The following is a 57,671-nucleotide window of genomic DNA, read 5'->3' on the forward strand; positions in this document are numbered from 1 at the left end:
GGCCGCTGCGGCAGGCTCACCAACGGCGGGGACGGGCGAACCGACAGTCCGCTCCGACGACGCGATCGTGCCCGACGAGGACGCCTCCGGATACACGCGCGGTGACACCTGCCACGTCGACGTCGTCGACCGCTGGGGCAATCTCGTGTCCGCGACCCCGTCGGGCGGCTGGCTCCAGTCCTCCCCCACCATCCCCGGACTCGGCTTCTGCCTCGGCACGCGCCTGCAGATGACGTGGCTCGACGAGGGCTCGCCGTCGGCGCTGCGGCCCGGACGGCGGCCGAGATCCACCCTCTCGCCGACGATGCTGCTCCGCGACGGCGTGAGCGTCGAGGCACTCGGCACCCCCGGAGGCGACCAGCAGGACCAGTGGCAGCTGCTCTATCTGATCAGGACGATCGTCTTCGGATACAGCCAGCAACAGGCCATCGACGCTCCCGCCTTCCACACGACCGCACACGTGAGCTCCTTCTGGCCCCGCGTGTGGGAGCCGGGAGGCCTCGTCGTCGAGGATCGTGTCGGCGACGAGGTCCTCGAGGCCCTCAGCGCCAAGGGGCACGTGGTCTCACGCGCCGGGGCCTGGTCGCTCGGTCGTCTCTCGAGCGTGCGCCGCGATCCGGCGACGGGGGAGCTCTCCGCGGCCGCTAATCCGCGCGGCATGCAAGGCTACGCGGCAGGCCGCTGACCGACCGGCAGACCGGGCAGCCGACGCACGGTCGGCGCACGAGCGCGACCCCCTCCACCGCCCGCCGGACCCGCCGTAGGATCACGCCATGGCTACCTTCGCGATCGCGGGCGGGCACGGCAAGATCGCCCTGCTTCTCTCCCGCACCCTGACCAGCGCCGGGCACGACGTGCGCGGCATCATCCGCAATCCCGAGCAGCGATCGGACCTCCTCGCACACGGAGCGACCGACATCGTCCTCGACCTCGAGCGGACCGACGTCGACACGCTCGCTCGAGCGCTCGAGGGCGTCGACGGAGTGGTTTTCGCCGCGGGCGCGGGACCGGGCAGCGGCGCCGAACGCAAACTCACCGTCGATCGCGACGCCGCCGTGCTCCTCGGAGACGCTGCCGTCGCGGCGGGCGTCAGACGCTACGTCCTCATCTCGTCGATCGGTGTCACGACCCCGCTCGACGAGGTCGACGACGAGGTCTTCCGCGTCTACCTCGAGGCGAAACGCGCGGCGGAGGAAGGCGTCAGGGCGCTCGATCTCGACTGGACGATCATCCGTCCCGGCAGCCTCACCGACGACGCCGGTTCCGGATCCGTCGCCCTCGTGCCCGAGGACACGCGGGGACCGATCCCGCGCGGCGACGTCGCGAACGTCATCGCCGCCGTCCTCGAGCGCGACGACCTCGCCGGCGTGACCTTCACGGCGTTGTCGGGCGATTCGACCATCGACGAGGCACTCGACGCCCTCGCGCGGTAGCCGGAGGAAAGATCGAGGAAAGTCGCTCCGGCTGTCGATCCACGTCCACTACGTTCGACGCAGAGGTGAGGGCACCACATCGAGCCCTCATCGACGAAGGAGAACACCATGAAGTACATGCTCATCATGCGGTCGGACGACGCGGCGGTCGAGGCGTACAAGGACATCCCGTTCGAGGAGGTCATCGAGCGCATGGGTCGGTACAACGAGTCGCTCGTCAACGCGGGCGTCATGGCCGCCGGCGAGGGTCTGACCGACGCGTCGGAGGGGGTCGTCGTCGACTTCTCCTCCCAGCCGCCCGTCGTCACCGACGGACCGTACGGAGAGACGAAGGAGCTGTTCAACGGATTCTGGATCCTGCAGGTGTCGAGCAAGGAGGAGGCGGTCGAGTGGGCGAGCCGCTGCCCGCTCGGCCCGGGCTCGAAGCTCGAGGTCCGTCGAGTGACCGAGCTCGAGGACTTCCCGCAGGACAACGAGTGGATCCAGAAGGAAGCCCAGTGGATCGCCGACGCCGAGGCCAAGAAGGCGGAGTAGGCCGAGCGGGCCTCGTCGGGCTGAGGGGACGACCCCGGTGAACGGAGCGGAGGCGATCGGTCGCCGGATGGCGGTGGTCTGGCGGATCGAGTCCGCGCGGATCGTCGCCACCCTCGCCCGCTACGTCGGCGACGTCGGCCTCGCCGAGGATCTCGCCCAGGAGGCCGTGCTCGACGCCCTCCGGCAGTGGCCGGAACAAGGCGTCCCGGCGAATCCCGGGGCCTGGCTCACGGCCGTCGGGAAGCGCAAGGCGATCGACGGGTGGCGGCGGCGGGAACGCCTCGACGACCGCTACGCGGCGATGGCCCACGATCTCGAGAACGCCCTCGACACCGACGCCCCGCCGTGGGACCCGGACACGATCGACGACGACGTGCTGCGCCTCGTCTTCACGGCATGCCACCCCGTGCTCGCGCGCGAGCAGCAGGTCGCGCTGACACTGCGCGTCGTCGGGGGTCTCACGACGGAGGAGATCGCCCGCGCGTTCCTCGTGCCGACCGCGACGGTCCAGCAGCGGATCGTGCGGGCGAAGAAGACGCTCCGCGCCGCGCACGTGCCGTTCGAGGTGCCGGGGCGGTCGGAATTCCCGGAGCGACTGTCGTCGGTGCTCGGCGTCCTCTACCTCGTCTTCAACGAGGGCTACGCGGCGAGCGCCGGAGGCGACTGGATGCGTCCGGAGCTCGCACTCGAGGCGCTCCGGCTCGCCCGTTCCCTCGCCGAACTCGTGCCGCGTGAGCCGGAGGCGCACGGTCTCGTCGCGCTGTTCGAGTTCCAGGCGTCGCGCTTCGGCGCTCGGACCACTCCGGACGGCGAGCCGATCCTCCTGCTCGACCAGGACAGGTCGCGGTGGGATCGCACCCTCATCGCGCGCGGCTCTGCCGCACTCTCCCGGCAGGACGCCCTCGGGCGGGGGCGCGGGTACTACGGGCTGCAAGCGGGAATCGCGCAGTGCCACGCGACGGCGCTCCGTGCGGACGACACCGACTGGGAGCGCATCTCGATCCTCTACGAGGCTCTCGGCCGCCTCGCGCCGTCGCCCGTGGTCGAGCTCAATCGGGCGGTGGCGGTGTCGATGTCCGAAGGACCGGCGACCGCGCTCCGGATCGTCGACGAGCTCGTCGCGTCAGGAGCGCTCCGGGGGTACCACCTGCTGCCGAGCGTGCGGGGCGAACTGCTCCACCGGCTCGGTCGGCGGGCGGAGGCGAAGGCCGAGTTCGTCGAGGCCGCGCGACTCACGGGCAATGAGCGGGAGCGCGCCCTCCTGCAGCGAAGGATCGACGCGGCGGACTGAGCCGAGGGCGGTAGTCGGGGGTCGAGGGCGGTAGGAGGAACTGGCGCCCTCAGGCGGGTGTAGCTCTCTGGTCAGTGGAAGTCGCGGGACGTCGTGCGCGCGGCCATCGTGAGCCACTCCATCCGGTCCGCCACGACGTTGATGACGCCGTCGGGTGAGCGTTCGAGCACACCGCGCACGATCATCGCCGGGGCCTCCCGGGCGACGCGGCGGTAGCGCCCCCACACACCCACGCTGCACACGACGTTGACGAGCCCCGATTCGTCCTCGAGGTTCATGAAGGTGATGCCGCTCGCCGTCGCCGGGCGCTGACGATGCGTCACGACCCCCGCGACCTCGATGCGGCGGCCGGACTCGGCCGTGCGGAGCGCCTCGACGGGGAGCACGCCGCGATCGTCGAGCGGGGCGCGCAGATGCCGCATGGGGTGATCGTCGGGAGACACCCCCGTCGACCACAGGTCCGCGATGAGTCGCTCGGCGTCCGTCATCATGCCGAAGAGCGGCGGCTGCACCGTGACCTGCGTGCCCGCGAGTTGGTCGGGACGCTCGGCGGCGGCATGGGCCGCCCCCCACATCGACGAACGTCGTGACTCGCCGAAGCCCTCGAAGGCGCCGGCGGCGGCGAGCGCCTCGAGCTGCGGAGTGGTGAGTCCCACCCGGCGGGCGAGGTCCGACATGTCGAGGAACGGGCCGCCCCGCTCCCGCTCCGCGACGATCTGCGCGGCCTTGCGCTTTCCGAGCGACCCCACCTCGGCGAGACCGAGACGGACGGCGTGGTGGCCGTCGCGCCGGTGGTCGCGCGTGTCGAACGGGGCGTTGCGGTCGAACGGACCGACGGGGGGCTGTTCGCCGCTCACGCACGCATCGGGGCCGGTATGCCCGATCACGTCCGCATCGAGGGGCTCGAGCCCCGCCTCGACGCCCGAGAGCAGGATGTCGGGGCGCAGCACCGTGACGCCGTGGGTGCGCGCATCGGCGACGAGGCTCTGCGGCGAGTAGAAGCCCATCGGCTGCGCTCGGAGGAGGGCGGCGAGGAACGCAGCCGGGTAGTGCAGCCGCATCCACGAACTCGCGTAGACGAGCAGGGCGAAACTGATCGAGTGGCTCTCCGCGAAGCCGAAGTTCGCGAACGCCTGGATCTTCGAGTAGATGGTGTCGGCGTCGTCCCCCACGATGCCGTTGCCCGCCATCCCGGCGTAGAGCTTCTCGCGCAGCGTCTCGATCCTCTCCTGGCCGCGCTTCGAACCCATCGCGCGCCGCAGCAGGTCGGCGTCCTCGCCGGTGCAACCGCCGACCGTCATGGCCATCTGCATGAGCTGTTCCTGGAAGAGCGGAACGCCGAGCGTGCGCTCGAGCACGGGCTCGAGCAGCGGGTGCAGGTAGCTCACGGCCTCCTCCCCCGTGCGACGGCGGATGTAGGGGTGCACGGCGCCGCCCTGGATGGGACCGGGGCGCACGAGCGCGACCTCGATCACGAGGTCGTAGAACCGCCGGGGCAGCAGGCGCGGCAACGTGCCCATCTGCGCACGGCTCTCCACCTGGAAGACGCCGATCGAGTCGGCGCGGCACAACTGGTCGTAGACGCCCTGCTCCTCCTTCGGCATCGTCTGGAGGTCCCACCGCTCACCGCAGTGGTCGGCCACGAGATCGAAGGAGTACTGCAGCGCCGCGAGCATGCCGAGACCCAGGAGGTCGAACTTCACGAGTCCCATCCAGGCGCAGTCGTCCTTGTCCCACTGCAGCACCGTGCGCTTCTCCATACGCGCGTTCTCGATGGGACACACCTCGCCGACGGGTCGATCGGTCAGCACCATTCCGCCCGAGTGGATGCCGAGGTGGCGAGGAAACCCCATGACCTCCTGCGCGAGCCCGATGACGGCGTCGGGGATGTCGTGGTCCTCCGTCGAGGTGAGCGCGCCCCATCTCTCGACCTGGCGCGACCACGCGTCCTGCTGACCGGGGCTGTGACCGAGAGCCTTCGCCATGTCGCGCACGGCGCCCTTCGGGCGGTAGGTGATGACGTTCGCGACCTGCGCGGCGTTGAAGCGGCCGTACTTCTCGTAGACGTACTGGATGACCTCTTCCCGGCGATCGGAGTCGAAGTCGACGTCGATGTCGGGCTCCTCGTCGCGCATGCTCGACAGGAACCGCTCGAAGGGCAGCCCGTAGCGGATGGAGTCGACGGCCGTGATGTCGATGAGGTAGCAGACGGCCGAGTTCGCCGCCGACCCCCGCCCCTGGCAGAGGATGCCGCGCTTCCGCGCGAACTGCACGATGTCGTGCACGATGAGGAAGTAGCCCGGGAAGTCCTTCTCCTCGATCACCTGGAGTTCCCGTTCGATACGGGTGCGCTTCGCCTCGTCCATGTCCGGGTAGAGGCGCTCGGCTCCTCGCCATGTGAGCTCGCGCAACCAGCTCATGGGCGTGTGCCCGGCGGGGACCTCTTGCTTCGGCAATCCCGGCTTGAGGCTCCGCAGACGGAAGCCGAGCTCCGCGGCGTAGTCGACGGTGCGCTCCACGGCGCCGGGGTAGCGCGCGAACCGTGCGGCCATCTCCGCGCCGCTGCGGACGTGCGCCGTCGGGGCGGCGGGGAGCCAGCCGTCGAGCTCGTCGAGGCTGCGCCGAGCACGCACGGCCGCGAGCGCCGTCGCGACGGGGAACTCGCGCGGTGTCGCGTAGTGGACGTTCCCCGTCGCGAGCACGGGGAGCCCCAATCGCGCAGCGATGCGCGCGAGGGCGTCGTTCGCGGTGCTGTCCGCCGGATTGCCGTGATCGGTGAGCTCGACAGCGACGTTGTCGCGACCGAAGAGGTCGAGGAGGGTGCGCACCTCCCGCTCCGCACCATCCGGCCCCTCGGTCTCGAGGGCGTGGCGGACGGCACCCTTCCGGCACCCCGTGAGGATCTGCCACGTGCCGTCGGCGGTCGAGGCGAGGTCGTCGAGGTCGTAGACGGGACGGCCCTTCTCCGCTCCGTCGGCGAGCTGCGCCGACGTGATGGCGGCCGCGAGCCGATGGTAGCCCTCCTGGCCGCGCGCGAGCACGAGCAGGTGCCGCCCCTCGGGATCGGGGACGCCGTTCTGGGGAGTGCCGAGGCCGAGCGAGAGCTCCGCCCCGAACACCGTGCCGAGCTCCGGGGCGTCACCGCGGGCCGCGTTGTGCGCCTCGGCGGCCTCCGCGAGCCTCACGACGCCGTAGAGACCATCGTGATCGGTGAGCCCGATGGCGTCGAGGCGCAACCGGGCGGCCTCCTCGACGAGCTTCTCGGGAGGGGATGCCCCGTCGAGGAAGCTGAACGTCGAGTGCGCGTGCAGCTCCGCGTAGGGGATGCGCGGACCGGCGGGTTCGAGCGGTTGCGGCTCGTCGGGGACGTACGGCGAGCGCTTGCGCGACCACGCGGGAGCGTCGCCGCCGTCGGCTCCGACGGGAGGCGCCCCCGGACGACGTCGGTCGGAGAGCTGCTTCTCGAACTCGGACCACGGGATGGGCGGATTGCTGTAGCCCATCAGTCGTACACCGCTTCGGCCCACCAGCGGTGGGCGACGAGCACGAGCAGCCACGCGCGCCCTGCCTCGTCGACGAGCTGGACGCGTTGCAGGCTGCGAGCAGCGGTGTCCCACCACCGCTCCGAGACGGGCCACGGGCCGGCCCACGCGCTCACCGGCGACGTGCGCTCCGGCTTCTCGCCGATCCCGAACCGCACGGGCGGCGTCGTGAATGCCCCACGATCGTCGACCTCGACGGAGGCGCCGTCGGGACCGATGACGACGACGGGGCGCGGTTCCGGGAAGACGACGCTCGGCGCCGGCCCGGGGATCGCCCCCGGCCACGGCAGTGTCGCGGACTCGGCGACGGCCTTCTCCCCGCCGGGCGGGCGGTCGCCCCACGGCACGAGAACCTGACGCTGCCCGGGCATGCGCCCTCCCGTGAGTCGGGCCGTGAGCACACCGTCGTGGCCGACCATGCTCTGCACGCGGGAGAGCCCGTGGTGCACGCGTTCGTCCGAACCCGTGCCCCACAGACCCTGCTCGTGACGCGACATCGCGTCGACGCTCTCCGGTTCCACGCGGATGCGTTCGACCGCCGCCTCGAGTCCCTCCGTACGTCCGTTGCCCTGGATCTGCCAGCGCACCCTGTCGACGATGTCGGACGCCGTGAACCAGCGCGGGTGCAGCCAGGACCTCTCGCGTACTCCCACGTCCTCGAGGCCGATCTCGACGCGGATCGCCGTCGCCACGAGCGTCGCGGCCCGCAACCGGTCGAAGATGTCGTCGGCGACCTGCCGGAAGGCGAACGCGATCTGGTCGACGCGATCGAGGGGCGTCTCGAAGACGATCTCACCACCGAGGTCGGGCGGAGGAGTGCGTGCCTCGACGTCTCGCGGATCGCGACCGGACGAGAGCGCATGCAGCCGCTCCCCGTCCTCCCCGAAGCGATCGCGCACCTCGACGGCGTCGAGGGCGGCGAAGTGCCCGAGCGTGTCGATGCCGAGGCGGCGCAGCACCGTCGTGAGTTCGGGGCGCTCGAGCACCGACAGCGGCAACGGCGCGAGGAACTCCCTCGTCCGGCCGGCCGGGACGACACGCACGACGTCCTCCGGCCCGCGCATCCGCGCCTTCGCGAGCTGCTCGGCGGCGAAGAGGGAGTCGGCGACCCCCACGCGTGCGATCGCCCCCGGCGGGACGACGCCGTCGGCGTCATCGTCCGCCTGCCCCGCCGGATGGGCGGCGGCCACGACCTCGAGCACCGCTTCCGCCGCCTTCACCTCGCCGCCGTAGTAGCGGCTCGGACCGCGCGCCTTGACGGCGAGCGTTCCGGGGCGGACGAGCTGAGCCCCGGGGACGATGGCCTCGACGGCCGAGATGACGGGTTCGAAGGCGCGATGATCGAGATCGGCGTCGTACGGGAGCACCGTGAGCCCGGGACAGCGCGCTTGCGCCTCCCGCACCCGGAGCCCGCGCGCGACGCCCTCCCGACGTGCCGACGCCGAGCACGCGAAGATCTCGCCCTTCACGACGAGGGCGAGCGGGGCGGACGGAGGCAGACCGGCGGCCTCGGCCGCCGCGATCACCGGCCAATCGGGACACCACAGGAGGAGCACCCGCGGCGGCTCGGCCCCCGGGACACTCCCCGATGTCGTCGCGGAACGGGCCCTCGACATCACGCCACCTCCACCGGACGCAAGTGCCGAGAGGGACGGGCGCTCTCGGCATCGGAGCGCTCCGGGACGGAGGGATCGATCGGCGAGACGGCGGCGGGTTGGGCGGCGGCGCTGATCCCTGCGGTCGCATCGGGCAGCCACAGGGTCGCGCTGAGGGGGCGACCCGCACCTCTGACCTCCGACGTGACGGTGACCTGGCGGGCGGCGAGGTGTCCGTGACCGTGGCCGATGCCCTCCCACGACCCGCCGGACACGCGCAGGGTCGCCTCGCTCTGCGGCCAATCCCCGAGCACGACGAGCGCCGCCCCGCGCTGCCGCAGCCGCGCCGTGAGCCGCGCGAGGTCGCCGGGACTCACTCGTCCCGGCGGACGGGTGAGGACGACCGTGACGACATCGGCCATCGCGGCGGTGACCGCGAGCCATTGCTCCCCCGGGTCGGGCACGAGGACGAGACGCTCAAGGTCGATGCCGAGGCCAGCCGCAGCCTCAGCGCCGAGCGTCGGCATGCCGACGACGGCGCACCACGACCCCGCTGCGCTCGGTCCCGCGAGCAGGGCGAGCGCGAGCAGCGCCGACCGATGGACGGAGTAGCTCGATCCCGCTCGCAGCGCTCCCCCCGGGAGCAGCGGACCGAGAGCCGGGACCGTGGGCAGCGCTCGAGCGTCGAGCTTCGTCTCCTGCATTCCCTTGATGCGGGCCTGCAGTTCGAGGATGCGGTCGAGGGAGGCACGGGCGTCCGCGACGGCGTCACCCCCGGAGAAGGAGGAGCCCCCGACGGCGGAGTCGGCGGCTGACCCCATACTGGAGTCGCTCGAGATCGCCGCCCATGCCATGGGTTAAATATTCGAACACATGTTCGAATGTGTCAATCCGGCTGCGGCGCGTCGCGAACCCCGTCACGCGCCGCTCGGCCTCACCCCGCGAGCAGGTTCACGGCGTCCTCGGCCTGCCCGAAGTAGAGCGCCTGATCCACGAGAAGCGCCGGGTCCTCCGTCGACGACTGCAGCGAGATCACGTACGCCTCGTCGCCTTTCTCGACGTACCAGCTGCCCGCGAGGACGCCGACGGAACTGCCGCCCTTGAAGGCGACGTAGTCCCAGCCCTCGACGACGGACGGCGCGAATCCGGCGTTCGCCGAGAGGATGTCGCGGACCGGCTCGCCCGCCTCGGTCTCGGCGAGCGCCTGCAGCGCGAGGTGCGCGGCGACGAGGTCGTCCGGGGTCGCGAACCAGTCGATGCCGTCCGTCCACACGGCGTCGACGAGATCCGTCGCCTCCACATCGACGGGCCCTCCCGGCAGCGCCTCGAGGATCGCGGTCCGCTCTTCGGCGGTGCCGTCGCGCCACGGCTCGCGCAGCGCGCCGTCATCGCCCCAGCCGATCTGGAACAGCGCGCGCGTCGACGGGAACGGCGTGTCGAGTCCGGGCTCCGAGTGGCCCATGTCGACGAGGGCGCGTTCGACGGACTCCCGACCGACCGCGGCCATGAGCATGTCGGTCGCGGTGTTGTCGCTGATCTCGATCATCTTCTGCGCCGCCTCCCCGACCGTCACGGTTGTGCCGTCCTCCTCGTCCTGGAGCTCGCCGGACGGCAGGCTCTTGAGGTCCGGGGTGATCTCGAGTTCGTCATCCCACGACAACCGTCCGTCGGAGACCGCCGTCACGACGGCGCCGAGGACGTAGAGCTTGAAGATCGACCCGAGCGGCTGGGCCCCCTCGTCACCGACGGACAGGACGACGTCCTCCGGGTCCCCGTCACTCACGACGGTGACCTGGAGACTCGTCGGCGCATCGAGGGCCGCGACGTTCTCCTCGAGCTCGTCCCAATCCGCGGCGGGCGTGCGCTCCGCGGGGGTCGGCGTGAAGAGCAGCCCTGAGATCAGCCCCTCGGCGTCGACGGAGGCCTGCACGTCGAGCGAGCCCTGACTCTCGCTCTCGATCGTCGCGGTCGCCTGGGCGTCCGTTCCGTCGTACGACGTCGGCACCCACGGCTTCCCTGCGCCGAGTTGATCGACGATGTCGACGAGTTGCTCCCCCGTGACCGCGTCGAGCATCGCCTGGTCGAGCCGCTCCTCGACGGACGCCGGTGTCACCTCGATGTCTCCGTTGAGGGCGTCGATCGCCCACGAGATGTGTTCTCCGACGACGGTCTCCGGGATCGCGACGGGGGTCGCAGGCCTGTGCGGTTCCGCGTCGGTCCCGGAACCGGAACCGCACGCGGAGAGGAGGAGCGCTGCGGCGGCGGCAGCGAGAGCGACGGCGCGGGAGCGGCGGCGCGGTGTGGAACGGGCGTCGGTCGGAGGGATCGGTGCGAGGGACGTCATGCTTCCATCGCACCAGCCGGGCGTCCAGGGCGCATCCGCCGCCCGACGGAGTTTCCCCAGCGCGTCCGGCGGGCGGGTGCACCGGCGACGCTTCGGGGCTCAGAATCCTTCGGGTTCGCGCGGCACGTACATCGCCTCGAGCGTCGTGGTCTCCGCTTCGGAGAGCTCGATGTCGACGGATGCGACGGCGTCCTCGAGATGGCCGATCTTCGTCGCCCCGACGATCGGCGAGGTCACGGCGCGCTGCTGCCGCACCCACGCGAGCGCGATCTGCGCGCGCGGGACACCGCGTTCCTCCGCGACCCACGCCACGGCCTCCGCCACCGCGCGATCGCTCTCCTCACGCTGCCCGTAGAGACTCCGGCCGAACACGTCCGTCTCGCTCCGCACCGTGGTGTCGTCCCAATCGCGCGTGAGGCGTCCGCGCGCGAGCGGCGACCACGGCAGCACCCCGACGCCCTGGTCGAGGCAGAGCGGGTGCATCTCGCGCTCCTCCTCGCGATTGATCAGGTTGTACTGGTCCTGCATGGAGACGAAACGCGTGAAGCCGCCGAGATCCGCCGTGTACTGCGCCTTGGAGAACTGCCACGCCCACATCGATGACGCCCCGATGTAGCGCGCCTTCCCGGAGCGGACGACGTCGTGAAGCGCCTCCATCGTCTCCTCGATGGGGGTCTCCGGATCCCAGCGGTGGATCTGGTAGAGGTCGACGTAGTCGGTGCCGAGCCGGCGCAGGCTCGCGTCGATCGCGGAGAGGATGTGCGCGCGGGAGAGCCCGCCGCCGTTGGGGCTCCGCCGCATCCGGCCGTGCACCTTCGTCGCGATGACGACGTCCTCGCGCTCGGCGAAGTCGCGGAGAGCGCGACCGACGATCTCCTCGCTCGTGCCGTCGCTGTAGACGTCCGCCGTGTCGAACGTCGTGATGCCGAGTTCGAGGGCCCGCCTGATGAACGGACGACTCTCGTCCTCCGGGAGGCTCCACTCGTGCGAACCGCGATCGGGTTCGCCGTAGCTCATGCACCCGAGCGTCACCGCCGACACCTTCAGACCGCTTCGACCGAGCCGGACGTATTCCATGGCCACTCCTCGCTTCCGATGCGTCGATCACCCCGATCGACGCACTCAGTATCGCCCCTCCGAGAAGTCAGCGGATGGGGAAGACGGGGCGTGCGGCCTCCGGACGCGCCGACTCATACCACGCGGTCGCCCGCAGCACTCCGAGGTCGTCGTGACGACGGCCCGCGATCTGCAGACCGATCGTGCGTCCGTCCCGCGTGAAACCGCTGTTGATGCTCGACGCGGGCTGGCCTGACATGTTGTAGGGCACGCAATACGCGATGTGCGCCATCCCCTCGTCGCCATCGCCGAACGGCATGGGCCACTCTGCAGGGAAGGCCGCGACCGGTGAGACGGGCGAGAGGACGAGGTCGAACGGCTGCGTCGCCGCCACCGTCTCCGCACGCATCGACTGGATCGTGTCGTACGCCTCGAGCACCCTCCGACCGGCAACGTCTGCGCCACCGGAGCACCACTGCACGATGAAGGGCAGGACCCGCTGCCGATCCGTCACGGAGAGTTTCGAGTAGGTGTTCCAGAAGCGCACGCGCCAGAAGAGGTCGACCGCGTCGAGCATCTCGGGGGTGAGCGCCGGGGCGAGCTCGACGACCTCTGCACCCGCGGACGCGAAGAGGTCCGCCGCGGCTCGCACGGATGCGGTCACCTCCGGGTCGACCGCCATGCCGGCCCCCGGATCGAGCTGCAGGGCGATCCGCAGGCCCCGCACCTCTCGGTCGAGCGCAGTCCAGGGCACGTCTTCCGCGGGCAGCGCGGTGTAGTCGCGCCAATCCGGACGAGCGACGGCGGTCATCGCGAGGGCGACGTCGGCGACGGTTCGCCCGAGCGGTCCGAGGGAGCGCCCGAAATACGGCGTGTCGTGCGGGATGCGCCCGTCGCTCGGCTTGAGGGCGACGAGGCCCGCCCACGTCGCCGGGAGCCGCACCGAGCCTCCGATGTCGCTCCCGATGTGGATCGGTCCGAACCCGGCGGCGGCGGCGGCACCGGCGCCGCCGCTCGACCCGCCGACGGTCCATGCTGGATTCCACGGACTGCGGGTGATGCCGTGGAGACTCGACACTCCGGAGGACAGCATGCCCCAGTCCGGCATGGTCGTCGAGCCGACGATGACGGCACCCGCCTCGAGCAGGCGCTCGACCGCAGGGTTGTCGGAAAGCGGGAACTCCGGCGTCCCGGCGGCCGTCCCCGACCGATACGCAACCCCCCGGCGGTGCATGTTCTCCTTCACCGTGACCGGGACGCCGTCGAGCGGGCCGAGTTCGCCGCCGCCCGCCCATCGGGCGGCACTCGCCTCCGCATCGGCGACGACCTCGGCGGGCACGAACGAGGCGAACACGTTGAGTTCGTCGTTCCGGGCCTCGACGGCGTCGATCACGTCTCGAACGACATCGACGGGTGTGAAGGCGCCCTCCCGATAACCGGTGGCGATGTCGGATGCGGCGAGCGCGCCGAGTCGAGTGGTGGTCGAGGCTTTCACGCATGCTCCAAGGTGTGCTGAAGGGTCGGTGTCGCGAGGACGAGTTGGCGGGTGTAGTCGTGGGTCGGGGACTCGTAGAGCCGTTCCGTCGGCCCCGTCTCGACGATCCGCCCGTCACGCATCACGGCGACCCGATCGCACAGGTGACGGACGACCCCGAGGTCGTGGGACACGAACACGAGAGTGAGTCCGTATTCGTCGACGAGGTCGGCGAGCAGGTTGAGGACCTGGGCGCGGACCGAGACGTCGAGGGCGCTCACCGGCTCGTCGGCCACGAGGACCCGCGGTCGGCAGACGAGGGCTCGAGCGATGGAGATGCGCTGACGCTGCCCTCCCGAGAACTCGTGGGGGAACCTCTCGACGGAGGTCGTCGGCAGACCGACGTGGTCGAGCATCTCGGCGACGAGCCGTCGGCGTTCCGCCGGGGACGCTGCCAGACCGGAACGCAGGTTGGCGGGGTTGAGGAGGGGCTCCGCGACGATGTCTCCGACGCTCATCCGCGGGTCCAGCGATCCCATCGGATCCTGGAAGACGATCTGAAGGCTGCGTCGCAGCTCCCCGAGGTCCTTCTCCTTCGCTCCGCGGAGAGAGGTGCCGACGACGTCCACCTCTCCAGACGTCGGCTGGTCGAGGCCCGAGAGGATGCGCAGGAGCGTCGACTTGCCGGATCCCGACTCCCCCACGATGCCGAAGCGCTCCCCCTCGTGGATCTCGAAGTCGAGACCGCGAAGGGCATCGACACGCGCTGCTCGACCGAACAGACCGCTACGGGACCGGACATAGGTCTTCGTCAGTCCTCGCACGCTCACGATGGGAGAGGGTGAGGCTGCCCGCTCGGCCGACGCCGGAGTCGGATCGGGAGTCGGAGCGGGAGCGACGACGCTCGCAACCGGCTGCTCGTGGACGCTCGTCTCCGGTGCGCGCAGTCGCGACGGGTCATATCCCGCAGCCGTCGCGATCGTGAACAGTCGGCCGTCGGCATCCGTCGCGGTGAGGTCGGACGCAGCGAGCAGGCCCCGGGTGTACGGGTGCTGCGGCCGCGTGAAGACGGTCTCGATGGGCCCCTCCTCCACGACGACACCGCGGTTCATGACGAGGACGCGCTCGCACACACTCGCGACGACGGCGAGGTCGTGGGTGATGAACAGGAGTCCCGTCCCGCGCTGCGTCACGGAGCGGAGGACCAGATCGAGCACCTGCTTCTGCACCGTCACGTCGAGCGCCGTGGTGGGTTCGTCGCACACGAGCAACGCGGGATCGTTGGCGAGCGCCATCGCGAGCATCACGCGTTGCCTCTGGCCGCCCGAGAGCTGATGAGGATAGGCCTGGGCCGACTCGGCGGGATTCGGCAGCCCCACGTCGGTGAGGAGCTCCACGGCACGACGGCTCGCCTCGGACGTCGACGCTGTCCGGTGGATCGTCATGATCTCCGCCACTTGCCGACCCACGCGCATGAGCGGGTTGAGCGCCGTCATGGGTTCCTGGAACACCATCGACATGGCGGACCCGCGGAGCTTCGCGACACGCGCATCGCTCCGACCGAGGAGATTGTCGTCGGAGCCCGCGACGGTCACGCTGCCGCTCGTCGTCAGGGTGTCGGGCAGGAGGCCCATGACGGCCAGGGAGGTCACCGACTTGCCGGAACCGGACTCGCCGATGAGACCCACTTTCTCACCGGGGGCGATCCGGAAGGTGACGTCGTCGACGAGAGTGGTTGCGCCCGCGGAGACCGTGAGGCCCCGGACATCCACCGCGAAATCGGTGCAGGTCATCGGCTGCTCCTCATCTTGGGGTCGAATCGGTCGCGGAGGCCGTCTCCGAGGAGATTGAAACCGAGCACTGCGACCGCGATGGCGATGCCGGGGGCGATCGCCAGGTAGTCGTGCGAACCGAGGAATTGCTGCGACTCCTGCAGCATCCGGCCCCACGACGGGGTGGGAGGCATGGTGCCGAGTCCGAGGAAGGACAGTCCCGCCTCGGCGAGCACCGCGATTCCGAAGTTGACGGAGCACTGGACGACGATCATCCCGCTGATGTTCGGGAGGACGTGCCGCAGCGCGATCCGGAACTCGGAGCGATTCGCGGCGCGCGCGGCGAAGACGTAGTCCGTCTTCATGACCTGGAGGGTGCCGCTGCGAGCCACACGGGCGAACGCGGGGATCGACCCGATGCCGAGCGCGACCATCGCCGTGACGGTCCCGGCTCCGAAGACCGCGCCGAAGACGATCGCGAGGAGGAGACCGGGGAACGCCAAGAGGATGTCGTTGCCCCGCATGATGACGTCCCCCAGTCGCCCGGGCCGCATCCCCGCGAGGATACCGAGCGGCACCCCGACGATGACCGCGATCCCCACGGCGATGAAGCCGACGATGAGCGTGATCTGCGATCCGACCATCACCGCCGAGAACACGTCGCGACCGAAGCGGTCGGTGCCGAACCAGTGCGCGGCGCTCGGGAACTGCAGCCGATCGGAAGCGACCGTCGCCACGGGATCGTACGGCGTCCACACGAGCGAGACGAGTGCGACGAGCGCCACGAGCGCGATCAGGACCGCTCCGACGACGAGCTGGGTCCCGGGACGGCTTCGGCGGCGGCTACGCCCTGGGATCGACGGCGCGGGCACGGGCATACCGACGGACTCGGTTGTGTCGAGGGATGTCGCCATCGTCACGCCGCCTTTCTCAGCCGGGGGTCGAGCACGGTGTACGCGAGATCGACGAGGAGGTTGATCACGATGACGAGCAGGACGAGCACGGCGACGATCGCCTGGACCGCAAGGAGATCCCGGTTCCCGACGGAGTCGACGAGGAGGCTGCCGAGGCCCGGGATCACGAAGACCCGCTCGATCACGACGGACCCGATGAGCATCGCGGCGAGCTGGACGCCGACGATCGTCACAACGGGGACTCCCGCGTTCCGCAGGCCGTGCCGGACGAGCGCGGCCCCCTTCGTGAGCCCCTTCGCACGTGCGGTACGCAGGAAGTCCTCGCGCATGATCTCGAGGACGGCCGAGCGGACGTATCGGGTGATGATCGCCGCCTGGACGCTTCCCAACGCGATCACGGGCAGCACGAGGCGCCGCAGGAACTGGACGGGGTCGTCCGCCGGCGCGACCCATCCGCCCGACGGGAACCATCCGAGGTGCACGGCGAAGACCGCGACGAGGAGGACACCGACGAGGAAGTTCGGGACCGCCACGCCCACTTGCGAGATCCCGGCGAGGGCGACGCCGGACGGGTGGCGGTGCCGGACGGCCGCGAGAACGCCGAGGGGCACGGCGACGAGGAGAGCGACCACCATCGAGAGGCCCACGAGGATGAGCGTCACCTGAACACGGTCGGCGATCAAGGGTGACAGGTCCTGCGACGTCACGTAGGACATGCCGAAGTCGCCGCGGACGAGTCCCCCCATCCACTGCAGGTACTGCACGGCCAGGGACTGGTCGGTGCCGTACTCCGCCCGCCATTGCGCGAGGGCTTCGGGCGTCGCGTTGATGCCGAGCGCCACGACGGCCGGGTCACCCGGCATCACACGCAGCATCACGAAGATGAGCGCGGTCGCGACGAGCAGTGTGGCGAGGAACTGTCCGAGGCTGCTGAGCAGTCGTCGTGCCATTCTCGCTCTCCTTGTCTCTCGGTGGTCGTACGTCGGTCGTCAGGTTGCCGGACGTCGGTGGGCCGCCCATCGGCGGCCCACCGACGCTCAATCGGTCCAGGTCAGCCCGGACAGCACGAGCGACTCGGTCACCGCATTCGCGGCGATCCCGCCGAGTTCCGCCTTGGCGACGACGAGGTTCGGGAACAGGAACAGGACGTCGGAGGCAGCGTCCTCGGTGATCGTGCGGACGACCTCCTTCATGCCGCTCACGTACTCCTCAGGGGTGCCGGAGTCGGCCGCGATGACCTGATCGGCGATCTTCGAGTTGTCGTAGCCGATGTAGTAGTCGGGGTTGTTGAAGGTCGCCAGCACGTCGCGCGCTTCGACCGCCAGGATGACGGACATCTGGTAGTCGGCCTGCGTGAAGACCTTGTCGAGCCAGACGGCGGGGAACTCGGACGACTGGATGGACGCGTCGATGCCGACCTCGGCGAGCTGCGACACGACGATCTCGGAGACGGCCGTGGCGTACGGGCGCGTGGGCACGTCGAAGGTGATCGAGATGTTCTCGGCGCCGGCCTCGGCCAGGAGTTCACGAGCCTTCTCCGGGTCGTACGGGTACAGGTCGGTGAGATCCTCGTAGTACGGGTCGGTCGGGGCGACCATGGCACCGATCTCGGTGCCATAGCCGGCCCAGGCCGCGTCGATGACGGCTCGACGGTCGATGGCGTACATGACGGCCTGACGTACCCGGACGTCGTCGAAGGGGGCGACCGTGTTGTTCATCGAGAGCAGGATCTCCCCGTTCGACGTGCCCTCGATGACCTGGAAGGCCTCGTCGGACTCGAACTGGCCCATCAGGTCGGGCGCCTGCATGTTGTAGACCATGTCGACGTCTCCCGACCGGAGCGCGTTCGTACTCGCGACGGCATCCGCGAAGTAGCGGAGCGTGACGTCGGTGATGTCGGGCTCCTCGCCCCAGTAGTCGTCGCGACCGGCGAGCGTGATGCGGTCGCCGCTCACGAAGCTCTCAACCGTGTATGGGCCGGTGCCGATGGGCTTCGTGGCCAAGTCGTCGACACCCGTCTCGGAGAACATCGCACCGACGTACGTGCCCATGTCGAAGAGCCATGCGTTACTCGGGCGGGAGAGGGTGACGCGCAGCTCGGTGTCGGAGACGGCCTCGACCGATTCGACGACGTCCATCTTCGACTTCGTGCCGTTCAACCACGCATCGCTCTGCACGCGTTCGATGCTGAAGACAGCGTCGGCGGCGGTGAAGTCCTCGCCGTCGGAGAAGGTGACTCCGTCGTGGAGGGCGAAATCGTAGACGGTGCCGTCCTCGCTCACCGCCCAGCTCTCGGCGAGTTGCGGCTGGAGCTCGCCCTCCTGGTCGATCGTCACGAGACCCTCGTAGACGTTGTTCATTACGACCTGCGGGATGGCGGCGCCGGAGGTCGTCGTGAAGTCCAGGTTGACGGGTTCGCCCGTGAGGCCGATGACGACCGCGTCCGACGGGGCGTCCGAGCCGCCGGAGGAGCTTCCGGCCGAACAGGCGGACAGGGCGAGGACGGCGGCCGCTGCGGCGGCTGTCGTCGCGAGAGCGCGACGGGAGGTGTGGGCGTTCATGGAGCTCCTTCGTAAGCCGGGAGAAAGTCGAGGAGACCGGCGTGGAACAGGGCCGGGGTTACTGGTCAGGCCAGTAACCGACACGCTAGGGTGAGGCGAAAGAGAGCGTCAAGCGGGGAAACAAACATGTAACGCAACCTCCGCATTCTCCTCCCCGTCCATCGTCGAGTGTCACCGAGAGGGAGCGATGAGCTTCACACCCGTGCAGAAGGTCAACGCCTACGAGATCATCGTCGGTCAGATCGAGCAGGCGATCTCGGACGGCACCTACGGGGCCGGTGACCGTCTGCCGAGCGAACGAGCACTCATGACCGACTTCGGGGTCAGCCGCGCGACCGTGCGCGAGGCGATGCGTGTGCTCCAGGCCACCGGCGTGATCGAGTCCCGACCGGGCGACCCGCGGGGTCCCGTGATCACGGCCTTCTCTCCCCGAGTGCTCGAGAAGTCGATGGCGAAACTCGCGCAGCTCGACTCCGTGTCGCGCGTCGAACTCCTGCAGTTCCGTCTCCTCCTCGAGGGTCACGCGAGCCTTCTCGCCGCCACCGAGCGCACGGACGAGGAACTCGCGGAGATCGCGCGGCGCGGGGAGGACATCGCGGACCTCGCCGATCAGCCCGACGTCCGATTCGGCGAGCGCGTCAATCGCTTCCATCAGGCCATCCGCCGGGCGTCCCACAATCAGATGCTCGAGATCTGCGGGAACGTCGTCGGTGGCGTGATGGCCGAGATGATCGATCGCCGGCTCACGAGCGAGACGGACCGCAGTTCGCGGGTGCGTACGAGCGCCCGCGACGCTCGCGCGCTCGTCGCCGCGATTCGCGACGGTCGCGCACAGGAGGCCGCCGCGATCTCCACCGGGAACATCTACCGCTACTACGCCGACGACCTGTCATCGGAGGAGACGAGACGTCTCGCGACGATGATGCAGTCGTACGGGGCGCAGATGTGACCGGACCGCGCACGACCGCACGGGTACCGCGTCAGTCGAGGGCGACGGCGGTGGGTGTGCCGCCCGTGAGGCGGACGAGGTCGTCGAACGTCGTGGGGAACACGGTGTGCGCGTGACCGGCCGCCGCCCAGATCACCGGGAACGCGGCGAGCGCCGTGTCGACCCAGGTGCGCAGCGGCGCGGGGTGCCCGACCGGCGCGACGCCCCCGATCACCTGACCCGTCGCCGACTTCACGGCGTCGGCGTCCGCGCGCTTCAGCCGGCCGCCGAGAAGCGGGCCCAGGAACGCGGTGTCGACGCGATGCGCCCCGCTCGTCATGACGAGCACCGGCTCGCCGTCGAGCGTGAAGACGAGCGAATTCGCGATCGCACCGACGGGACAGTCGAGCGCGGCGGCCGCTGCGGCGGCGGTGTGCGCACCCTCGTCGAACCAGACGACCTCGGCGGGGGTACCGGCCGCGGCGAGCGCCGCTTCGACCCGCTCGACCGCCGGGTGGCTCCGCCGCACGCTCACGACGACCTAGGCCCGCTCGGCCGACTGCACGACGTTCGAGACGAGGAGCGCCCGCGTCATCGGGCCGACCCCGCCGGGGTTCGGTGACAGCCAGCCGGCCACCTCGGCGACACCGGGGTCGACGTCGCCGGAGAGCTTCGCCTTGCCGCTCTCCGTCGTGCCGACACGTGTCACTCCCACGTCGACGACGGCGGCGCCGGGCTTGATCCAATCGGCCGTGACGAGGTGCGGAACGCCGACGGCCGCGACGACGATGTCGGCACGACGCACTTCGGCGGCGATGTCAGGCGTCCGCGAGTGCGTGAGGGTGACGGTCGCATCGATGCCCTTCCGCGTGAGCAGGAGCCCGAGGGGGCGACCGACGGTGAGACCGCGACCGATGACGGTGACGTGCTTGCCCGCGAGTGTCACGTCATTCCGCCGAAGCAGCTCGACGATGCCGGCCGGCGTGCACGGAAGCGGCGACGTGAGCTCCCCCGCGACCCCGAGAACGAGTCGACCGAGGTTCGTCGGGTGGAGGCCGTCGGCGTCCTTGTCCGGGTCGATGGCCTCGAGGACCTCGTTCTCGTCGATGCCGCCCGGGAGCGGGAGCTGGACGATGTATCCGGTCACCTCGGGCGCCGCATTGAGGTCGCGCACCGCAGCGAGGACGTCGGCGCGCGAGGCCGTCGCCGGGAGATCCACGCGGATGGACTCGACGCCGACCTCGGCGCAATCGCGGTGCTTGCCAGCGACGTAGCTGCGCGAAGCGGGGTCGTCGCCGACGAGGAGCGTTCCGAGCCCGGGGACGACGCCCCGCTCGCGCAGGACGTCGACGCGCTCACGGAGTTCGGACTTGATGGAGGCGGCGGCCGCGAGGCCGTCGAGTGTGAGAGCCGTCATTCCCGCGCCTACTGCTGGAGGCCGGGGTAGAGCGGGAACGCGTCGGCGAGCGCCGCGACCCGGCCGCGGAGGGCGTCGACGTCGGCGCCCGGACGGAGCGCGAGGGCGATGACGTCGGCGACCTCGGTGAACTCGGTCTCGCCGAAGCCCCGGGTCGCGAGCGCCGGCGTGCCGATGCGCAGTCCCGACGTCACCATCGGCGGACGCGGGTCGAACGGCACGGAGTTGCGGTTCACGGTGATGCGGACGTCGTGCAGCACGTCCTCGGCCTGCTTGCCGTCGAGCTCGGAGTTTCGGAGGTCGGCGAGAACCAGGTGTACGTCCGTTCCACCCGTGAGGACGTCGAGACCCGTGGCCTTCGAGTCGTCGGCCGTCAGGCGCTCCGCGAGGATCTGCGCGCCGCGGATGGTGCGCGCCTGGCGGTCCTTGAAGTCGTCCGAGGCCGCGAGCTTGAAGGCCGTCGCCTTCGCGGCGATGACGTGCATGAGCGGCCCGCCCTGCTGGCCGGGGAAGACGTTCGAGTTGAGCTTCTTGGCGAGATCCGGCTCGTTCGTGAGGATGAAGCCGGAGCGGGGGCCGCCGATGGTCTTGTGCACGGTCGACGAGACGACGTGTGCGTGCGGCACGGGCGAGGGGTGGAGACCGGCGGCGACGAGGCCCGCGAAGTGCGCCATGTCGACCCAGAGTGTCGCGCCGACCTCGTCGGCGATCTCGCGGAAGAGGGCGAAGTCGAGCTGGCGCGGGTAGGCGGACCAACCGGCGATGATGACGCGCGGCTTGTGCTCACGGGCCTTCGCCCGCACGTCCTCCATGTCGACGAGCATCGTGTCCGCGTCGACGCCGTACGCGACGGCGTTGTAGAGCTTGCCGGAGAAGTTGAGCTTCATGCCGTGCGTGAGGTGGCCGCCGTGCGAGAGCTCGAGGCCGAGGATCGTGTCGCCCGGCTGGGCGATCGCGGAGAGGACGGCGGCGTTCGCGCTCGCACCCGAGTGCGGCTGGACGTTCGCGTACGCGGCGCCGAACAGGCTCTTGGCGCGCTCGATGGCGAGCGACTCGGCGACGTCGACGAACTCGCAGCCGCCGTAGTAGCGGCGCCCGGGGTAGCCCTCCGCGTACTTGTTGGTGAGAACGGAGCCCTGCGACTGCAGGACGGAGACCGGGACGAAGTTCTCGCTCGCGATCATCTCGAGGTAGTCGCGCTGGCGCCCGAGCTCCTGCTCGAGGACGGCGGCGATCTCGGGGTCGACCTCGCTGAGCGGGGCGTTGAAGAGATCCTGGGACGTGGTCATGAGGCTGACTCCTTCTGACAGCGGCGGACGTGAGGGTTCTCCGTATCGGCCCAGGCGTACGGCCGAATCCGTGTCAGTCGCTCCCCGATGGTGACCATCTTCAGGCGGATGCAGAGCACCCGTCATACGCCAGTCGCGACGGGAGTCAGCATATCAGGGAGGCGGCGATCGATCACTCGATCCGCACACCGAGGGCCGCGGCGAAGAGCGGTCCGAACTCCGCGAGCTGGTGCTCCCCGATGATCGCTCCGCGCAGGCTCTCGAGCCCCCTCACCGCGGAGAACTCCCCGCCACGGAGGTCGAGGTCGGAGAGCGTCGCACGCGTCACGTCGAGCGTCCCGACGCGGCAGTCGACGAGGCGCAATCGCGTGACCGTCGCGCCGCCGAGGTCGAGCTCCTCGAGCGAGCAGCCCTCGATGAGCAGGTCCGTGACGCGTGCACCGCGGAGGTTGATGTAGCCGAGCTTGCTGTCGGCGATGTGCACACTCCGCACCTCCGCGTCGTAGAGGTCGGCGGATCCGGATCGCGACGAGCGGATCTCGACGTCGCGCCAGAACGTCGACGGGGCGTCGATCACGGGAGCCTCGAGGCCCGTGATCGTGGAGTCCATGAGGCGAGCGCCGCGCAACGCGGCCGCCCGCGTGGTGACCCTCTCGATGGCGCAACCCGAGAACTGCACGTCGGCGAGGTCGACTCCCGTGACGTCGAGATCCGCGAAACGCACCCCGTCGTGGTAGTCGGCGATGCGGAGGTCCTCGATCGTGCCGTCGAGCAGGCCCGCGAGACGGACGGGTGCGACGCGAGGCGCCGACGGGTCGGAGGAGGGTCGACGCGGAGAGGAGGCCATGCCCTCAGTGTGCCGGACGGCACGGACATCGCCGTCGGGGGTCGCCGCTACCGTGGAGCCATGACGACATCGACCCGTTCCCTCCCTCACGACGACCGACCCGAACCGCCCGAGCGCGCCGGCGAGCGCGAGACGCTCGAGGGCTTCCTCGACTTCTTCCGGGCGACCGTCGTGTTCAAGGCGACCGGTCTATCGAACGCCGACGCCGCACGTCGGCTGCTGCCGAGCCTCACCACGGTCTCGGGGCTCGTGCGTCATCTCGCCGACGTCGAGCGCTCCTGGTTCCGCGAGTCGCTCGCCGGCGAGTCCGACGTCCCGACGCGGTGGAGCGACGACGACCGCGACGGCGAGTTCCGCGTCTCCGAGACCGACGATCTCGGAGAGCTGCTGCGCGACTACGAAGCCGCGTGCGCCGAGTCCCGCGCGGTGGCTGCGCGGTACGAACTCGACGACGTCGCCGCAGACGGTCGCCACTCCCTCCGATGGATCCTCGTGCACATGATCGAGGAGACGGGTCGCCACTGCGGTCACCTCGACATCCTGCGCGAACTCCTCGACGGCGCCACAGGGGAATGACGTCCTCGTCATGCCGCTCGGGCGTCGGATAGGATCTGAACGGATTTTGTAAGCACCGCTTACATATGGAAGGGCAGCTGTGGAGACGCGCGACGGAGGCACCCGCTCGATGGCCGGACTGCCCGCACTCATCCTCCTCCCTTCCGTCGTCCGTCGGACCGAGGGCGACTCCCTCCTCGTCTCCGGAACCGTTCGTCTCGTCGTCGACGGAGCGATCGACGCACCGGCGGTCGCGTGGTCCCCTCGTCCGAACGGAAGCGAGGAGCGCACCTGGGCACCGTTCCGGCGCCGCGTCGCCGCGTCGCAGCCGCGACTCGACGCTCTCGGCATCGGCTACACCCACGCGGAAGGGATCGACTGGTCGTGACTGACGCCATCATCATCCACTCGGCGCGACTCGTCGACGCCGGCGCGGAGGTCCCGGACGCCTGGGTCGTCCTCGCCGACGGCATCGTGCGAGACCGGGGGTCCGGCTCCGCGTGGCGGTCCATCGCCGTCGCGGGGACGGCGGAGATCGTCAGCGCCGAGGGCGGCGTGCTCGTCCCCGGGTTCGTCGACCTCCACGGGCACGGCGGCGGCGGCGCGGCGTTCGACGACGGCGCGGACGCGATCCTCACCGGAATCGCAGCTCATCGGGTGCACGGCACGACGCGCAGCGTCGTGTCCCTCGTGTCCGCGCGGATCGACGATCTCGTCGAACGTCTCACCGTGATCGCCCGACTCGCGCAGAGCGACCCCACCATCCTCGGCGCACACCTCGAGGGCCCCTTCCTCTCCCCCGACAACCGCGGCGCCCACGATCCCTCGGCTCTCGTGGCCCCGACCGTCGCCGACGTCGAGCGACTCGTCGACGCCGGCGCGGGCCTCCTCGTGCAGGTCACGATCGCGCCGGAACTCCCGGGCGCGGAGGACGCGATCCGGGCCTTCCGTCGAGCGGGTGTCGTCGTCGCGGTCGGGCACACGGCCATCGACTTCGCGGGCGCCTCGGCGGCGTTCACCGACGGAGCGACCCTCCTCACCCACGCGTTCAACGCGATGCCCGGCATCCACCACCGCGCCCCCGGCCCTGTCGTGGCGGCCATGGCGGCCGCAGACGTCGTGCTCGAGCTCATCGCCGACGGCATTCACGTGGATCCGGCCGTCCTCGCGCTCGCCTTCGCGGGAGCGCCCGGGCGGATCGCGCTCGTCACGGACGCCATGGCCGCTGCGGGCGTCGGCGACGGCGCGTACGAACTCGGCGGCCTCGCGGTCACGGTAGACGACGGGGTCGCCCGCCTGACGGGCAGCGACGTCATCGCGGGGTCGACGCTCACGCAGGACGCCGCGCTCCGCACAGTCGTCACCGCCGGGGTCCCGCTCCCCGAGGCCGTCCGCGCGCTCACCGAGACACCGGCGCGCGTCATCGGCCGACGCGAACTCGGCTCCCTCGCGGTCGGATCCGTCGCCGACGCCGTCCTCCTCGGAGCAGACCTCGACGTCGCGGCGGTCTGGGTGGCGGGAGTCCGGGTCCACGGAGCGCCGGCTGCGTAGATCAGTCCCGTCCCGCACGTGTCCCTCCGTATCGACCGCGCTGGACGATGCGAGTCGGCGTCAGCGTGACTCGGGGGACTCGTCGCTCGCGGAGTCGTCCCCAGAGTCGCCGCGACCGGACCGCTCGTCGGCCCGGCTCACGGCGTCCGCGAGCTCGTCGGTGACGAGCAGATCGCGACGCACGTGGTCGCCGCGGTAGGCGGCCCGGCCCACCATGTGCGCGGAGATCGGGGCCGTGAGGCCCTGGAAGAAGAGGATCGCGATCGCGAAGGCGATCGTCGCGATGCTGACGTTCGAGACCGCGACGTCCACGATGATGAGCCCGAGGCCGAGGATCTGGGGCTTCGTCGCGGCGTGCAGGCGCGAGAGGACGTCCGGCAGGCGCAGTAGACCGATGCCGGCCGCCGCGCACAGGAAGGCCGCGACGACGATGAACGTCGCGGTGATCGCCTCGCTCCACTCGGCGCTCATGTCGAATCCTGCTTCGACATGAAACGCGCGACGCTCACGGAACCGACGATGCCGAACATGCCGAGCACGAGCATCACGGGCAGCGAGTCGGTGTGGTGGTTGACGGCCATCTCGGCTCCGAGCACGCACATGATCGTGACGACGAGCACGTCGGACGCGATCACGCGGTCGAGGAGGCTCGGACCGGTGACGATGCGGTACACGGCCGCGAGCGCTCCGATCCCGAACATGACGCCGGCGGCGATGAGGGCGATCTGCATCAGCGTTCTCCTTCCGTTCCGGGCGGGGTGGGGTCGGCCTCCGGCGGCCGAGCCGTCCCCCGCACGAGGGCGACGTCGTGCGCGGAACCGAAGCCGCGCACGATGCGTTCCTCGGTGCCGAGCACGCGCGACCGGGCCCGCTCGACGTCGCGCCCGTCGTCCGTGTCGAGGACGTGCAGGTACAGGATGGACTCGCCGCGGTCGAGGTCGACGACGATCGATCCCGGCACGAGCGAGAGCGACTCCGCTACCCACATCGTGATGAGGTCGGATCGCGTCCGCAATTGGACCGCGACGATGGAGTTGTGCGGCACCGTCCCCGGACGCAGCACGATCCACGCGACCTGGAACGACGCGACGACGATGTCGAACGCGAGCCGCACGAAGAAGTAGACGGTCCGGGCCGGATCGAGCCGGCGCGAGAACTGGATGGCCGGCAGGTAGAACACGAGGGTCACGACCGTCGAGATCGCGACGCCCGTGAGCACGGAGAGCACCGTGAACTGCCCCCACAGCATCGCCCAGAGCAGGACGAGGCCGAGGAAGAGCATCGCCCGGCTGCCGAGACTCGCGTGCTCGCGCTGGTGCATCACGGCACCTCCACGGGGAAGACGGAGCCGACATACGACGAGGGGTCCTCGATGTTGACGGCGGCACGCTCGGCGAGGGCGAAGAGCGGTCCGGCGAAGACCGTGAGCGCGACGGTCACAACGACGAGGCCCGCCGTCGCGGACACCATGAGGGGCGAGACGGTCTTGAGGGACACACGACCGTCGTCCTCGGGATTCTCGCTCAATGAGGCGAGCAGCGAGGACGAGTAGCCCTCGACCTCGCGGCGACGCCGCCAGAAGGCCATGTTCCACACGCGAGCGAGCGCGTAGAGGGTCACGAGCGACGTGGCCGCTCCCGCGACGATCACGACGTAGTCGAGAGGCGTACCCGACTCGACGCCGGCGCGGAAGAGGCCCACCTTGCCGAGGAAGCCCGAGAAGGGCGGGATGCCGCCGAGGTTGAGAGCGCCGATGAAGTAGAGCACGGCGACGATCGGCGCAGCGGTGAGCAGTCCGCCGAGCCGACTGATGGACGTGGATCCCCCGACGCGCTCGATGAGTCCGGCGACGAGGAAGAGGGCCGTCTGCACGACGATGTGATGAACGACGTAGTAGATCGTCGATGTCGTCGCGGCCTCGCTCCCGATCGCGATGCCGAAGACCATGTAGCCGATGTGGCTCACGAGGGTGAACGAGAGCAGTCGCTTGATGTCGGCCTGCGCGACGGCGCCGAGGATGCCGACGATCATCGTCACTGCTGCCACGACGAGGAGCGGCGTCTGCAGCGGCACGTCGACGAAGAGCACCGTGTCGGTCCGGATGATCGCGTAGATGCCGACTTTCGTGAGAAGGCCGGCGAAGACGGCCGTGACGGGTGCCGGCGCCGTCGGATACGAGTCCGGGAGCCAGAACGAGAGCGGGAACAGCGCGGCCTTGACGCTGAAGCCGACGAGGAGGGCGAGGCACAGCACGAGCTGGACGTTAAGAGGCAGGTCGCGCACGCGATCCGAGATGAGTGCGATCGTCACGGTCCCGGTCGCGCCGTAGATGAGCGCGATCGACGCGACGAAGATGATCGACGACATGAGGCTCACGACGATGTACGTGACGCCCGCGCGGATGCGCGCGCCGGTTCCGCCGAGTGTCAGCAGCACGTAGCTCGCAGCGAGGAGCATCTCGAAGGCCACGTAGAGGTTGAAGAGGTCGCCCGCGACGAAGGCGTCGAAGACCCCCGCCGCGAGGACGAGGTACGTCGGGTGGAAGATCGACACGGGCGGCGGGTTGCTGTCGCGGTCCGCGATCCCCTGACCGATCGCGAACAACAGGACCCCGAGCAGCATGAGCGACGAGACGACGAGCATGATCGCGGCGAGCCGATCGGCGACGAGCACGATGCCCCACGGCGCCTCCCACCCGCCGAGGTGCACGACGGCGGGCCCCGTCGCGTCGACGTGCACGAGCAGCGCTATCGACAGGACGGAGACGGCGGAGAGCACGATGGTGCTCACGGCGATCTGGATCTTCGGGTACTTGCCGAGCGTGAGTGCCACGGCCGCTCCGAGAAGCGGGAGCATCACGACGAGGGGGACGAGGGCGGTCATGCGCGGTCCTCCCCCGTCGTATCGTGCTTCGTCGTATCGTGCTTCGTCGTGTCGGGCGACGTCGTGTCGGGCGACGTCGTGCGGTCCTCGTCGCCCGGTCTCTCGTCGCTCGCCCTGAGCACTTCGTGCACGGCCGCGTCGTCGAGGTCGAGCGGATCGAAGCTCGCCTCGGTCTGCGCCTCGGTCTCGCCCTCGTGCTCGTCGGGGACGGTGTCGCCTTCCTCGCCGAGCTGCGCGAGCCACCACGACCGGTAGATGAGGGCGAGGAGGAACGCCGTGATCCCGAAGTTGATGACGATCGCCGTCAGCATGAGCACTTGCGGCACCGGATCGACCATCGAGTCGTCCGCCGCTGTCCCCGTCACGAGCGGCGGGGAGCCGTTGCCCCCGCTCATCAGGAAGATGAGGATGTTCGTCGCGTTCCCCACGAGCAGGAACCCGATGAGCACGCGTGTGAGGCTGCGTTCGAGCATGACGTAGATGCCGACCGCGTACATCGCGCCCATGAGGACCACGAGGGTCAGGGACGCGCTCATCGTTCGGCCGCCGTCGTCGTCGAGAAGTCGTCGCTCGCGCCCGGATCGAGGTCGGCGTCCTCCTGTTGACGGTCGATCTCGCCGCCGAGGCTCCTCAGGATGTCGACAGTGAGCCCGACGACCACGAGGTAGACGCCGAGGTCGAAGATCGTCGAGGTCCCGATCGAGAGGTGGCCGAGGACGGGTACGTCGGCCTCGAGGTACGCGGACGTGAGGGCATCGGCACCGAAGAACAGGGAGCCGACGGCGGACCCCACTGCGAGCAGGATGCCGGAACCGAGCAGCTTGCCCGCGTCGATCGGCACCGCTTCGGCGAGCTCGTAGCGCCCACCCGCGAGGTAGCGGGCGACGAGCGCGAGTCCGGCCAGGAGACCGCCGGCGAATCCGCCGCCGGGCGTGTTGTGGCCGGTGAACAGGAGGAAGATCGACACGACGATCGCGGGGTGGAAGAGCAGACGCACGAGCACTTCGAGGAGCAGCGAGCGGTTCTCGTCGCGAATCGTGCGACCCGCGAGCAGCCAGGACTGTCGCGCCCCGGAGGCGAGGCGCTCCTCCGGGGTCGCCGTGTGAGCGACGGTCGGCTCGTGAGCGCCGGCGTCCACGAGTTGCGGGTGCGCCCCGGTGTCGTCGTGGTCGTCCTCGGCTGCGGAGGCGTCGGCCGAGTCGATCGTCGCCGGCGACTCTCCCGCCGGACTGATGCCGTTCGACGCCCGGACGTCCGCCGGGACCGCTCGTCGGTTCGCGCGCTGCCGACGAGCGCCGGGGAGACGCTGCGGGGTGCCGGAGCGTCCCGACACGAAGAGCAGGCTCGCGATCCCGGTCGCGACCACGACGAGCACGGCGATCTCGTTCATCGTGTCCCACGCCCGGATGTCGACGAGCATGACGTTCACGATGTTGCGACCGTGCCCCTCCTCGAGGGAGAGCCGCGGGAGTTCCGTCGCGATGCTCTCTGCTTCGCGCGCCGAGAGTGCGACGGCTGCGACGACCGACATGGTGACGCCGAAGAGGACGCCGATGACGGCGCGACGCACCTTCCGCACCGGTCTGTTGTGCTGGGCGATCGCGTGGGGCAGCCGTCGGAGGACGAGGATGAACGTGACGATCGTCGCGAGTTCGACGAGGGCCTGGGTGAGCGCGAGGTCGGGAGCCCCGTGCAGCGCGAACAGGGCGACGAGTCCGAAGCCCGTGACGCCGGCGAGCAGGACGGCGGTCATGCGCTGCCGCGCACGCGCCGCCATGACCGAGGCGACGATCATGCACGCGGCGATCACGACCTGGAGCGGGTAGTCGAAGGGGCGGATGTCGGTGGGCCAGGTTCTCGTGACGAGGAGCATCCCTCCCACCGCGAGGACGAAGACCACCACGATCGTCGTGAGGTATTGCGGCAGGCCGCCCCGCTGGGCGAAGAGGGTGACACGAGCTGCAAGACGGTCGACCGCGTTGACGGTCGTCCAGTAGCCGCGCGAGGCGTCGACGACGGCCGGCACGGTCGACTGGAGGCGCGCGACCGACCGACGGGCCGCGAAGAGGAGGAGTCCGAGCGCGATGACGGCGATCGAGAGGAAGAGAGCCGGCTCGAGTCCGTGCCACAGGGCGAGGTGGTACTCGCCGTGCCCGAACGTGTCGGCGTAGGCCGCGAGGAGCGGGTCGACGAGCGCGACGCCGATGCCGAAAACGATGCCCGCGACGCCGAGCACGAGCGGGGCAGCGACGATGGCGCCGCTGTCGCCGTGGATCGAGACGGGCTCCGTCGTGGTGCGGCGCGCGAAAGCACCCCACAGGAACCGCGCACTGTAGGCGACGGTGAGGACGGAGCCGACGGCGGTGCCGACGAGGGCGACCCACGCCCACGCGTCGCCCCGCAGCCCCTCCTCGATGAAGGCCGTGAAGACCGCTTCCTTCCCGACGAAGCCGATGAGCGGGATGATGCCGGCCATGGACGCCGTGGACAACGCGGCGGCGACCGCGAGCACCGGCATCGCCCGCCCGAGACCCGAGAGCTTGCGCCAATCCCGGGTGCCCGTCCGGTGGTCGATGATGCCGACGGTGAGGAAGAGCCCCGCTTTGTAGACGGCGTGGGCGAGCAGCATCGCCGCGCCGGCGAGCGCCGCGTCGCGCGTGCCGAAACCGACGATGACGAACAGGAAGCCGAGCTGGCTCACCGTGCCGTATGCGAGGACGAGCTTGAGGTCGTACTGGCGGAGGGACCTCCATGCCCCGACGAGCATGGTGAGCACGCCGAAGCCCACGACGATCGGGGTCCATGCCGGCGACTCTGCGTATCCCGGCGCGAATCGCGCCACGAGGTAGATACCCGCTTTGACCATCGCGGCGGCATGCAGGTAGGCGCTCACCGGGGTCGGCGCGGCCATCGCGGCCGGGAGCCAGAAGTGGAACGGGACGATGGCCGACTTCGACATCGCGCCGACGAGCACGAGGACGATCGCGATCGACGGAAGCACCCCCTGCGGGGGCTCGGCGACGAGTTCCGAGATCCGGGTCGTCCCGGCGATGACGCTCAGCATGACGACGCCGACGAGCATGACGAGCCCACCGAGGGTCGTCACCAGCAGAGCTTGGAGGGCCGCTCCCCTGCTCTCCTTCCGGCCGGTGTAGTGACCGATCAGGAGGTACGAGAGCACGCTCGTGATCTCCCAGTACATGAACATGACCATGACGTCGTCGGAGGTCACGAGCCCGTACATCGTGCCGGCGAAGCCGAGCAGCAGACCGGCGAACCGACCGAGCGCCGGCTCGTCGTCGCCGAAGTACGACGCGCAGTACACGAGGACGAGCGCACCGACACCCGTCACGACGAGGGCCAAGAGCCACGCGAGAGCGTCCATCCGGAAGGCGATGGCGAGGTCGAGCTGCGGGATCCACAACCAGGATTCGGTCGCGGCACCGTCGGAGGACGCGATCACACCGGTGTACCCGAGCGTGTGGACGAAGGCGACGACCGGGACGACGGCGAGGAGGAGGAAAGCGCGCCGGCCGAGGAGCCTCACGAGGACAGGAGCGGCGAATGACAGCGCAGCGAACAGCACCGTCATGATCGCCATGGGGTCTCCCGGGGGTGGTCGGCCTCTGTCCCTATTAATCTATCAGGCGTTTTCGACGGGTTGCCCGGGAGCACCGGATCCCGTCCGTCGCATGCCGCGAGCGGAATGGGACGGAAGGCAGCGAGGAGAAGTGTGGTGCGGGCTCCCCCGAGCCCGCACCACACGCGATCCGGCACCTCCGCTCATGGCGTCCCCGAGGCCCGGGTCCTGCGTCCCGATCGGGACTGCGCAGGTTGTGTGCCGGCGTGGCCGAATATGGTGCCGGCGACCGTCGCCGCGAATGCAAGAACTCGGAGACGGTCATCGCCTCGCGCGCGGGACGTCCCGGAGCGCGACACGATGTCATTGGGAGAGAGGAGCGCGGTCGCGGATCATGACGCCGATTCCGGAAAAAGATCGCGTGCTCCCGTCGACCGGTTGTCCACAGATCACCGCAGAGTCCCCACGAGATGCGATATCGGAGGAAAATCGCGAACGGGCGTCATGATCACTGCTCCGGTGCATCTCTCAACACGAAGCCACAACACCACAAGGGAAAGCGGAGAAGCCGTGCAGGACGAGAGCCCCGAGCCGAACACCACCCCAGCCTCCTCCGGCGAGGGCCTCGCGCCCGGATCGTCCGGCTGGGAGAACGCGTCGGACGCCGACCTCCTCACCTACACTCGAGCCGGCGACGGCGCCGCTTTCGGCGAGTTGTGGCGTCGGCACTCGCGAGCGGCGCGCACCGTTGCGCGGTCCTTCACGTCCTCGCTCGACCCCGACGACCTCGTCCAGGAGTCCTTCGCGAAGATCTACCAGGCGTTGCAGAAGGGCGGCGGCCCGACCGGCGCCTTCCGTCCCTACCTCTTCACGACCGTGCGCAACACGGCCTCGGCATGGGGCCGCGCCCGCCGTGAGGCCTCCATCGACACGCTCGAGTCGTTCGAGGACCCGGCGTCGCGCGACGAGGAGACGATGGCCGCGCTCGACCGCAGCCTCACGGCCACGGCGTTCCGCAGTCTCCCCAGCCGGTGGCAGGAAGTGCTCTGGTACTGCGAGGTCGAGAGCATGACGCCTCAGCAGGTCGCGCCGCTGCTCGCGATGAAGCCCAACGCCGTCGCCGCGCTCGCCTACCGGGCGCGGGAGGGCCTCCGCCAGGCGTGGATCCAGGCGCATATCGCGGCCGTCCCCGAGGATTCGGAGCACCGCTGGACGATCGAACGCATCGGCACATACACGCGCGGCTCGCTCGGCAAGCGCGACACCGCGAAGCTCGAAGCCCACCTCGACTCGTGCGCCCGCTGCACCATCGTGGCCGCCGAGGCCCGTGAGGTCGGTTCGCGCATCGCTCTCGTCCTGCTTCCCCTGGCCGCCGGTACCGCCGGCGCCACGGGCTACCTCGCCTGGATGCAGTCCGGCGCACACACCGCCGTCGCAACCGCGGCCATGCCCGCCGCCGTCATGGGCGGCCACGGCATGGGGATCGGGACGCCGATCGACCCGACCGTCCTCGGGTCTCTCGCGACTGCAGGCGCCGGAGCGGGCGCGGGCTCGAGTGCCGGGGGAGCAGGCGCCGCCGGTTCGGGCACCACCGCCTCCGCGACGACGGCCGCCACCGGCGCATCGACGGCTGCGGCGAGCACCGCGTCGGCGGGTGTCGCCTCAGCCGGGCTCGTCACATCCGGAGTCGTCTCCGGTGCGATCGCCCTCGTCGCAGCAACCGCCGTGGCCGCAGCCGTCGCTCTCGGTCCGGGTTTCCTGGCCGGTCACCCGGAGGACGTCGTGCCTCTCGAGTCCTCGCGGCAGTCGGACGTCCCCGCGACCCTTCCATCGGCTCCGACCTCGCCGCCGACGGAGGAACCCGACGCGCTCCCGGAGCCGACTCCTGCCGGCTCCACTCCTGCCCCGACGCCTCCGGCAGCCGACCCGGCCCCTCGAGCGAGCACACCGCCGACCGAGCCCACGAGGCCGCCGTCGCAGCCCGGACCGGTCGCGCCCACTCCCCCACCGACGGAGCCCGAGACGCCGACCGAACCGACGCAACCGACGGAACCGACCGAACCGACCGAACCGACGGAACCGACGGAACCGGCCGAGCCGTCCCAGCCTCTCGAGTACACCGTCGATCAGGGCGGACACGGCGAGCTGTACCCGACGCTCTCGGGGTCCTCGGAGCCCGCAGCCACGATCGACTTCCTCCGCGACGGCGTCTCGGTCGCCCGGGTCGTCGCGGACGCGGACGGCGGATGGGTCTCGCCGATCCTCACCGACACGCCCGTCGGGTCGAGCGAACTGACCGTCCGCCAGACCACGACCACCGGAGCCGTCGAGGAGCGGACCGAGTCCTTGACCCTCGCTCCTCCGCCCCTCATCCTGTCCCCGAACGACGGAGCGACGGTGTCGGCGTTCGACCTCAGCATCGACCTCCAGGGCATCCCCGGGACCGAGGTGCACGGCCGCATCGACGGTGTCCCGGCCTTCACGTGCTCCCTCGCCGAGGGCAGCGGCGAGGCCGCTTGCGCGTGGGTCACCGACTGGGTGCTGTTCGGTCTCGGCGAGCACACCGTGCAGGTCGCCTACGGCGAGGGAACCGCCTTCTCCTCCTCCGCGCCGACCCGGAGCATCCGCGTGAACGTCGTGCTCGTCGTCACTCCCGACGACGCCCGAGAGGGCTGAGGGCTGAGGGCTGAGGCGGGTCACCGCCGGCGGGTCACCCTCCCCGATCGAGGAGCGACCCTCATCGTGACGCGCGAGCCGCTCGACGCCCGACGAGGAACACGATGACCGCGCTCGCGGCCATCAGCACGATCTGCGTCGGCGGCAGGCTCGAGAGGCCGCCGTTCTCGAGCAGCCAGGCGCCCACGAGCGCGCCTCCGCCGATCCCCACGTTGAACGCCGTCGTGTAGAACGCCGCGGCCGTGTCGCGGATGCGGGGGCTCGCGAACTGGAGGACGCGGGTCTGCAGGAGCGGCGGGATCATCCCGAACGCGATGCCCCAGAGGATCACGGCCGTGACCGCGACGACGACGTTCCCGAAGGACAACGACGCGACGGTGACGAAGACGGCCGAGCCGGCGAGCGCGATCACGAGACCGGCACCCGGTCGGCGGGCGAACACCGTCCCGGTGAGCACGAGACCGACGGCCCCGGCGACACCGTAAGCGAACAGGACGACGCTGAACCACGCATCCGGAACCCCGATCCGCTCGACGAGGAACGGCGCGATGAAGGTGTAGAGGGCGTAGTGCCCGATCATCGCTATCGCGGTCGTGAGGCACACGATGGCGACGGGCATGATCGACGGGTCGAGGCCGCGACGGCCGCCGGCCGCTCGGTCTCGGCGCGACCGCTCGACGGGCGGCACGGTCGGCAGCAGGAGCGCGACGGCGACGACCCCGAGTGCGAAGGCTCCGGCGACGGCTGCGAATCCCCACCGCCATCCGATCGCCGCGCCGAGCGCTGTCCCGAGCGGCACACCCAGGACGAAGGCGAGCGTGCCGCCCGCGATCGTGATCGAGACGGCCCGGGCGATGAGCGCGGGAGAGACGAGGCGTGCGGCGTACGCGGGCACCGTGGCCCAGAAGAGACCATGCGCCACTCCGCCGAGGACGCGGCTCGCGACGACGAGGGCGTAATCGGGCGCAAGGGCGGTGAGCAGGTTCGAGATCCCCAGGACGGCGATCACCCCGAGGAGGAACGGTTTGCGCGGGATCCGCAGCGTCAGGGCCGTGAGCGGCGCGCTCGAGACGACGACGGTGAAGGCGAATACCGTCACGAGGAGTCCGACGGCGGCGGGGGCGACTCCGAGGTCCGCGCTCATCTGCGGCAGGAGACCCGTCGGCATCATCTCGCTCGTGACCGACAGGAACGTCGCGACCGACAGGGCGATCATCCCCCACCAGGGGAAGCGGGCGGACGTGTCGACGGAACCCGTCGAGGGCAGAGAACGATCGGGGGACAGGGTCATGGCAGGACACACACAATCAAGGGATCACGCGGACGGAGGACCGCGGGGCGCGACGAGAAGGACTCGAGCAGCATCGGAGGACGGCATCGTCGGCGTTCACTCTGCTCGGGCGATTCGCTCGCGAGCGGAGTTCGGCTGCGCGCCGATGTGCGCGCCCAGGGTCGGAGCGGACCTCACGACCGATGGCAGTTTATCCCACCGCGTGGCAATACCCTAGGACGGTGAACGCCGCCATCCCCACCCGGAACCACTGGGTCCTCACCATCGTCTGTCCCGATCAGCCCGGCATCGTGCACGCCGTGAGCGGCGCCGTCGTCGCGGCGAGCGGCAACATCACCGAGAGCCAGCAGTTCTCGAGCGCCGACACCGGTCGCTTCTTCATGCGACTGCAGGTCGAGTCGTCGGCCGACCGCGAATCGTTCGCCGCCGCGCTCGCTCCCATTGCGGACACCTACGCGATGCAGTGGCGGCTCGACGTCGTCGGCCGCCCGCTCAAGACGCTCGTCCTCGCGTCGACCGCCGCTCACTGCCTCAACGATCTGCTCTTCCGCCAGCGCGCGGGGCAGCTCGCCGTCGACATTCCGCTCGTGCTCGCGAACCACGGGTCGCTCCGCGACCTCGCTGGCTTCTACGGCGTCCCGTTCGAGTCGGCTCCCGTGACGAACGCGGAGGAGAAGGCGGCATTCGAGCGGCGGGTCGTCGACGCCGTCGAGGAGCACGACATCGAGCTCGTGGTCCTGGCGCGCTACATGCAGATCCTCTCCCCCGAGCTGTGCGAGCGCCTCGCGGGCAAGGCCATCAACATCCACCACTCGTTCCTCCCCGGCTTCAAGGGGGCGAACCCCTATCGACAGGCGCACGCCCGCGGTGTCAAGCTCATCGGGGCCACCGCGCACTTCGTCACGAGCGATCTCGACGAGGGGCCCATCATCGAGCAGAACGTCGTCCGCGTGGACCACTCGCGATCGGTCGCCGAGCTCGTGGCGATCGGTCAGGACGAGGAGAGTCGCACTCTCACGCAAGCGGTGAAGTGGTTCTCGGAGGACCGGGTCCTGCTCGACGGTGCACGGACGATCATCTTCCGCTGATCGGACGCGTTCCCGCTCCGCTGGCCCGACGGCACGCACGCCGACCGGCGGCGCCTAAAATCGAGTGGTGACCGCGACAACGACCCCCCACCGCATCGGCGTCAACGACGTCCTCCGCCTCGTCCTCGAGCTCTTCGCCTTCGTGACGCTCGGGGTGTGGGGATTCGTGTCCTTCGTGTTCCCGCTCAACATCGTGATCGGGCTCGGAGCTCCGATCCTCGCCATCCTCCTGTGGGCGCTGTTCCGCTCCCCCCGCGCCGTCTTCTCCGTCGACGTGTACGGCAAGTCGCTCGTCGAACTGCTGGTCGTGGCGGCCACGACGCTCGCCTGGCTCGATCTCAGTCAGCCTGTCGTCGGCATCGTCTACGCGCTCGTCGCCGTCGTGAGCGGCGTCATCGCCGGCCGCAAGGAACTCGCGCGATGACGCCGGCGGCGGTGGCCGACGGGCCATCCGTCCTCGCGGCCTTGCGGGACGCGCTCGGCGACGCCGTCGTCACGGACGCGACCCGCTTGGACGCCGCGCGCGCCGACAAGTCGGGGCACCGATCCGCCGCGGCCCCGCTCGCGATCGTCGAGGCCCGCTCGATCGAGGACGTCCAGTCGACGATGCGCATCGCCACCTCGACGCGGACGCCCGTCGTCACTCGAGGGGCCGGCACGGGCCTCGCGGGCGCCGCGATGGCGTCGGCCGGGGAGATCGTCCTCTCGACGCTCGCGATGGATCGCGTGCTCGAGATCGACGAGGACGACCTCGTCGCCGTCGTCCAGCCCGGCATCCTGAACGGCGCCTTCAACGATCTCCTCGGCGAGCGCGGCCTCTGGTTCGCGCCCGATCCGGCGTCGCGGGCCATCTCGACCATCGGCGGCAACATCGCGACGGGCGCCGGCGGCCTGCTGTGCGCGAAGTACGGGGTCACGCGCGACGCCGTCCTGGGCCTCACCGTCGTCCTCGCCGACGGCCGTGCCATCCGCACGGGTCACCGCAGCATCAAGGGTGTGACGGGGCTCGACCTCACGGCGCTCATGGTCGGCTCAGAGGGACTGCTCGGCGTCGTCGTCGAGGCGGTCGTACGCGTCAAGCGGCGGGTCGAGGGCACGATCGCGACCGTCGCGTGCTTCTTCCCCGACGCAACGAGCGCCGCGCGCGCCTCCTCCGCCATCACCGCCGCCGGCGTGCAGCCCGCCGTCATGGAGCTCATGGACGCGACGTCGCTGCTCGCCGTCGACGCCCTGCTCGGCACGTCCATGGGCGAGTCCGACACCGCCCACCTCGTGGTCCAGACGGACGGGCCCGCTGCGGCCGAGGAGGCGGCCTCCGTCCTCGCGACCGTCGAGTCGCTCGGCGGGCGGGCGGAACTCACGACCGATGTCGCGGAGGGAGAGCGGCTGCTCGCGGTACGGCGCGCGATGCACCCGGCGATGGAGCGCCTCGGCACGACCCTCATCGAGGACGTGTCCGTCCCACGGAGCGCCCTTCCCGCGATGTTCGCGGCGATCGCGGACGTCGAGCAACGCTTCGGCGTGACGATTCCCACTGTCGCCCACGCTGGCGACGGGAACCTCCACCCGAACTTCGTCTTCGAGGGCGACACCGTCCCCGACCACATCTGGGCGGCGGCCGACGCTCTCTTCACGGCGGCGCTGGCGCTCGGCGGCACGCTCACGGGAGAGCACGGCATCGGCGTGTTGAAGCGCCGGTGGCTCGCCGACGAGCTCGGCGACGACCAGGTCGATCTGCAACGCGGCATCAAGGCTGTCTTCGATCCGCTCGGGATCCTCAACCCCGGCAAGGTCTTCGATCCTCTGGTCGTCCGCTGAGGCGTGCGGCCCGCCCGAGCCGGAAGCGGGGTCGAGGCGCAGGTCGCCGCGTGGTCCCTGGCGTGTCCGCGAGAAGAGCCGACGGAATAGCGACTAAACTCCTTACAAATTGGACCACACACTGATCCGAGGCGCACTCGTCGTCGACGGCACCGGAGCACCGGGCCGTGCGGCGGACGTCGTCGTGCACGGCGATCGCATCGTGTCCATTACCCCCGCCACGTCCCTCGCCCCCTCCCCCGGCTCGGTCGACGGCTCCGGCCTCGTCCTCGCGCCGGGATTCATCGACATGCACGCGCATTCCGACCTGGAGATCCTGCGTGAGGGCACGCACGATGCGAAGCTCCTCCAGGGTGTCACGACCGAGGTGATCGGTCAGGACGGTCTCGGATACGCCCCCGTCGACGACGGCGTGCTCGCCGACATCCGCACCCGCATCGCCGGATGGAACGGCGACCTGACCGACGACGAATTCTCGTGGCGCGACGTCGCTGGGTACCTCGGCCGCATCGACGGCGGTACTCCGACGAACGCCGCGTTTCTGGTCCCGCAGGGCAACCTGCGCATGATGACGGTCGGACACGACGCGCGGGCCGCCACCGCCGCGGAGCTCGATCGGATGCAGGGACTACTGGCGGACGGGATGCGGGCGGGCGCTTTCGGCATGTCGAGCGGATTGACGTACGCACCGGGACTGCACGCGACGACCGACGAACTCGCCGCGTTGTGTCGCGTCGTCGCGGCGCACGGCGGCTATTGGTCCCCCCACACCCGCGGTTACGGCGGTGGCGCGCTCGACGCATATCGCGAGGTCATCGACATCTCGCGACGAACCCACTGCCCGGTGCACCTCACCCATGCGACGATGAATTTCCCGTCCAACCGCGGCCGTGCCGGGGAACTGCTCGAGTTGGTCGATGCGGCCGTCGCCGAGGGCGTGGACGTCACGCTCGACGCCTACCCGTACCTCGCCGGCGCCACGACCCTCGCCGCGCTGCTGCCGAGTTGGGCGGCCGCGGGTGGGATGGACGCCACGCTCGAGCGGCTGTCTGACCGCGTCGAACTCGGCGCTATCCGTGAGGCGCTCGAGGTGACCGGCTCGGACGGCTCCCACGGCGAACGTATCGACTGGTCGACGATCACGATCGCCGGAGTCAGCAGTCCCGCGCTCGAGCCGTGCGTCGGGCGTGTCGTCTCGGACCTCGTCGGGCTGCCGGCGCTCGGCGGGCCGGCGACGGCTTTCGACGCCGCGGTCGCGATCCTGCGGCGGGACCGGCTCCGCACGAGCATCCTGATGCACGTCGGGGACGAATCGAACGTCCGCCGGATTCTCGCACACCCGCGGCACATGGGCGGGAGCGACGGCATCCTCGTCGGTAGCCGGCCCCACCCCAGAGGATGGGGCACGTTCCCCCGCTACTTCGCCGCCTACGGCGACCTCATGCCGCTCGAGGAATGGGTGCGTCACCTCACGGGGTCGCCAGCTGCACGACTCGGGCTCGAGGATCGAGGTGTGCTCCGTGAGGGCGCTGTCGCCGACCTCGTCCTGTTCGACGCGACCCGCATCGCCGACGCATCGAGCTACGAGCACCCGCGCACGACGCCCCGCGGCATCAGTGATGTCTGGATCCGCGGCGAGCGCGTGGTCGCCGCGGGCGTTCCGACGGGAGCACGCGCGGGTCGTGCGCTCCGTCACGCCGGCTGACGCGGGAGGCTCTCAGAAGATCGTCGTCACGAAATCCACGACGGCGGCGTCGGGCGACGAGCCGTCGGCCACGATCGGGATCAGCCGCCACTTGTCGAACGCCGTGCAGGGATGGCTGAGTGCCAGCCGCACCCGGTCCCCGACGGCGAGCGGCAACTCCACATCGGCGCGGACGTAGGCATGCTGGTCATCGACCGCGGTGACCAGCAGCGGCGAGACGCGCTCTGCTCCCACCTGGTCGATGACGGGCAGATGCTGGTCGTACGGCACGTCGCGGCGCCCTGCGTCGAGGATCGCGAGCCCGGGTTCCGGGCGCGCGAGCACGTGCGACCACACGTGGATCGCCGGGTGCAGCTCCTCGTCGGTGCCGACGAGGGGCGACAGCTCACGGTAGAAGCCGGAGTCGTGCGTCTGAACCGCGCCGGGCCGGAGCAGCACGGTCGCCTCTCCCACCAACGGCGCCAGTTCCGCTGCGACGACGTCGAAGTAGAGGCTGCCGGACGCCGTGACGATCGGGGCTTCATCCGCGGCGAAGAGCCCGGCGGCAACCGCCTTCTCGAACACCCTCGTGAGTTGCCCCGTCCATGAGCGGACCGCGTCGATCGACGCGGACTTCCGGTCGTGGGCCAGCGCGCCCTCGTACCCTCCGACACCGCGGAGCTCCAGATGTGGATCGTTCGCGACGGCGCTCGCCAACGCGAACGCCTCGTCCCCACCGCGGACGCCGGCGCGGCCGCCGGCACCGCCGAGGTCCACGATCACACCGAGCCGTGCGCCCGCCCGCCGGGCGGCCGTAGATGCCCGGGTGGTCGCCTCGACCGAGTCGACGAAGAAGATCACGTCGGGCGCGGTCTCGGCGAGAGCGTCGAGCGCCACCGGATCGATGATCTCGTTCGCCACGAGGATCCGTTCGACGCCGGCCGCGCGAGCGACCAGCGCCTGCCATCCGGTCGCGACCGTGATGCCCCACGCGCCGGCGTCGAGCGCGCGCGCCCACAGTTCAGGAGACATCGTGGTCTTCCCGTGCGGGGCCCACGAGACTCCGCGTGCAGCCATCCACCGTTGCATCGTCCCGGTGTTGTGCTGCAGTGCGGCCTCGTCGATGACGAGCACCGGCGTGGCGAGATCGGTCAGCCGGATGCCCTGCGTGCCGGCCTCAGCGATCGTCGAACCCCACAGTCGCGGCGGAATCGACTTGTGCTGCGGACCGATCGTGACTGAGGAGTCGGGCACGGTCGCGCTCACGCCAGCACGGCGCGTCGCTCGAGCAGTCGGCGCAATGGCACCAGCTTGCCGACGGCGTCGTCGAGCCCGCCCGGGCGTGATCGACGCAACCACAGCGTGCGCTGCTCGGCGAGGAGCACGTCGAGCCGGTCGCGCAGGCGCAACGCGGTCTCGGGGTCGAGCTCGGCGAGTGCGCCGTGTCCCAGGTCGAGGACATCGGCGGCGAGGAGCGCGAACCGGATGGCGTGGTCGAGCTCGGAGACGGCCAGCTCGCCATCGGCGGCTTCGGGCTCGGCACCGACGAGCAGCGCACGTGCCGTCTCGAGCTTCGCTCGTGCGGCCGCGACACCGGACGGTGCCGGCCACGATCCCGACGGGATCTCGCCGGCCCGCCACAGCACGGTGAAGAGCTGGCTCGCGTTGAGCAGTGGCGATCCGAGCGCGTGGGCGGCACCTCCGGCCTCGACGGTCGCGCGACCGATCCGGCCGGTGCGATCGAGCAGCGCGACCGTGTCGACGAGGGTCGCGAGGTCGAGATCGGCGTTCGAGTCGAGGCACCAGGAGACGGCGCCTCCGAGCAGCAGCGGGCCGAAGCTGACGACCGGCGGCTCGAGCGAGCCGTGGTCGCCCCACTGGGTATTGACGTAACCGCGGGCGCCCGTGTCGAGCCCGGTCCTCGCGACGTCGACGAGGTTGTCGACGGCGTTGTCGGTGCGACCGACGAAGGACTGCCAGGTGCTCGTGCCGGGCGCGAGCCAGAACGGCTCGCCGGACTCGATGAGCGCTGCGGCACGACCACGCGCACCCTGCCGCGTCGCCTCGACGTCGAAGGCGATCGCCTCCCATTTCGCGCGCAACTCGTCGTCGGCGCCGTCGATCACGGCGGCGCTCAGGAGCGGACCGTCGTACTGCCACACGACCGGGACGGCCCCCTGGGGCACGCGGCCCATGAGTTCCGGGTGCTCGGCGAAGATGTCGGCCCAGAACTCGACCTGGTAGCCACGCTCGGTGAGCCGCTCGAGCAGGTGGCGGACGTACTCGAAGTACACCTCGCCGCGTCCTCGCTCGGCGACGGCATCGGCTGAGGCGCCCTGACCGAGCTCGAACGGCTCGTCGGCACCGATGTTGATCTTGCCGCTCGACGTCGTCTCGGCGATCTCGAGCAGAAGCCCGAGGGTGAAATCGGCGTTCTCCCGCGTCGGCTCGAGGGTCGCGGCGGCACGACGCTCGAAGCCCCAGACGTAACCGTCGGGGGTTTCGGAGCGGTCCTTGTACGCCGGGTGCTTGAGCCAGCGCTCCATGTGACCGAGGCAATTCACCGACGGCACGAAGTCGATGCCGCGGGCGACGCACTCCGCGTCGAACCATCGCAGGTCCGCGACAGTGAAGGGCGAAGCGTCCTGCCAGACCAGGTCGTGACCCTCGTACGCGAACGTGTGCTCGATGTAGAGCTCGAAGTGGTTCAGCCGCGCCCGCTCAGCGAGGTCGAGATAGCGCAGCAGGGTCGCGCGCGTCGGCACGCGGTCGCGGCTCACGTCGAGCATGTAGCCGCGGACGGCGAAATCGGGGTGGTCCTCGATGTCGACGACCGACGTCGTGAAGTCGGGGTGAACGCGGAGCTGATCGAGCGTCGCGAGGGCGTAACGCAGGCCACGGGCGTCGGCGTACCGAACCTCGATCCCCGAGGCATCCGCCCGGAGCCGAAATCCTTCGGCAGGCAGCGTGTCGTCCAGCGACGTGCGGGGTGCCGCACCGCGGCTCGGGCCCTCGCCCGTCGTGATCGTCGCCACCCGTGGCCGCGGGAAAAGGGATCCCAGCAGGTCGGTCATCGTGCTCCTCTGTCTGGACGGGGACGCAGCCCGTTCAATTTGTATGGACTCCTGCCATACTAGGGAAATGTCCAGTCCCGCGGAAGCCTCCATCGACATCGATCCCGCAGCGCATGCCTGGTTCGACCAGGCACGGCTCGGCATGTTCATCCATTGGGGACCGTACGCAGTGGCCGCGCGCCACGAACAGGTCATGCTGCGGGAGACGATGGCACCGGAGCACTACGAACGCTACGGCGACTACTTCGACGCCGACCTCTTCGACGCAGACGCACTCGCCGACGCCGCGTGGAACGCGGGGATGCGATACGCCGTTCTGACCGCGAAGCACCACGACGGATACTGCCTCTGGCCATCCGCGCTCACGGACTGGAGCGTCTCACGCACCCTCGGCGGCCGCGACCTCGTACGCGAGTTCGTGAACGCGTTCCGGGCGCGCGGGCTCCGGATCGGCCTGTATTACTCGCTGCTCGACTGGCACCACCCCGACTTCACCATCGACGGGGTTCACCCTCAGCGCGGCGGCGACGTCGATGCGCTGAACGTCGGGCGCGACATCGCACGCTACCGCGCCTACCTGCACGGGCAGGTCGAGGAGCTTCTGACTGGTTACGGCGCCATCGACTACCTCTTCTTCGATTTCTCCTACGGGGAGGGACGCAACGGACTCCCCGGCAAGGGTGCGGAGACCTGGGACTCGGAGACCCTCCTCGCCCGCGTTCGCGAATTGCAGCCGGGCATCCTCGTCAACGACCGTCTCGAGATCCCCGGCGACCTCGTCACGCCCGAGCAGCAGATGCCCATGGGAACCATCGGCGAGGCGGCCGACGCTCCGCGGTGGGAGGTCTGCCAGACACTCTCGGGCAGCTGGGGGTACGACGTTACAGTCGGCCAGCGACGCTCATCGCGGCAGCTGCTCGAACAGCTCGTCACCGCGACGGCGCAGGGCGGCAACCTGCTGCTGAACGTCGGGCCCGACGCGCGGGGTCGGCTCGAACCCGCCGCCGCGACCGTCCTCGACGACTTCGCCACCTGGTTCGCACTGCACGCCAGAACGGTGCACGGAGCCGGTCCTGCAGGACTCGGGCCGGGGCAGGCCGGCGTGACTGCGACCGCGGCGGGCGACCGGGTGTGGCTGCACCTCCTCCACTGGCCACACCGCCACCTCGTTCTTCCCGGTCTCCGCGGTCGGGTGCGGTTCGCCCGATTCGTCCACGACGGCTCGGAGGTCGCGCTCGCCCCGCACCGCGACACGGCCGATCTCATGAACGAGCACACGGTCTTCCGAGTTCCTGCGGACGCCGAAGCCCTCGTGCTCCCGATCACACCCCCCGACGTCCTGCTCCCCGTGATCGAGCTGCACCTCACCGCCTGAACCGGGTGGTCACGCCACGCCGCAGTAGTCCTGCATGATGCGCGCATACATCCGTGCCGCCTGCCGAAGACTCGACAGCGAGACGAATTCGTTCGGACCGTGGGCGCTCGACAGCATGCCGGGGCCGAACGCCGGCAGGGTCGGGATCCCGGCCGCCGCGAACCACGGGGCATCCGTCCCTCCGGGGAACGCATCGAACGGCGGCGCCTCCCCCAGCACGTCGGCACTCGCCCGTCGCACGACCTCGACCAGCGGGTGGTCGTCGGACATGACGCTCCAGGGCAGCCACTCCAGCCCGGGGTGGAGCACGATCTCCGCGTCGAGCGACGGATCGTCTCTGCGACATCCGTCGAGCCACGCATCGATCACTTTGCGCACCGATGCCGGTGTCGCCCCGGGCACCGTCCGGACCTCGATGCCGAACTCTGCGCGGCCGGGCGTGACCCCGAACCCCGCGCCGGTAGCGAGCGTCGCCCCGACGTTCACGGTGGGGGCGACGGTCACCGACCCGGCCACGCCCGTCGGAAACCGGAGTTCCGCCACAGCGCGCTGCATGAGCCCGGCCGCGACGAGAGCGGCATTGACGGTGGGGAGGCGGTCCGAGAGCCCGGAGTGCTTCTGAGTTCCGCGAACGACGACCGTGGCCGCGAGGATGCCGCGCGAGACGAGGTGGATCGCCTGCCAATCGCGGGTCCACCCGCTGGGCTCGCCGATGATCGCCGCGTCGATGCCGGCATCGCGGAGCGTCGGCGCAACCCGTTTCGCGCCGGCGCCGGCGCCCGCCTCCTCGTCGGCGACGAGCGTGAGCACGAGATCGCCGCGGAGCGCGCTGCTCGCCCGGACCGCTCGCACCGCGAGGATCATCGCGGCGAGCGCCCCCTTCATGTCCGTCGCGCCGAGCCCGACGATCCGGTCGTCCACGATGGTCGCGGTGAACGGGTCGGTGCGCCACAGACCCGCGGCGTCGCCGACGGGCTTGGTGTCGACGTGTGCGCAGAACATGAGGGTGGGGCCCCCGCCGACCCCCGGTATCCGGGCGATCAGGCTCGGCCGGCCGCGCACCGGCTCCATGATCGTGCGCTCGGTGAACCCGTCTCGTTCCAGCACTCCGTCGAGATGAGCGATGATCGCCCGCTCGTCTCCGAACGGCGGGATCTGACTGTCGATGCCGATGAGCCGCGCCGTCAGGGCGAGCAGCGCATCGTCGTGACGGTCGAGGTAGTCGTCCGTGCCGGTCATACCACGCCCAGGCGCGCGGCACCGCGCGCCGGCAGGTCCGCGACGTCGGGCACGAGACCGACCCGCTCCGGCATCCGCAGTGCAAGGAGGAAGGGCGAGTCGCGCTCGCCCTTCGCGACGGCGTCGAGGACGGCATCCAGGAGGGGGGTACCGACGCTGGCGAGCCCGCCCATGAGGAAGATTCGCTCGGGGTCCATCGACAGCGTGACGAACCGGATCGCCACCGCGAGCGCTTCCGCTACGGTGTCGACGATGTGCCGCGCGGTCGCGTCGCCGGCGGTCGCGGCGGCGAAGATCTGCTTCATGCGGGGCGGCGGCGAACCCGGACCGAGCATGCGGGCGATCGCCGTGCCCGACGCGTAGAGCTCGAGGCATCCGCGCTGCCCGCACTTGCAGATCGGCCCCGTCGGATCGACCGAGATGTGCCCGATCTCGCCAGCGGCGCCGCGATGCCCGCGCCACAGCCGCCCCTCCACCACGAAACCCGCGGCAAGGCCGGTGCCCGAAGAGATCACCGCGACCGAGTTCGACCGCAGCCCGAGCGCCTCGGCCACTCCGAGGGCTGCAGCATTGACGTCGTTCTCGAGGTGCACCCGTCCGTGGACGCCGAGACGGTCGCCGAGGGCGCTGGCGATATCGAACGGGTCGTGGATACCGAGATTCACTGCGTGGGAGATCACGCCCGCGGCGGGGTCGACGACGCCGGGGACGCCGAGACCGACCCGTTCGACCGCTGCGATGTCGATCGCAGCGTCGGCGACCAGGTCGTCGACGACGGAGCCGATGGTGTGCAGCACGCCATCCACGCCGGCGCGGGTGCGCTTCCGGGCACCCGCCACGATCGCGCCGTCGGCGTCGGTCACGACGCCGCGGACCTTGGTGCCTCCGACGTCGAGGCCGATAGAGAACGAGGCGTACGAGGAGGAAGCCGCAGGTCGCCCCGCGGCGGTAGTGAGATCGACCATCAGCCCTTGACCGCGCCCCCGACGAGCCCCGTCGCCATCCGCCCCTGCACGATGAGGAAGACGATGATGACGGGGATCGCGATGAGCGCGGAGCCCGCCATGATCCCGCCCCAATCGGTCGCCTCGTAGCTGACGTTGAACCGACGCAGCCACAGCGGCAGCGTCGCGAAGGCGTTGTCCTTCATGATCACGAGCGCGAGGGTGTACTCGTTCCAGGAGGACAGGAACGCGAAGATGCTGGATGCCACCAGCCCCGGTGCCAGCAGGGGAAGCGTGATGTGGCGGAACGCGCCGAAGCGCGAGAGCCCGTCAACCTGACCGGCCTCTTCGAGCTCGTACGGCACGCCGTCGATGAAGCCCTTCAGCATCCAGATGGTGATCGGGATGCTGTGACCGGCGTACAGCAATGCCAGGCCGAGCGCGCTGTTGATGAGGTCCCAGCTGTCCATCATCCGGTACTGCGAGATGAACATCGCCTCGGCGGGGATCATCTGGATCACGAGGATCACGAGGATGACGGCGCCCCTGCTGCGGAACCGGAAGCGGCTCACCGCGGCGGCGGCCGCGATCGCGGTGAGCACCGCGACGACGACCGCCAGTGCGGTGACGGTCGCGGACATGCCCATCGCTCTCCAGAACGACTGGTCGGCGATGACGCGCTCGAAGTTCCCGGTGAACAGGTCGGTGGGGAAGAGCGTGAGCCCCGAGCCGTAGAGCTGCTCGTCGGTCTGCAACGACGAGTTGAGCATCCAGTAGATGGGGAACACCCACACGAGGGCGAGAGCGACGCCGATCACCGCGAAAACGGACGTCGATCGTCTCGATCGACGGCGGCGGGGCTCGGTGGTACCGCCTCGAGTGACGACGGCGACGGTCTTCGGTGGTGCGGAGGTCGTGGTCATGACTGATTCGCATTCTTGAGCAGCTGTCGCACGTACCCGGCGGTGAGCACGAGGGTGAGCACGAGCATGATCATCGCGATCGCTGAGCCCTGACCGTAATCACCCTGCCCGAGGCCGATCTGATAGATGTACGTGCCGAGCACGTTGGTGTCGCTCGTCACACCGCCAGCATCCTGCAGTACCGAGATCTGGGTGAACACGCGAAGATCCCAGATGATCTGCAGCATGCCGACGAGGAACAGCACCGGCGCGATGATGGGCATCGTGACCGAGAAGAAGCGCCGGAACGGGCCGGCACCGTCGAGCTGGGCAGCCTCCATGATCGACTCGTCGACCTGCGTCACCGAGGCGTACACCATGAACATCACGAGGGGCACGGAGCCCCAGATGACGACGGCTCCGGCGATGACGAAGAAGGACGCCGGATCGAGCAGCCACGCGTATCCGCGGAACTGCTCGAAGCCGAGAGCGACGAGGACGGTGTTGACGACACCGTTCCGAGTGTTGAACAGCCACTGCCAAACCGTGAGCGATGACAAGTGGGGCATCGCCCAGGCGAGAAGCATCGAGACCTGGAGGGCGACACGGATGACGGTGGGAAGCTTGGTCATCAGGAGCGCGGCGAGGACGCCGATCACCATCGTCAGCCCCGCGACGACCGCACCGAACACGACCGAGCGGACCATGACCCCCCAGAAGACGGGGTCCGTCATCACTCGGGTGTAGTTGTCGAGACCGATCCACTCAGCGGGCTGGCCGAACTGCTGGGCGAGGCCGAACTCTTGGAACGACATGATGATCTGCGTCACGAGCGGATAACCCTGCGTGACGATGACGACGATGACGGCGGGTAGACCCAGCCACAGTGGAGCGGCACGACGGAGCACGGATGCCCGGCGAGGCGGCAGTGGGCGGGCGCCCGTCGCCGGTGGAGCGTCGACGGTGAGCACCATGTCACCTTTCCCTTCTGGAGCCGTCACCGGTGACGGACCGTGTGGTCCGTCACCGGTGACGGGTGATCATTCGTTGAGCAGCGACGTGATGATGGCGTCGTACTCCTCGGCGAGCGCAGTGACGTCGCCGCCCTGGGCTACCTCGGTGAAGAGGTTCCGCATGACGTCGTTGCTCTCGATGACCCCCCAGCCGGGAGCGAGCGGGGTCATCATCGAGTTCTCGACCGCGGCGACCTGCGCCTCGGCCGCCGGGTTGCCTTCAGCGGGAACCGAGTATTCCGTGTTTCCGGGCACCCACCCGCCCTCCGTTGCGAAGTACTCCTGGAACTCGGGTTCGAACATCATCGCGAGCAGCTCGCGCGAGTGCTCCTGGTTCGGCGAGGCCGCCGCGATGCCGATGTTGGAACCGCCGGCCAACGCGTGGCCGATGTCGCCGGCATCGGTCCCGGGGAGCGCGAAGGCCCCCGTGTCCTCCTGCAACTCGGGCGAGATCTCGTCCCACGCGTTCGGGAGCGACGAGAACATCGCGGCGCGGCCCTCGTTGTAGGGGACGTACGGGGTGCGGGTCTCGTCGACGGTCGCCGTGGCGGCTGTCGACATGCCCTCGGTGTAGATCCGCTGCAGTGCCTCGAGCGCCTCGATTCCCTCGGGGGTCGAAAGCGTGCCGACCCACTGGTCGCCATCCTGTTCGGCGATGGGCGTGCCGTAGGTGAAGAGCCAACCGAGGTTCGAGCCGAGGTCCTTGGCCGCGGTGAAGATGCCTTCGAAGTTGGCGACGTCGCTGTTCGCCTCCTTCAGCGCGACGGCGGCGTCTCCGAGTTCGTCGATCGTCTCGGGCACCTCGATGCCGGCCTCTTCGAGCATCGACTCACGGTAGAAGATCACCCTCGAGCCGGCGAAGAAGGGAGCGGCGTACAGCGTCTCGTCGATCGAGCCAGCCTCGACGAGCGAAGGGATCAGCGCGTCGCCCCCGATCTCCTCCTGCAGGTCGGAGATGTCCGACAGGGCCCCGACGCTCGTGAAAGTGCGCACCTGCGTGTTGCCGAACTCCACGACGTCGGGGGTCTGCGACTCGCTGGCGAGCGAGGTCTGGAGCTTGGTGACGATGCCGTCCCAGTCCTGGATCTCGATCGTGAGCTCTGCGCCGTCGTTGCGCTCGGCCCACTCGGTGGCCAACCACTCCTGCGCCGCATCGGGCACGTCGCCGCGCATGAACCACACCGTGAGGTTCGGGTCCGATTCCTCCGCCGACGACTGACCGCCGCCCGAAGCACATGCCGACAGTGCGAACGCTCCGACGAGGAGCGTGCCAACGGCCAGCCGCCTGTTCATTCTCATTGCTCTTCCCTTTTCCATCCTTCGTCGCGCTCTGCACGACGATTTCGACGCTGAATCAATGTGTGGGGGTACCTCGTGAGTACTTCATTATGGTGTTATGCATGTGCTCCACACAAACTCTTGCCCCGTCAGTCTGTGGGGGGAATGTTTCGGCCGCGTGTCAGGCACGAAAAATCAAGGTACAAATGACCACGGATCTCGTGGCCATGCTGGCGGCTAGACATTTAGGTATAGGTTGTTAACAAATCCGCCATTCACGCGTCCCGGGGAGATGACATGCCTTCCGACACCGCCCGATTCACACCCCGCGGTCCGGTCGACGTCGACCGTCCCGACGACCTCGATGCCTTCTGGAACGAGGCGCTCGCCTACCTGGAACGCACGGCGCCCGCTGCCGCGTTCGTCCTCGATGAGACGATGTCGGGCGACGGTGTCGACGTCTTCGCGGTCGCGTACTCGTCCGCGGGAGGCGTCCGCGTCGGCGCGTGGTACACCCGGCCTGAAGGCGCTGCGCCGGGCGCCGACCTTCCCGGCATCCTCTTGATCCCGGGATACATCTCCGATCCGACGGTCGCGAAGTCGTGGTCGTTGCGCGGATACGCCGTCCTCAGCGTCGCTCCGCGTGGAAAGGTGCGGGCGCGCGACCAGATCGACCCGGGATACCCCGGTCTGCTCGTCGACGGTGCCAACGACGCCCGCTCAGCCACGTACCTCGGCTTCTACCTCGACGTCGTCCGCGGGCTCGACCTCCTTGCGGACCGCGACGAGGTCGACCCGACTCGCATCGGCGTGCACGGCTCGAGCCAGGGCGGCGGCCTCGCCGTGGCCACCGCAGCGCTTCGACCGGACCTGGTCCGCTGCATCAGCGCAGGCGCCCCGTACCTGTGCGGCATCATGTCGAGCGTCCGTCTCACGCTGACGTACCCGTACCAGGAGATCCGCGAGTACCTCCACATCCACCCGGAGCAGCGGGCGGCGCTCGAGACCGCCTACTCGTATCTCGACGTGCTCAACATCAGCGAGCGCGTCGCGTGTCCAGCGCAGGTCTACATCGGACTCGGTGACGACGTCTGCCCGCCCGAGACGGGCTTCGCGCTCGTGGAGCGCCTCCCCCACGTCGAGCAGTTCCTGACTTACCAGGGGTGCGCGCACGGCGCGGGACTCCCCTGGGTGAACGAGGAGATCGACGCGTTCCTCGAGCGGCACCTCTCCCCTTCGCCGGCGGCGGCGCGCGAGCACGACCTCATCGGAGGCAACGCATGACCGTGGACTACTGGGACGACCTCGACGCCGACCTCGCGGCGGTGCCGACGAACCTCGTCCTCACGCCGGAACCCTCGCGGACGACGCCCGACTGGACGTTCTCCACGATCACCTTCTCGTCCATCGGTCACCGCGGCTCGGGCCGCTATCGTGCCGCCGGCTATCTCAGCATCCCCACCCGGCCCGGCCCCCACCCCGGCGTGCTCGAGATCCCACGGCACGGCAGTGTCAATCACACCCCGCACAGCAACGACCGCGCCCGCTACGCGATCCTCACGCTGATGCACCGCGGCCAGCGACTCGCCGACGCGCCGTACCGCGCGCCCTATCCCGGCCTCCTCATCGACGGCATCGTCGACGCTTCCGAATACGTCTACCGTGGCATCGTCGCGGACTGCCTCCGGGCGGCCGAGATCCTCCGCTCCCACCCGGGTGTCGACAGCGCCCGAATCGCCGCCGTCGGCGAAGACCTCGGAGTGCTGACCGCCGCACGCCGCCCGTTCTTCCGTGCGCTCCGGGTCGACGGCCTGCTGCTCACCGATCCCTGGCGACGCGCCGAGTCCACCCGCGCATACCCGATGGAGAGCCTCAACGACTTCCGCCGCCACGGCACAGACGACGAACTCGTCGCCGCCCGGTCGACGACGGCGCTGTACGACCCGCTCGCACTCGCGGGCGACGTCACGGCCGCCGCACTCGTCAGCGATGGCTCCGCCTCGGGCGCCGCGCTCGCCTCGAGGCTCGGAGGCACGGCGGACACCCTCGTCCCGACCGGTCGAGACCGCATCGACGACGACGCACGCGACGCCTGGCTCGCCGCGCAGCTCGGCGCACCCGCGATGAGCCGGTACGCCGACGCGATGATCCCGTTGCCCGGGGATTGACCCCGTGATCGTCAACGCGGCAGCGACACTCACGGCGCTCGGCGGCTCCATCATGCCGGCGCCCGTTGTGGCGGCGATGCTCGATGCCGCACAGTCGTGGGTCGACCTCCCCCGCGCGTACGACGAGGCGGGCGCCCGCATCGCCGCGCTCACCGGCAACGAAGCGGCCGCAGTGACGACCGGGGCGGCCGCCGGTCTCACCTTGACCGTGGCATCGCTCCTCACCGGACCCGAGCCGCCGTCGCTCGAGGTCTTCCCGCTCGAACAGCCACGGCACCTCGTGATGTTCCGTGGGCAGCGCAACGGTTACGACTACGCGATGCGACTGCTCGGTGTGCGGATCGACGACGTCGCCCACGACGAGAAGGCGCTCGACCGTGCGCTCGCGTCGGATCCGCTCGCGGTCGTGTGGTTCGCCGGCACCCAGTACCCGGTGACCGACATCTCGCTGCAGCGGGTGATCGAGAAGGCTCACGCCGGGAACGTCCCTGTCGTCGTCGATGCGGCGGCACAGATCCCTCCCGTCGCGTCGATGTGGGACTTCACTCGCGGCCTCGGTGCCGACGCGGTCGTCTTCTCGGGCGGAAAGGGCCTCGGTGGCCCGCAGGACAGCGGGCTCGTCCTCGGGCGCCACGACATCGTTCGCGGCGTCCGTGCTCACGCCGCTCCCCATCAGGGGATCGGTCGAGGGATGAAGGTCACCAAGGAGTCGCTCGCGGGGATCGTCGCCGCTGTGGAACACGCGCTCAGCATCGACGAACAGGCGGTGTTGGCACGCTACGAGTCGGTGGTCACCGCGTGGATCGGTCAGGCCCGGGCCGCCGGCCTCTCCGCCGACCGCGGGTTTCCGAGCGAGGCGGGACAACCTCACAGCCGCGCGTTGATCGGGCTCGGTTCGGCGACACGCGCCCTCGAGGTCCGCGACGCGATGTGGAGGCAGGAGCCGCGCGTCGCCGTACTCGTCGCCGGAAGCTCCGTCGCCCTCAATCCCCAGCCCGTCCGCCCCGGCGAAGAAGATGCCGTCATCGCAGCCCTTCTCCGTGCGTGTGACATCATTTAGGCGGGTGGGCCCATGACTCACTCCCACATCGGGGAAGGACGGAGTTTGGCGATGGTTCTGCCGGACCCGTGGACCCGCTCCGACTCGAAGAAGCTGCTGCCGACCGACGCCCGTGCACACAACCGCACCCTCGTCCTGCGCACGGTCCTCCGCACACCCGATGTGAGCCGCGCCGACGTCTCGCGCATCACGGGCTTGTCGCGCATCACCGTGTCCGACCTCGTCGGCGGCCTCGTGAGCGACGGCCTCCTCGTCGAGACCGACGCCCGCGAGTCGAAGGGCCGTCCGGGTAAGCCCGCCACCCCCCTGCAGGTCAACCCGCTCGCGTTCGCCATCATCGCCATCGACCTGAGCCAGCCGCACCGCTTCCACGGCGCCGCGCTCTCGATCACCGGCCAGATCCAGCACCGAGCCGAGGTCCGCGGCGATCTGACCGGCGGGGCGGCGCTGACCGCCGTCGTGAACCTGATAGCCCGTCTGCAATCCGCCGCGGCGCCTCGGATCGGCGGGATCGGCATCGGCTCCCCCGGCATCGTCGATGGCAGCGGAACGGTGGTGGAGTCGACGAACCTCGGGTGGCGACGACTGCCGCTCGCGACGCAGGTCTCCGAGCGATTCGGCGTGCCGACGATCGTCGAGAACGACGCGAACGCTGCGGTCACCGCCGAAATGAATGCCGACGGCAGTGAGGATCTGCTCCTCGTGCGCATCGGCACCGGCCTCGGAGGCGCCGCGATCGTCAACGGTCATCTCGTCCGCGGTGCGAACAACGCCGCTGGCGAGCTCGGTCACATCACCATGCCCGGTCCTGGTGACTCGCCCGCGACGGTGGAGGCGACGATTCAGCGTCTGCTCGAGCAGGGCGGCGACCCTGGCCTCGTGCAGAGGGTCGGCACGGTGCTCGGCGAGCAGCTCGCCCCCGTGGTCGCGATGCTCGACGTGCCCGAGATCGTCATCGAGGGGCCCCACGGCCTCGACGTCGCGGCGATCGCCGCCGCCGCGGAGACCGCGATCGCCGGTCTCCGACGGATCGGGACCGGCCACCCGTGCCGGGTGCGGCCGGGCTCGCATGACGAGGACGTCGTTCTCATCGGCATGGCCGATCTCCTCCTCAGCCGGACCATCGCGACGATCTGATCCGAGGGCGACCTCCTCGAGCAGCGCGGTTCTCCGATGGCGTCGGCTCGCTCATTGCACAGGTTGCAACGCGGGTTGCAGGAGCCGCTCGCCCGCACCTACGATGGTCCAGTGCCCGACCCGACGCCCCACCTCACGCCGGTGCGCGAGTGAGCCAATCGCTCGAACGCTCCCTCGACGCCTTGGACCTCATCGCGGAGGGCTGCGGTTCCCTCGACGCCCTCGCCGCGAGGCTCCAGGTGCACAAGACGACGGTGCTCCGCCTGCTGCGGGTGCTCGAGGCGCGAGGCTACGTCACGCGCGACCGACAGCACCGCTATCGCATCGGCCCGACGCTGTACCGCTTCTCGCACAACGCCCCCGAGACCGACGACGTCCGCGAGGCCGCTGCGCCGCACATGCGGGCGCTGGCTCGGCAGATCGGGCAGACGGTGCACCTGGCGGAGTACCGCGACGGCGTGGTCACCTACGTCGACAAGGTCGACTCCGGGCACACGCTGCGCATGTATTCTCGCGTCGGACTTCCCGCCCCGCTCCATGCCACCGCGGTCGCGAAAGTGTTGCTCGGCGACATCGACGACGCCGAGCGCCGGCACGTCCTGGCGACGCACGAGTTCACCCCGTACACAGGGCGCACCGTGCGGGACCGACCGACGCTGGAGGCGGCCATCGCCGAGGCCGCCGAGCGCGGGTGGGCCGTCGACCACGAAGAGCACGAGACATTCATGAACTGCATCGCGGCGCCGGTGCATGCCGCCGACGGCCGCATCGCGGCTGCCATGTCGGTGTCGGTGCCGAACATCCTGCTCTCCTATGACGAGGTCCTCGGTCTGCTCCCTGAGCTGCTCGACACGGTCGCCGCCGTCTCCGCCGATCTCGGTTTCCACAGCCCGCACACGTTCATCCCCCCGACCACCGACGAAAGCGAAACCGTATGACCGACCGCATCGCCATCTCCACCACCGACGCCCCCGCTCCCGCACATACCTTCTCGCAGGGCGTGCGTCGCGGCCCTTTCGTGCAGGTGTCGGGGCAAGGACCCGTCGACCCCGCCACCGGCGAGTACCTGCACCGCGGCGACGTCGCAGCCCAGACCGTGCGCACCCTGCTGAACGTCGAGGCCATCCTCACCGCAGCGGGCGCGAGCTTCGACGACGTCATGATCCTGCGCGTCTACCTCACGGCCCGCGATGACTTCGCCGCGATGAATGACGCCTACGGGTCGTTCATCGCGGCCCGCTGCTCCTCGGGCGTGCTGCCGTCCCGCACGACGGTGTTCACCGGGCTCCCGCGCGAGGAGATGCTCGTGGAGATCGACGCGCTCGCCGTCACCGACTGATGCTGCCTCTGCCCTCGCACCGGGTGGTGCCGCTGGCCTCCATCAGCGACCTCGACCACATCGACACGATCGGCGACGGCCTGGTCGCGGGCGGGCTCCCGGTCGTGGAGGTCGCCCTGCGCGGAGCCCACGGCCTACCCGCCGTGAAGCGACTCGTAGCCCGCGGCGATCTGCACGTCGGAGCGGGTACCGTGCTGAGCGTCGACCTCGCGCGCCGGGCTCTGGACGCCGGCGCCACCTTCGTCGTGACCCCGGGACTCGATCCGGAGGTGGTCGACTACGTCCGCGATGCCGGCGTCCCGGTGATCCCCGGGGTGCTCACCCCCACCGAGGTACAGGCGGCAATGGCTCTGGGTCTCGACCGGTTGAAGCTCTTTCCCGCCAATGTGTTCGACGGTCTCGCACTGCTGACCGCCTACGGTGATGTGTATCGCGACCTTCGGTTCATGCCGTCGGGTGGCGTGCGAATGCAGAACCTCGCCGCGCACCTCGCGCATCCCGCGGTGTTCGCCGTGAGCGGCAGCTGGATCACCGCAGCAGCGCCCCAGGGTGCCGGCAGCGTCGCAGCCGCCGCACGCGCGGCCCTCGACGTCGCGGGTGGGCGGGGCACCACGTGAAGCGCGAACTGGACGTGCTGTCGATCGGCGAGAGCCTCGGGCTGCTGGTTCCGACCCGCAACGGTAGCCTCGCTCATGCCCGCGACATGCGACTCGGCTTCGGCGGCGCCGAAAGCAACGTCGCCATCGGGGTCGCTCGCCTCGGCGGCACGGCCGGATGGATCGGCAAGGTCGGCGCTGACGGTGTGGGGGAGCTCATCGTCCGCGAGCTGCGGGCCGAACGCGTCGAGGCCCACCCGCTGATCGATGCGCACGCGGCGACCGCCCTCATGCTGAAGGAAAGGCCGACGCTCGGCACGAGTCGCATCACCTACTACCGCGCAGACCATGCAGGCAGCCACCTGACACCCGAGGAGATCCCGCCCGGGCTCGTCGAGCGCGCACAGGTGCTCCACGTCAGCGGAATCTCGGCCGGCCTCGGCGGGTCGCTGCTGACCGCGGTGCACTCCGCGATCACTCGAGCGCACGCCTCAGGTGTGGTCGTGTCGTTCGACGTCAACCACCGCAGTGCCCTGTGGGCCGACGACACGAGTGCCGCCGAGGCCTACCGTGCCCTCGCGAAGCGGGCGGACGTCGTCTTCGCCGGCGATGACGAGGCCGAGATCCTCACGAACGAGACCGATCCGGCGCGCCAGCTCACCGCGCTGCGGCGCCTCGGCCCTCGCTGCGCGGTGGTCAAGCGCGGTGCCCTCGGCTCACTCGCGGAGGACGACATGGGGCGCGCCGACCGTGGTGCCCTGCGTGTGGACGTCGTCGACACGGTCGGTGCGGGGGACGCGTTCGTCGCAGGATGGTTGAGCGAGACGGTACGCGGGTCGTCGCTTCAGGACCGCCTGCGTGTCGCCACCGAGTGCGGCGCGTTCGCGTGCACCGTCGACGGCGATTGGGAGGCCGCTCCAACACGCGAGGACCTCCAGCGTCTCCACCTCCCCGCGCAGGATCCGGTGCAGCGATGAGCCGACGTGCCTCCGCTGCCGATGCGATGGATCAACGACCCGGTGACTCATCGGGCACCACGGTCGGGTTGCGCGAGCCCTCGGACGCGCTCGCCGTTCGCTGTTAGGGTCGGGACCGTTGCACACCGACAGAACGGGGACCCCATGACCATCACCACCTCCACGCGCGCGGCGCGGGCCCTCGTCGGCCTCCTCGCCGTCGGCGGGCTCCTCCTCACCGGCTGCACGGCGAGCCAGTCGAAGGAAGAGGCGTGCACGCAGCTGAACGCCGACATCAAGTCGGCGAGCGAGGAGCTCACGTCGAGCATCTCGACGCTCGCCACCGACCCCGAAGGCGCGATCTCGGCGCTCGAGAGCTTCCGCGACTCGTTCGGCGACACCGTCGACGAGATCAGCAACGAGGAGATCAAGGACCTCGCCGAGAACACCGAGGACGCCCTCGAGAA

At 70.0% G+C, this 57,671-nt stretch carries 51 protein-coding genes and 1 riboswitch (2 of these 52 running past the window's edge); of the genes, 23 read left to right on the plus strand and 28 right to left on the minus strand.

Annotation, left to right across the window (positions count from 1 at the left end):
* From ELQ90_RS11005 to ELQ90_RS11020, 4 genes are all read left to right on the plus strand, one after another.
* Positions 1–685 carry the 3' end of a gamma-glutamyltransferase family protein gene (locus tag ELQ90_RS11005; RefSeq protein WP_128495334.1) on the plus strand. Its footprint begins 1,148 nt before the window's first position, so the window shows 685 of its 1,833 coding nt (coding positions 1,149–1,833); its start codon lies off the left edge, out of view; its stop codon occupies positions 683–685.
* A gap of 88 nt (positions 686–773) precedes the next feature.
* Positions 774–1,433, plus strand: coding sequence for an SDR family oxidoreductase (locus ELQ90_RS11010; RefSeq protein WP_128495335.1), 660 nt, complete (start codon positions 774–776; stop codon positions 1,431–1,433).
* A 108-nt stretch (positions 1,434–1,541) separates the two neighbouring features.
* Positions 1,542–1,967, plus strand: coding sequence for a YciI family protein (locus tag ELQ90_RS11015; protein ID WP_128495336.1), 426 nt, complete (start codon positions 1,542–1,544; stop codon positions 1,965–1,967).
* Positions 1,968–2,034: 67 nt separating this feature from the next.
* Positions 2,035–3,258, plus strand: a complete 1,224-nt coding sequence (locus ELQ90_RS11020) for an RNA polymerase sigma factor (protein WP_128495545.1) — start codon at positions 2,035–2,037, stop codon at positions 3,256–3,258.
* 71 nt (positions 3,259–3,329) lie between these two features.
* On the opposite strand, the gene ELQ90_RS11025 is transcribed toward ELQ90_RS11020, so the two are convergent.
* From ELQ90_RS11025 to ELQ90_RS11070, 10 genes are all read right to left on the minus strand, one after another.
* Entirely contained in the window at positions 3,330–6,761 is a 3,432-nt protein-coding gene (locus ELQ90_RS11025; RefSeq protein WP_128495337.1) for an error-prone DNA polymerase, read from the minus strand.
* Positions 6,761–8,416 (minus strand): DNA polymerase Y family protein, encoded by a 1,656-nt coding sequence (locus tag ELQ90_RS11030; RefSeq protein ID WP_128495338.1) that lies wholly within the window; start codon positions 8,414–8,416, stop codon positions 6,761–6,763. The genes ELQ90_RS11025 and ELQ90_RS11030 overlap by 1 nt, the downstream gene beginning before the upstream one ends.
* Positions 8,416–9,249 carry a hypothetical protein gene (locus ELQ90_RS11035; protein ID WP_208020640.1) on the minus strand — a complete coding sequence of 278 codons (834 nt, stop codon included), beginning with the start codon at positions 9,247–9,249 and terminating at the stop codon, positions 8,416–8,418. Before ELQ90_RS11035 ends, ELQ90_RS11030 begins: the two co-directional genes overlap by 1 nt.
* A gap of 80 nt (positions 9,250–9,329) precedes the next feature.
* Positions 9,330–10,739 carry a serine hydrolase gene (locus ELQ90_RS11040; RefSeq protein ID WP_128495339.1) on the minus strand — a complete coding sequence of 470 codons (1,410 nt, stop codon included), beginning with the start codon at positions 10,737–10,739 and terminating at the stop codon, positions 9,330–9,332.
* A 99-nt stretch (positions 10,740–10,838) separates the two neighbouring features.
* Entirely contained in the window at positions 10,839–11,816 is a 978-nt protein-coding gene (locus ELQ90_RS11045; RefSeq protein WP_128495340.1) for an aldo/keto reductase, read from the minus strand.
* 67 nt (positions 11,817–11,883) lie between these two features.
* Positions 11,884–13,290, minus strand: coding sequence for an amidase (locus tag ELQ90_RS11050; protein ID WP_128495341.1), 1,407 nt, complete (start codon positions 13,288–13,290; stop codon positions 11,884–11,886).
* Positions 13,287–15,062, minus strand: coding sequence for a dipeptide ABC transporter ATP-binding protein (locus ELQ90_RS11055; RefSeq protein WP_128495342.1), 1,776 nt, complete (start codon positions 15,060–15,062; stop codon positions 13,287–13,289). Before ELQ90_RS11055 ends, ELQ90_RS11050 begins: the two co-directional genes overlap by 4 nt.
* The gene (locus ELQ90_RS11060; RefSeq protein ID WP_128495546.1) at positions 15,059–15,919 is read right to left on the minus strand and encodes an ABC transporter permease; all 861 of its coding nucleotides are present in this window, start codon (positions 15,917–15,919) and stop codon (positions 15,059–15,061) included. Before ELQ90_RS11060 ends, ELQ90_RS11055 begins: the two co-directional genes overlap by 4 nt.
* 38 nt (positions 15,920–15,957) lie before the next feature.
* Positions 15,958–16,905: an ABC transporter permease gene (locus ELQ90_RS11065; RefSeq protein WP_128495343.1), complete on the minus strand. Its 948-nt coding sequence runs from the start codon at positions 16,903–16,905 to the stop codon at positions 15,958–15,960.
* Positions 16,906–16,992: 87 nt separating this feature from the next.
* Complete coding sequence (locus ELQ90_RS11070; RefSeq protein WP_128495344.1) at positions 16,993–18,516, minus strand: ABC transporter substrate-binding protein; 1,524 nt, start codon at positions 18,514–18,516, stop codon at positions 16,993–16,995.
* A gap of 187 nt (positions 18,517–18,703) precedes the next feature.
* Between ELQ90_RS11070 and ELQ90_RS11075 the strand changes: the two genes are divergently transcribed.
* On the plus strand, positions 18,704–19,465 hold the full coding sequence (locus ELQ90_RS11075; RefSeq protein ID WP_128495345.1) for a FadR/GntR family transcriptional regulator: 762 nt from the start codon (positions 18,704–18,706) through the stop codon (positions 19,463–19,465).
* Between the two features lie 31 nt (positions 19,466–19,496).
* On the opposite strand, the gene ELQ90_RS11080 is transcribed toward ELQ90_RS11075, so the two are convergent.
* From ELQ90_RS11080 to ELQ90_RS11095, 4 genes are all read right to left on the minus strand, one after another.
* The gene (locus tag ELQ90_RS11080) at positions 19,497–19,979 is read right to left on the minus strand and encodes a YbaK/EbsC family protein (RefSeq protein ID WP_243696140.1); all 483 of its coding nucleotides are present in this window, start codon (positions 19,977–19,979) and stop codon (positions 19,497–19,499) included.
* A gap of 6 nt (positions 19,980–19,985) precedes the next feature.
* Positions 19,986–20,861 (minus strand): bifunctional methylenetetrahydrofolate dehydrogenase/methenyltetrahydrofolate cyclohydrolase, encoded by an 876-nt coding sequence (locus tag ELQ90_RS11085; protein WP_128495346.1) that lies wholly within the window; start codon positions 20,859–20,861, stop codon positions 19,986–19,988.
* 8 nt (positions 20,862–20,869) lie between these two features.
* Positions 20,870–22,150 (minus strand): serine hydroxymethyltransferase, encoded by a 1,281-nt coding sequence (gene glyA, locus ELQ90_RS11090; protein ID WP_128495347.1) that lies wholly within the window; start codon positions 22,148–22,150, stop codon positions 20,870–20,872.
* Positions 22,151–22,191: 41 nt separating this feature from the next.
* A riboswitch (ZMP/ZTP riboswitch) is annotated at positions 22,192–22,297 on the minus strand.
* A 25-nt stretch (positions 22,298–22,322) separates the two neighbouring features.
* Complete coding sequence (locus ELQ90_RS11095; RefSeq protein WP_128495348.1) at positions 22,323–22,997, minus strand: pentapeptide repeat-containing protein; 675 nt, start codon at positions 22,995–22,997, stop codon at positions 22,323–22,325.
* 60 nt (positions 22,998–23,057) lie between these two features.
* Here ELQ90_RS11095 and ELQ90_RS11100 point away from each other — a divergent pair, with 60 nt between their 5' ends.
* From ELQ90_RS11100 to nagA, 3 genes are all read left to right on the plus strand, one after another.
* Positions 23,058–23,573, plus strand: coding sequence for a DinB family protein (locus ELQ90_RS11100; RefSeq protein ID WP_128495349.1), 516 nt, complete (start codon positions 23,058–23,060; stop codon positions 23,571–23,573).
* Between the two features lie 79 nt (positions 23,574–23,652).
* Complete coding sequence (locus tag ELQ90_RS11105) at positions 23,653–23,940, plus strand: hypothetical protein (protein ID WP_128495350.1); 288 nt, start codon at positions 23,653–23,655, stop codon at positions 23,938–23,940.
* Positions 23,937–25,103: an N-acetylglucosamine-6-phosphate deacetylase gene (gene nagA / locus ELQ90_RS11110; RefSeq protein WP_128495351.1), complete on the plus strand. Its 1,167-nt coding sequence runs from the start codon at positions 23,937–23,939 to the stop codon at positions 25,101–25,103. The genes ELQ90_RS11105 and nagA overlap by 4 nt, the downstream gene beginning before the upstream one ends.
* Before the next feature lie 60 nt (positions 25,104–25,163).
* Here nagA and mnhG read toward each other — a convergent pair whose 3' ends face one another.
* From mnhG to ELQ90_RS11140, 6 genes are read right to left on the minus strand one after another with little or no spacing between them, the layout of a single operon-like run.
* Positions 25,164–25,574 (minus strand): monovalent cation/H(+) antiporter subunit G, encoded by a 411-nt coding sequence (gene mnhG, locus ELQ90_RS11115; protein WP_128495352.1) that lies wholly within the window; start codon positions 25,572–25,574, stop codon positions 25,164–25,166.
* Positions 25,571–25,834 (minus strand): MrpF/PhaF family protein, encoded by a 264-nt coding sequence (locus ELQ90_RS11120; RefSeq protein WP_128495353.1) that lies wholly within the window; start codon positions 25,832–25,834, stop codon positions 25,571–25,573. Before ELQ90_RS11120 ends, mnhG begins: the two co-directional genes overlap by 4 nt.
* Complete coding sequence (locus ELQ90_RS11125; RefSeq protein ID WP_128495354.1) at positions 25,834–26,424, minus strand: Na+/H+ antiporter subunit E; 591 nt, start codon at positions 26,422–26,424, stop codon at positions 25,834–25,836. The genes ELQ90_RS11120 and ELQ90_RS11125 overlap by 1 nt, the downstream gene beginning before the upstream one ends.
* Positions 26,424–27,986: a Na+/H+ antiporter subunit D gene (locus ELQ90_RS11130; RefSeq protein WP_128495355.1), complete on the minus strand. Its 1,563-nt coding sequence runs from the start codon at positions 27,984–27,986 to the stop codon at positions 26,424–26,426. Before ELQ90_RS11130 ends, ELQ90_RS11125 begins: the two co-directional genes overlap by 1 nt.
* Complete coding sequence (locus ELQ90_RS11135; protein WP_128495356.1) at positions 27,983–28,522, minus strand: sodium:proton antiporter; 540 nt, start codon at positions 28,520–28,522, stop codon at positions 27,983–27,985. Before ELQ90_RS11135 ends, ELQ90_RS11130 begins: the two co-directional genes overlap by 4 nt.
* Positions 28,519–31,587: a Na+/H+ antiporter subunit A gene (locus ELQ90_RS11140; RefSeq protein WP_128495357.1), complete on the minus strand. Its 3,069-nt coding sequence runs from the start codon at positions 31,585–31,587 to the stop codon at positions 28,519–28,521. The genes ELQ90_RS11135 and ELQ90_RS11140 overlap by 4 nt, the downstream gene beginning before the upstream one ends.
* A 549-nt stretch (positions 31,588–32,136) precedes the next feature.
* On the opposite strand from ELQ90_RS11140, the gene ELQ90_RS11145 reads away from it, so the two are divergent.
* Positions 32,137–34,242 (plus strand): sigma-70 family RNA polymerase sigma factor, encoded by a 2,106-nt coding sequence (locus ELQ90_RS11145; RefSeq protein ID WP_166408995.1) that lies wholly within the window; start codon positions 32,137–32,139, stop codon positions 34,240–34,242.
* 61 nt (positions 34,243–34,303) lie between these two features.
* Here the strand turns inward: ELQ90_RS11145 and ELQ90_RS11150 are convergent, their stop codons facing one another.
* Positions 34,304–35,533, minus strand: coding sequence for an MFS transporter (locus tag ELQ90_RS11150; protein WP_128495359.1), 1,230 nt, complete (start codon positions 35,531–35,533; stop codon positions 34,304–34,306).
* Between the two features lie 182 nt (positions 35,534–35,715).
* Between ELQ90_RS11150 and purU the strand changes: the two genes are divergently transcribed.
* The 4 genes from purU to ELQ90_RS11170 all read left to right on the plus strand — a co-directional run bounded on the left by purU (position 35,716) and on the right by ELQ90_RS11170 (position 40,144).
* Positions 35,716–36,621: a formyltetrahydrofolate deformylase gene (purU, locus tag ELQ90_RS11155; RefSeq protein WP_128495360.1), complete on the plus strand. Its 906-nt coding sequence runs from the start codon at positions 35,716–35,718 to the stop codon at positions 36,619–36,621.
* Positions 36,622–36,688: 67 nt separating this feature from the next.
* The gene (locus ELQ90_RS11160) at positions 36,689–37,045 is read left to right on the plus strand and encodes a YrdB family protein (RefSeq protein WP_243696141.1); all 357 of its coding nucleotides are present in this window, start codon (positions 36,689–36,691) and stop codon (positions 37,043–37,045) included.
* On the plus strand, positions 37,042–38,439 hold the full coding sequence (locus ELQ90_RS11165) for an FAD-binding oxidoreductase (RefSeq protein ID WP_128495362.1): 1,398 nt from the start codon (positions 37,042–37,044) through the stop codon (positions 38,437–38,439). Before ELQ90_RS11160 ends, ELQ90_RS11165 begins: the two co-directional genes overlap by 4 nt.
* A 109-nt stretch (positions 38,440–38,548) precedes the next feature.
* Positions 38,549–40,144, plus strand: coding sequence for an N-acyl-D-amino-acid deacylase family protein (locus ELQ90_RS11170; RefSeq protein ID WP_128495363.1), 1,596 nt, complete (start codon positions 38,549–38,551; stop codon positions 40,142–40,144).
* A 12-nt stretch (positions 40,145–40,156) separates the two neighbouring features.
* On the opposite strand, the gene ELQ90_RS11175 is transcribed toward ELQ90_RS11170, so the two are convergent.
* Together ELQ90_RS11175 and ELQ90_RS11180 are read right to left on the minus strand one after the other, a co-directional pair.
* Positions 40,157–41,389, minus strand: a complete 1,233-nt coding sequence (locus ELQ90_RS11175) for an alanine racemase (RefSeq protein ID WP_128495364.1) — start codon at positions 41,387–41,389, stop codon at positions 40,157–40,159.
* Positions 41,386–43,347 carry a glycoside hydrolase family 20 zincin-like fold domain-containing protein gene (locus ELQ90_RS11180; protein WP_341810321.1) on the minus strand — a complete coding sequence of 654 codons (1,962 nt, stop codon included), beginning with the start codon at positions 43,345–43,347 and terminating at the stop codon, positions 41,386–41,388. Before ELQ90_RS11180 ends, ELQ90_RS11175 begins: the two co-directional genes overlap by 4 nt.
* Between ELQ90_RS11180 and ELQ90_RS11185 the strand changes: the two genes are divergently transcribed.
* Positions 43,265–44,572, plus strand: coding sequence for an alpha-L-fucosidase (locus ELQ90_RS11185; RefSeq protein ID WP_128495366.1), 1,308 nt, complete (start codon positions 43,265–43,267; stop codon positions 44,570–44,572). The two genes, ELQ90_RS11180 and ELQ90_RS11185, sit on opposite strands and share 83 nt — an antisense overlap.
* Positions 44,573–44,581: 9 nt before the next feature.
* Here ELQ90_RS11185 and ELQ90_RS11190 read toward each other — a convergent pair whose 3' ends face one another.
* The 5 genes from ELQ90_RS11190 to ELQ90_RS11210 form a co-directional block, all read right to left on the minus strand.
* Positions 44,582–45,811: a M20 family metallopeptidase gene (locus tag ELQ90_RS11190; RefSeq protein WP_128495367.1), complete on the minus strand. Its 1,230-nt coding sequence runs from the start codon at positions 45,809–45,811 to the stop codon at positions 44,582–44,584.
* Positions 45,808–46,776 (minus strand): ROK family protein, encoded by a 969-nt coding sequence (locus tag ELQ90_RS11195; RefSeq protein ID WP_128495368.1) that lies wholly within the window; start codon positions 46,774–46,776, stop codon positions 45,808–45,810. Before ELQ90_RS11195 ends, ELQ90_RS11190 begins: the two co-directional genes overlap by 4 nt.
* Positions 46,776–47,678 (minus strand): carbohydrate ABC transporter permease, encoded by a 903-nt coding sequence (locus tag ELQ90_RS11200; RefSeq protein WP_128495369.1) that lies wholly within the window; start codon positions 47,676–47,678, stop codon positions 46,776–46,778. Before ELQ90_RS11200 ends, ELQ90_RS11195 begins: the two co-directional genes overlap by 1 nt.
* Positions 47,675–48,631 carry a carbohydrate ABC transporter permease gene (locus ELQ90_RS11205; protein WP_166408997.1) on the minus strand — a complete coding sequence of 319 codons (957 nt, stop codon included), beginning with the start codon at positions 48,629–48,631 and terminating at the stop codon, positions 47,675–47,677. The genes ELQ90_RS11200 and ELQ90_RS11205 overlap by 4 nt, the downstream gene beginning before the upstream one ends.
* A 66-nt stretch (positions 48,632–48,697) precedes the next feature.
* Complete coding sequence (locus ELQ90_RS11210) at positions 48,698–49,963, minus strand: extracellular solute-binding protein (protein WP_166408999.1); 1,266 nt, start codon at positions 49,961–49,963, stop codon at positions 48,698–48,700.
* A 282-nt stretch (positions 49,964–50,245) separates the two neighbouring features.
* On the opposite strand from ELQ90_RS11210, the gene ELQ90_RS11215 reads away from it, so the two are divergent.
* The 9 genes from ELQ90_RS11215 to ELQ90_RS11255 form a co-directional block, all read left to right on the plus strand.
* Positions 50,246–51,232 (plus strand): acetylxylan esterase, encoded by a 987-nt coding sequence (locus ELQ90_RS11215; protein ID WP_128495371.1) that lies wholly within the window; start codon positions 50,246–50,248, stop codon positions 51,230–51,232.
* Positions 51,229–52,116 (plus strand): acetylxylan esterase, encoded by an 888-nt coding sequence (locus tag ELQ90_RS11220; protein WP_128495372.1) that lies wholly within the window; start codon positions 51,229–51,231, stop codon positions 52,114–52,116. Before ELQ90_RS11215 ends, ELQ90_RS11220 begins: the two co-directional genes overlap by 4 nt.
* 4 nt (positions 52,117–52,120) lie before the next feature.
* Positions 52,121–53,176: a hypothetical protein gene (locus tag ELQ90_RS11225; RefSeq protein ID WP_128495373.1), complete on the plus strand. Its 1,056-nt coding sequence runs from the start codon at positions 52,121–52,123 to the stop codon at positions 53,174–53,176.
* A 51-nt stretch (positions 53,177–53,227) separates the two neighbouring features.
* On the plus strand, positions 53,228–54,313 hold the full coding sequence (locus ELQ90_RS11230; protein WP_166409001.1) for an ROK family transcriptional regulator: 1,086 nt from the start codon (positions 53,228–53,230) through the stop codon (positions 54,311–54,313).
* A gap of 149 nt (positions 54,314–54,462) precedes the next feature.
* Entirely contained in the window at positions 54,463–55,251 is a 789-nt protein-coding gene (locus ELQ90_RS11235; protein WP_128495375.1) for an IclR family transcriptional regulator, read from the plus strand.
* On the plus strand, positions 55,248–55,652 hold the full coding sequence (locus ELQ90_RS11240; RefSeq protein WP_128495376.1) for a RidA family protein: 405 nt from the start codon (positions 55,248–55,250) through the stop codon (positions 55,650–55,652). The genes ELQ90_RS11235 and ELQ90_RS11240 overlap by 4 nt, the downstream gene beginning before the upstream one ends.
* Entirely contained in the window at positions 55,652–56,269 is a 618-nt protein-coding gene (locus tag ELQ90_RS11245; protein WP_128495377.1) for a bifunctional 4-hydroxy-2-oxoglutarate aldolase/2-dehydro-3-deoxy-phosphogluconate aldolase, read from the plus strand. Before ELQ90_RS11240 ends, ELQ90_RS11245 begins: the two co-directional genes overlap by 1 nt.
* The gene (locus ELQ90_RS11250) at positions 56,266–57,225 is read left to right on the plus strand and encodes a sugar kinase (RefSeq protein ID WP_128495378.1); all 960 of its coding nucleotides are present in this window, start codon (positions 56,266–56,268) and stop codon (positions 57,223–57,225) included. Before ELQ90_RS11245 ends, ELQ90_RS11250 begins: the two co-directional genes overlap by 4 nt.
* A gap of 144 nt (positions 57,226–57,369) precedes the next feature.
* A protein-coding gene (locus ELQ90_RS11255) for a hypothetical protein (protein ID WP_128495379.1) crosses the window boundary here: on the plus strand, positions 57,370–57,671 show its 5' portion. 124 nt of this gene lie beyond the right edge of the window; the window shows 302 of its 426 coding nt (coding positions 1–302); the start codon lies at positions 57,370–57,372; the stop codon falls past the right edge of the window.

This window comes from Labedella phragmitis (assembly GCF_004078635.1).
Lineage (GTDB): Bacteria > Actinomycetota > Actinomycetes > Actinomycetales > Microbacteriaceae > Labedella > Labedella phragmitis.

Bases quoted from the DNA above. Each gene is read 5' to 3' on its own strand.
- ELQ90_RS11010 (WP_128495335.1), top strand. From the start codon at position 774: ATGGCTACCTTCGCGATCGCGGGCGGGCACGGCAAGATCGCCCTGCTT.
- ELQ90_RS11015 (WP_128495336.1), top strand. From the start codon at position 1,542: ATGAAGTACATGCTCATCATGCGGTCGGACGACGCGGCGGTCGAGGCG.
- ELQ90_RS11020 (WP_128495545.1), top strand. From the start codon at position 2,035: ATGGCGGTGGTCTGGCGGATCGAGTCCGCGCGGATCGTCGCCACCCTC.
- ELQ90_RS11025 (WP_128495337.1), bottom strand. From the start codon at position 6,761: ATGGGCTACAGCAATCCGCCCATCCCGTGGTCCGAGTTCGAGAAGCAG.
- ELQ90_RS11030 (WP_128495338.1), bottom strand. From the start codon at position 8,416: ATGTCGAGGGCCCGTTCCGCGACGACATCGGGGAGTGTCCCGGGGGCC.
- ELQ90_RS11035 (WP_208020640.1), bottom strand. From the start codon at position 9,249: ATGGCATGGGCGGCGATCTCGAGCGACTCCAGTATGGGGTCAGCCGCC.
- ELQ90_RS11040 (WP_128495339.1), bottom strand. From the start codon at position 10,739: ATGACGTCCCTCGCACCGATCCCTCCGACCGACGCCCGTTCCACACCG.
- ELQ90_RS11045 (WP_128495340.1), bottom strand. From the start codon at position 11,816: ATGGAATACGTCCGGCTCGGTCGAAGCGGTCTGAAGGTGTCGGCGGTG.
- ELQ90_RS11055 (WP_128495342.1), bottom strand. From the start codon at position 15,062: ATGACCTGCACCGATTTCGCGGTGGATGTCCGGGGCCTCACGGTCTCC.
- ELQ90_RS11060 (WP_128495546.1), bottom strand. From the start codon at position 15,919: ATGCCCGTGCCCGCGCCGTCGATCCCAGGGCGTAGCCGCCGCCGAAGC.
- ELQ90_RS11065 (WP_128495343.1), bottom strand. From the start codon at position 16,905: ATGGCACGACGACTGCTCAGCAGCCTCGGACAGTTCCTCGCCACACTG.
- ELQ90_RS11070 (WP_128495344.1), bottom strand. From the start codon at position 18,516: ATGAACGCCCACACCTCCCGTCGCGCTCTCGCGACGACAGCCGCCGCA.
- ELQ90_RS11075 (WP_128495345.1), top strand. From the start codon at position 18,704: ATGAGCTTCACACCCGTGCAGAAGGTCAACGCCTACGAGATCATCGTC.
- ELQ90_RS11085 (WP_128495346.1), bottom strand. From the start codon at position 20,861: ATGACGGCTCTCACACTCGACGGCCTCGCGGCCGCCGCCTCCATCAAG.
- glyA (WP_128495347.1), bottom strand. From the start codon at position 22,150: ATGACCACGTCCCAGGATCTCTTCAACGCCCCGCTCAGCGAGGTCGAC.
- ELQ90_RS11095 (WP_128495348.1), bottom strand. From the start codon at position 22,997: ATGGCCTCCTCTCCGCGTCGACCCTCCTCCGACCCGTCGGCGCCTCGC.
- ELQ90_RS11100 (WP_128495349.1), top strand. From the start codon at position 23,058: ATGACGACATCGACCCGTTCCCTCCCTCACGACGACCGACCCGAACCG.
- mnhG (WP_128495352.1), bottom strand. From the start codon at position 25,574: ATGAGCGCCGAGTGGAGCGAGGCGATCACCGCGACGTTCATCGTCGTC.
- ELQ90_RS11120 (WP_128495353.1), bottom strand. From the start codon at position 25,834: ATGCAGATCGCCCTCATCGCCGCCGGCGTCATGTTCGGGATCGGAGCG.
- ELQ90_RS11125 (WP_128495354.1), bottom strand. From the start codon at position 26,424: ATGCACCAGCGCGAGCACGCGAGTCTCGGCAGCCGGGCGATGCTCTTC.
- ELQ90_RS11130 (WP_128495355.1), bottom strand. From the start codon at position 27,986: ATGACCGCCCTCGTCCCCCTCGTCGTGATGCTCCCGCTTCTCGGAGCG.
- ELQ90_RS11135 (WP_128495356.1), bottom strand. From the start codon at position 28,522: ATGAGCGCGTCCCTGACCCTCGTGGTCCTCATGGGCGCGATGTACGCG.
- ELQ90_RS11140 (WP_128495357.1), bottom strand. From the start codon at position 31,587: ATGGCGATCATGACGGTGCTGTTCGCTGCGCTGTCATTCGCCGCTCCT.
- ELQ90_RS11150 (WP_128495359.1), bottom strand. From the start codon at position 35,533: ATGACCCTGTCCCCCGATCGTTCTCTGCCCTCGACGGGTTCCGTCGAC.
- purU (WP_128495360.1), top strand. From the start codon at position 35,716: ATGGCAGTTTATCCCACCGCGTGGCAATACCCTAGGACGGTGAACGCC.
- ELQ90_RS11165 (WP_128495362.1), top strand. From the start codon at position 37,042: ATGACGCCGGCGGCGGTGGCCGACGGGCCATCCGTCCTCGCGGCCTTG.
- ELQ90_RS11185 (WP_128495366.1), top strand. From the start codon at position 43,265: ATGTCCAGTCCCGCGGAAGCCTCCATCGACATCGATCCCGCAGCGCAT.
- ELQ90_RS11180 (WP_341810321.1), bottom strand. From the start codon at position 43,347: ATGAACATGCCGAGCCGTGCCTGGTCGAACCAGGCATGCGCTGCGGGA.
- ELQ90_RS11190 (WP_128495367.1), bottom strand. From the start codon at position 45,811: ATGACCGGCACGGACGACTACCTCGACCGTCACGACGATGCGCTGCTC.
- ELQ90_RS11195 (WP_128495368.1), bottom strand. From the start codon at position 46,776: ATGGTCGATCTCACTACCGCCGCGGGGCGACCTGCGGCTTCCTCCTCG.
- ELQ90_RS11200 (WP_128495369.1), bottom strand. From the start codon at position 47,678: ATGACCACGACCTCCGCACCACCGAAGACCGTCGCCGTCGTCACTCGA.
- ELQ90_RS11205 (WP_166408997.1), bottom strand. From the start codon at position 48,631: ATGGTGCTCACCGTCGACGCTCCACCGGCGACGGGCGCCCGCCCACTG.
- ELQ90_RS11210 (WP_166408999.1), bottom strand. From the start codon at position 49,963: ATGAACAGGCGGCTGGCCGTTGGCACGCTCCTCGTCGGAGCGTTCGCA.
- ELQ90_RS11215 (WP_128495371.1), top strand. From the start codon at position 50,246: ATGCCTTCCGACACCGCCCGATTCACACCCCGCGGTCCGGTCGACGTC.
- ELQ90_RS11220 (WP_128495372.1), top strand. From the start codon at position 51,229: ATGACCGTGGACTACTGGGACGACCTCGACGCCGACCTCGCGGCGGTG.
- ELQ90_RS11230 (WP_166409001.1), top strand. From the start codon at position 53,228: ATGGTTCTGCCGGACCCGTGGACCCGCTCCGACTCGAAGAAGCTGCTG.
- ELQ90_RS11240 (WP_128495376.1), top strand. From the start codon at position 55,248: ATGACCGACCGCATCGCCATCTCCACCACCGACGCCCCCGCTCCCGCA.
- ELQ90_RS11245 (WP_128495377.1), top strand. From the start codon at position 55,652: ATGCTGCCTCTGCCCTCGCACCGGGTGGTGCCGCTGGCCTCCATCAGC.